Source organism: Tabrizicola flagellatus (assembly GCF_008271465.1).
Lineage (GTDB): Bacteria > Pseudomonadota > Alphaproteobacteria > Rhodobacterales > Rhodobacteraceae > Tabrizicola > Tabrizicola flagellata.
The window spans coordinates 57,672-112,275 of sequence record NZ_VMDU01000007.1; the positions used below are offsets into that span (position 1 = coordinate 57,672).

Here is a 54,604-nt window from a genome sequence, read left to right on the forward strand (position 1 = left end):
GGATGCTTGCCTCGCGTGACTGGCTGATGGCCGACGGGGCCACGGGGACCAACCTGTTCAACATGGGGCTGTCCTCGGGCGAGCCGCCGGAAATATGGAACGTCGAGAAGCCCCAGAACATCCGCAAGCTTTACGGCGATGCGGTGGCGGCGGGGTCGGATCTGTTCCTGACCAACACCTTCGGCGGCAATGCGGCGCGGCTGAAGCTGCACAATGCGCAGGGCCGCGTGCGCGAGCTGAACCGGGTGGGCGCCGAGATCGGCCGCGAGATTGCCGACAAGGCCGGGCGGACGGTGATCGTCGCGGGGTCGATGGGCCCGACGGGCGAGATATTCGAGCCGATGGGCACGCTGACGCACGAACTGGCGGTGGAAATCTTCCACGAACAGGCCGAGGCGCTGAAGGAAGGCGGGGTGGACGTGCTGTGGGTCGAGACGATCTCGTCCCCCGAGGAATATCGTGCGGCAGCGGATGCGGCGTTGCGCGCCGACATGCCGTGGTGCGGCACCATGAGCTTCGACACCGCAGGGCGGACGATGATGGGCGTGACCTCGGCAGCACTGGCCGAGATGGTCGAACGCCTGATCAACCCGCCGATCGCCTTCGGGGCGAACTGCGGGGTGGGTGCCTCCGACCTGCTGCGGACCGTTCTGGGGTTTGCCGCGACAGGGACGGAACGGCCGATCATCGCCAAGGGCAATGCCGGCATCCCGAAGTATCACGACGGGCATATCCATTATGACGGCACGCCGGAACTGATGGCGGAATATGCAGTTATGGCCCGCGACGCGGGGGTGCGGATCATCGGCGGCTGCTGCGGCACCATGCCCGAGCACCTGCGCGCGATGCGCGTGGCGCTGGAAAGCCGGCCCAGGGGCAACCGCCCGACGCTGGAAGCGATCCAGGCGAAGCTGGGCCCCTTCTCTTCGGCCTCGGACGGGACCGGCGACGATGCGGGTGCCGGCCGGCGCGAGCGGCGCGGCCGGAGGGGCTGAGACAGGCAGGCCGGGGCGCGAGTCTTATCGAAAAGATTCGTGCCGCGGCCGAAACGGTCAGAACAGCGTCAACTGGTCGCCCGTCCGTGCCGGCGGCTGGAACAGGTCGCAGCGCAGGGCGGGTAACCCCTCGTCCAGGCCCAGGCGCCTGCGCGCGAGCTCGGCGCGGCGGTGGATCAGATCGGCCCAGAGCCCCTGGCCGCGCATGCGGGTGCCGAATTCCGGGTCGTAGTCGCGCCCGCCGTGCAGTTCCCGCACCCGGCCCATGACGCGGGCGGCGCGGTCTGGGAAGGTTGCTTCCAGCCAGTCGCGGAAGAGGCCCGCCACCTCCAGCGGCAGGCGCAGGGGGATGGAATTGGCGAGACGCGCGCCCGCGTCGCGGCCGGCCTGCATCACCGATTCCAGTTCGTGATCTGTCAGCGCCGGGATCAGTGGCGAAACCTGGATACGCACCGGCACCCCGGCCTCGGCGAGGCGGCGGATGATCTGCAAGCGGCGCCGGGGGGAGGGGGCGCGGGGCTCCATCCGCCGGGCGAGGTCCGCGTCCAGCGTGGTGACCGAGATCGAGACCGCGGCCAGCCCCTGAGCTGCCATCGGCGCGATCAGGTCGATGTCGCGTTCGATGGTGGTGCCGCGGGTGGTGATCCAGACCGGGTGGCGGAAGGCGGACAGGACCCGGAGCACCTCGCGCATGATGCCGAGATCGCGTTCGACGGGCTGATAGGGGTCGGTGTTGGTGCCGATGGCGATGGGCGCGACCTTGTAGCCGGCACGGCGGAGTTCGCGGTCCAGAACCTCGGCAATGCCGGGGCGGGCGATCAGACGGGTTTCGAAGTCCAGGCCGGGCGAAAGGTTCAGGAAGGCGTGGCTGGGCCGGGCATAGCAGTAGATGCAGCCATGTTCGCAACCCCGGTAGGGGTTGATCGAACGGTCGAAGGGCAGATCCGGCGAGCGGTTGAAGGTCAGCGCCGAGCGGGGGCGCTCGTGCCGGATCTCGGTCTCGACCAGGCGCGCCTCCTCGGCCAGGTCCCAGCCGTCGTCGAAGGCCTCACGGTTGGTGGCCTCGAACCGACCGGCGCGGTTGGACTCTGCGCCCCGTCCACGCAGGCGATGGCCGGGCAGGATGGAGGAAGACTTGCTCATGCCATCAGGCTAGAACAAATAACGAACTGGCGCCACAACTTTCCGTTCCGCGACGGCTTTCTGTCGGCTTTCATCCGGTGTATGTCGCTTGTCGCATAGTGGGGGCGCCGGTTTGCGACCATCACCATGCCAAACCCTTCCGCCTGGAGAGCTGTCATGGCCGACGACGACGAGATCATCCTGTCCGAACTGTCGGACGACGAGCTTGTGCTGCAGATGCACGACGACCTCTACGACGGTCTGAAGGAAGAGATCGAGGAAGGTGTCCGCATCCTGATCGAACGCGGCTGGGCGCCCTATGACGTGCTGACCAAGGCGCTGGTCGCGGGCATGACCATCGTCGGTGCCGACTTCCGCGACGGTATCCTGTTCGTGCCCGAGGTCCTCCTGGCCGCCAACGCGATGAAGGCCGGCATGGCGATCCTCAAGCCGCTCCTGGCCGAAACCGGCGCGCCGCGCATGGGCAAGATGGTGATCGGCACCGTGAAGGGCGACATCCACGACATCGGCAAGAACCTTGTCGCGATGATGATGGAGGGCGCGGGCTTCGAGGTGGTGGACCTCGGTATCAACAACGCGGTCGAGAAGTACATCGAGGCGCTGGAGACCGAGAAGCCCGATATCCTCGGCATGTCGGCGCTGCTGACCACGACCATGCCCTACATGAAGGTCGTCATCGACACGATGAAGGAAAAGGGCCTGCGCGACGACTACATCGTGCTGGTCGGCGGCGCTCCGCTGAACGAGGAATTCGGCAAGGCGATCGGCGCCGACGCCTATTGCCGCGATGCCGCCGTGGCGGTGGAAACCGCCAAGCAGTTCGTCTCGCGCAAGCACAACCAGCTGAACGGCTGACCTCTGCGCCACAGGCCCGTGACGACACGGGCCTGTGACGAGCGAGGGCCTTGCAAGCGGGCCGGCGCGGGCGCAGATTGAGGGTCAGGGAGACGGACCATGCCCTTGACGCATTTCCTTGGACTGATCGCGCTGGTGATCCTGGCCGCCGGGCTGACGCTGTGGCTGGCGGTCTGGTCGGGCATCCCTCTCGCGGCCCTTCTGTTCGCCACGCTGTCCGCCAGCCTGATCCTGACCTGGACCCGGGTCGGGCGCTGAGCGCCGGCGATGGATGACACCACCCTGTCCGAAACCGGTCTTGCCCCCGCGCGTCAGGGCAGCATCCTCTTGATCGCCTGCGGCGCGCTGGCGCACGAGATCCTGGCCCTGAAGGCGGCGAACCGCTGGTCGCACATGGACCTGCACTGCCTGCCGGCCAAGCTGCATCTCTGGCCCGACCGGATCGTCCCGGCGGTCGAGGCGGCGGTCGAGAAGGCGCGCGGGGATTACGAGACGATCTTCGTCGTCTATGCCGATTGCGGCACCGGGGGGCTTCTGAAGGCCGCCTGTGACAGGCTGGGGGTCGAGATGGTGGAAGGTCCGCATTGCTATGCCTTCTTCGAGGGCAACGCCGCCTTCGCCGCCCGAGGCGAGGAAGAGTTCGACGCCTTCTACCTGACCGATTTCCTGGTGCGGCAGTTCGATGCCTTCGTCTGGAAGCCGATGGGCCTGGATCGCCACCCCGAGCTGCGCGACATGTATTTCGGCAACTACCGCAAGCTGGTCTATCAGGCGCAACTGGACGATCCCGCGCTGGACGCGAAGGCTGCGGACTGCGCACGGCGGCTGGGGCTGGACTACGAACGCCGCTTCACCGGCTATGGCGATCTTGCGACGACGCTTGCGCGGGTGGCCGGCTAAAGCTCGATCTCGCCGTTCGGTCCGGGCTGGGGGTCAAGGGGAGGCAGTTTCGGCACCAGGGGCACGTTGCGGCGGATCAGGATGTCGCCGTTCGGCAGCATCACCGGCGCGTCGTAGTTCTTGATGTCGTCGATCAGCGCGATCAGCTGGCGCAGCTTCGGCCCCAGTTCGGCGCCAAGACCCTGAAGCGCCGGGCCCGCCTCTTCCAGCGCCTTGCCCATCTCGTCCAGGGCGGGCTGCATCTCGGTCATCATGCCGCGCAGGACCAGCTTCATGCCCTCTTCCATCAGGCTGAAGCCCTCCTCCGTCGCCTTGGGCGCGGCGGGCGGCTCCTCGGCCAGGACCGGGGCGGCGGCAAGACAAAGGGCAAGCGCGAGTCTCATGTCGCGAATATGGGCATCGCGCGGCCGCATTTCAAATCACAACTGGGGAAAGTCGATCGTCACCGGGAAATGGTCGGAGGCTTGCAGCAAGGCCTCGCGCAGTTCGGGGATCTCCATGATCCGGGGGTCGTTGAACGGGTGCCAGATGCGCCATTCGGGGCCCTTCGCGGCGAGGTCGGGCGAGACCATGATGAAATCGAGGAGCGCCTCGAAGTAACGCTTCTGCGGCGCGAGGTAGAAGCGCGCCGTGGTGGGGGCGAAGCCGACGCGGCTTTGCAGCGCCATGGCGGCATGGGGATCGGTCAGGGTCAGCGCCGGGTCGGACGAGGTGCCGAGCACGATTTCGACCCCGGAATGGCCGAAGAGTTTCTCGAACTCGTCGATGCCAGGACCGTCGTTGAAATCGCCAAGCACGATCAGGCTGTCGCCGGCCTTGAGGTGGCCATCCACCCGCTGCCGGATCCAGAGGCATTGCGCCAGCTGCTTGCGGCGGTTCTCGATCGACAGCCGCAGCTGCGCCTCGCGCCCGACCGCCCCGTGCGAATTCTTCGACTTGGCATGCACCCCGATCAGCCGCAGCTTCGTGCCGCTCGCGGTGGTGACGGCCAGTTCCAGCGGCGGTTTGGAAAAGCGGATCGCCTCGGTCACGTTGTCGGTGTCGAGGTCGTAGCGGAAGGTGGTGTCGAAGCGGGGCGCTTCCTGCGAGCCGTAGGTGGTGGAGGGCTCGCCCACGGGATCATGTCGCGCGGTCAGCCGGTCGGGGTCGTAGAGGAAGGCGATTTCCTGTTCTGTGTCCGAGGGAAAGCCGATCATCGCCTTGCGCGCGCGCAGGCCCGCGGCGCGGGCGAAGGTCTCAAGCGCGCGCACGGTCGAGCGCCGGCCGTTGGTGTCGGGCGCTTCGATGATGACGATCCCGTCGGCGTCGAGCGCGGTGAACACGATTCCCAGCGCGCCCAGCTGTTCGGCCCGGGTGACATGGTAGCGCGCCGAGGGTTCGCGGTCCTCCAGCATCCGGCCCGCGTCGTCGAACAGCGCGTTGAACCATTCGACATTGTAGGTCGCAAGGCGCAGGGGACGGGCGGTCATGCCGCCTCTTTGGCCGAGATCTCGCGCCAGGCCTCGTTGATGAGCTGAAGCCGGCGTTCGGCCAGCTTCATCGCCTCGGGCGGAACGCCCCGGGATTGCAGGACATCGGGGTGGGTATCGCGGACCAGCTCGCGCCAGGCCTTGCGAGCCTGCTCCTTCGAGGCATCGCGCGGCAGGCCCAGCACGTCATAGGGATCGCGCGGCGCGCCTTCCACCAGCCGCGAGCGGACGATGCGGAAGCAGCGCTCGTCCAGGCCGAACTCCTCGGCGACATGGGTCAGGAAGGCGTCCTCGCCGGGGTGGTAGCTGCCGTCGGCGATGGCGATCTGGAACAGGGCTTCCAGGATGTCCACCAGCACATGATGGTCGTCGGCGCAGATACGGTGGCCGTCCGGATTGAACAGGCGGGCGATCTTGCGGGCATAGGCATCGAAGCCCGCCACGTCCTGCCGGGCCAGGTTGAACACGCGGGCGGCGTGTTCCTCTTCGCCTTCGGGGAAGGTGAAAATGCGGCGGAAGGCCGTGACCTCGTCGCGGGTCACGGTGCCGTCGGCCTTGGCCATCTTGGCGCCAAGCGCGAGGACGGCGATGGTGAAGCCGACGGACTGTTCCGGCGCCGGCGCGTTGCGCAGGCGGTCAAAGACCACGGAGAGCGGCTCGCCCTGGGCCAGGGCGGCGAGGGCTTCGGTGATGCGGGTCCAGATCGACATGAGCCGACCATATCCCGCGCACAGGCCTTTGTCAGAGGAATTTCTGCATCAGCACAAGGTCGAGGAAGCGGCCGAACTTGTGGCCCGCCTCGGGAACGGTGGCGATCACGCGATAGCCCATCCGCGCGTGGAAGGCCTGGCCCTCCGGGTTCTCGCCCGAGACGCCGGCGATCATCTGGTGCGCACCGCGCGTGCGGGCGTGATCCTCGATTGCCGTCAGCAGCGCGCGGCCCGTGCCCTTGCCGCGGCAGTCCGGTTGCAGCGAGATCGAGTGTTCCATGCAGGTCCGGTAGCCCGCGCCGCCGCGAAACTGGCCATAGCTCGCCTGGCCGATCAGGCGCCCCGCCTCCTCGGCCACGAGGACGGCATGGCCGGCGACCGCCTTGTCGGCGATCATGGCGCGGATGTCGGCCTCGGTCCTGGGGACGGGGTTGAAGGTGACGGCGCTATGGAGGATCCAGTGATTGAGCAGCGCCGCGAGGGCGGGAGCGTCCTCGTCCCGGGCGGGGCGGATCATGTCAGGACCCGGGGTCCGTGCGGGGTGGAGAAGGTCGCGCGCAGGCCGGGGCAGGGGCCGCGCTCGACCACGACGCGGGGATCGGACAGGCCGGCCAGCGCGGCGCGCAGGGCATCGGCCTCGGGGTGGGTGATCTCCAGCCCGGTCAGGCGGATGCCATGGTCGCGCAATGTGCGCGCGGGGTGCAGGTCGCCCTGCCACTGGATCAGCGCGGGGTGGCAGCCGTCAAAGGGAAGCCGGCCCGAAGCCGGCACGGCAAAGCGCCAGCGGTAGTCGCCGCGCTGAAGCTCGGTCGCGGTTCCAGTGCCGGGCGGGGCCTTGGCCAGGGCCGCGTCGAGGTCGTCCGTGCGGCAGATCCAGTTGGTGAGGCGCGGCGGCCCGCGAAAGCGGTCGAGGTCGAACCAGCGCGGATGGCCCGGTTTCGGCGCGGCCGGGTCGATGGCGATGACCTCGAGGTAGAGATCGCCCAGCGACAGGAGCCGGTTGTGCGTGCCCATGTGCGGATGCTTGCCGCCCCCCGCCAGCGGCACGCCGAGCGCCTGCTCGACCCAGGCCGCGCCTTCCTCGAGCGAGGCGGCCGAAACGGCGAGGTGATCCAGCGCCAGCATCATTCCGCGTCCTTCAGCTCGACCTTGGTCTGCGCCTTCAGGGCCAGGGCCAGCGCGGCAAAGCGGGCCTGCGCGACCTCGCCGAAGAGGCTGACGCCGTCCTCGGTGAGCGCGAGGGTCAGCACGCGCTTCTTCGGATTCCAGCGCAGGGCACCCGCCTTGGACGGGTCCCCGATCGAGAACATGGCCCCGAAGCGCATCGCCTTGCCCAGGGCCTCGGCCTCCTGGATGTCGGTTTCCGGCAGCAGGCGGAACAGGGGTTCCATCCGGCTGCCTGCGCGGCTGTTCTTGTAGCGGTGGAGGAGTGCCAGGCCCAGGAATACCCGGCCGGGGTGGTCGAGCCCGCCAAGGTTCGCCCGGGTGGCGTTGTCGAAGCAGGCCTCGGCCCGGTAGTCGGGGTGCGCACGCCAGGTCGTGTCGTGCAAGAGGCAGGCGGCCTTGATCAGCCGGAGCCTTTCCGGGGGCGCGCCCTTGAACAGGGGTTCGAGGAAGACAAAGAGCTTCTTGCCGAAGCCGGGGATGCGGGCCTGCGTCAGCTCGGTGACCCGCGCCGCCTCGATCAGCGGGTCGCGGGCCCGCAGCCGCTCGGGCATCTGTTCGTAAAGCAGCCCCTCGCGGATGCCGTAGGCCGAAACGTCGATTTCCGAGGGCTTCAGGACGCGGATGATCTCGCGCAGGACCTCGCAGGCCAGGGGCACGAGCTCCATCCGCTCGGCGCTGGTGCCGGTGCGGCCGCGCAGGGCGGACAGGTCGGTGGTGGCCAGCCAGTCGAGCGTGGCCAGAAGGCCGTCCGGGGTCATGCGGTATTCGTGCAGGACGGTCAGCGGGTAGTTGCGGCGTTCCATGTCAAGCCGCGCGATGACGCGCCAGCTGCCGCCGACAAGGTAGATGCGGTCGCCGCTGGGTTTCAGATCCTTGCTCGCGGCCTCGAGGATCGCGTCGATATGCGCCTTGCGCTTCTTCGCGTCACCCGAAACCTGTTGCAGCCGGAACGGACCAAGGGGGGTCGAGACCCGCTTGCCGACCTTGCCGTCGCCGATCCGGGCCAGTTCCATCGAGTTGCCGCCGATGTCGCAGACGATCCCCTTGGCGTCGGGCCAGCCCAGAAGCACACCCTGCGCCGACAGCCGCGCCTCCTCGGCCCCGTCGATGACGTGGAGCCTGAGGCCGGTCTCGCGCAAGACTTCGGCCTGGAATTCGGGGCCGTCCTCGGCCTCGCGCGTGGCTGCGGTGGCGACCACGGTGAAGGGCGAGATGTCCATGCCCTTCGCCAGAAGGGCGAAGCGCTTCAACGCGGCCAGTGCCCGTTTCTTGCCCTCGGGATGCAGCCGCCCGGTCTGGGCGAGACCCTTGCCCAGCCCGCACATGATCTTCTCGTTGTAGAAATAGGCCGGGCTGCGTGCCGCACCGTCGAAGACGACCATCCGGACCGAGTTCGAGCCGACATCCACGACACCGACCCGCGACAGGGCGCGGGCGGACGGATCATCGAAGAGCGGCTTGCCAAAGGGCCCCCAGTCGCCCGCGTCTTCTTCGTCAGTATCGGGGGCGGGTCCGTCTGCGGCCATGGAAGAATCCTCCGGGTCGTGCGTCGGCATGGTGGCGGGGTGACGGGATGCGGTCAACCGGCCGGGGGCCGCAAACCTCTTCGAAGAGTTCTGCAAATTCCTTCCAAGGAAACTGGAGCCCCGTGCGCGGCCCTAGCGCTTCTTCGGCTTGGGCGCCGGCCGGTCGCCCATCGCCCGTGCGGCCTCGGCGGCGGCGCGCAGTTCCTCCGCGATCTCCTCGGCCTCCTCGGGGTCGAAGTCGAGCGGCAGTTCGATGCCGCCCTCGGCCTCGATGTAGATGCGGACCATGCCCGCGTCGGTGGGGCCGATCTGCAGGTTGGCTGCGATGTCGCTGGGGGAATTGATGCCCATGGGAATGCTCCGGCTTTGCCGGACGGGTAGCGGCAGGCGCCGCGGGGTGCAAGGGAAACCTTGTGCGGCCCGCTTCAGGGGGACAGGATTCGCGCTTGCATTCGGGGGTCGGCGGGGCTAAATCGCGCCCCGAGTGCCGCCTTAGCTCAGTTGGTTAGAGCACCAGATTGTGGATCTGGGGGTCCCCCGTTCGAGCCGGGGAGGCGGTACCATCGAACTCCGAGCTGTGATCGGCAAGGCCTGCCCGGCAATGAGGCAGGCATATGCGGGTATCCGTCGGCTCGACCACGAGTGCCCCCCCGCGCTGCGCTTGCCAAGCGTAGATGACTCCGCACTATTGCTTTGCCGGACGTCTGATACCTGTCTAGTTGTAATCGGGCGTCCTAATAATCCGAGGTGACCGCTTGTCGGAAGGCGACCGCAAATCCGGGAATCGCAGGCCCTCGGTTGGATTGGGTGCGTGGATGTTCCGGCGGGTCAGCGTCGGTGGACTGGTTGCGGGCGCCGTTCTGGCCTGCCTGTCTTTGACGCCCTCCATGGTTCCGCGCCAGCCGGAATTGCAGGGCGTCCTGTCCGGCGTCGTGTTCGCCTTCGGCTACGGGGTCTGGTCCTTGCTGCGCGGCCTGATCGGTTGGCTCTGGGCCGGATTTCCCGTATGGCCGGTTCCCCGTTGGCTTCCCCGTGCAACCCTTGCGGCCAGCGCCGCCGTTTCGATCTGGTGCCTCTGGCGCAGTGCCGTCTGGCAGAATTCGATCCGCAGCCTGTGGGGTCTTTCCGATGTCGACTCGGTCGCGCCGTTCACGGTGGCCGGCATTGCGGCGGTGGTCTTTCTGATTTCTCTGATGGTGGCGCGCGTGTTCGCTGTCGTGTTCCGGCGCTGGAGCCGGAAGGGCAAGCACTTTCTTCCGCCCAGACTGGCCAACCTTGTCGGGCTGGCGGTCGCTTTCGCGCTGCTCGCCGCGCTGGTGGACGGGGTCCTGTTCCGCTCGGTGCTGCGCGGCGCCGACCGGTCGGCGCAGATTGCCGACGCGCTCATTCCCCCGGATGTCAGCCCGCCCGACGATCCGCTCAAGTCCGGCAGCGCGGCCTCGCTGGTGGCGTGGGAGGATCTGGGGCGCTGGGGGCGAAGCTTTGTCACGTCCGGGCCGGGTGAGAAGGAGATTGCCGCATTCTGGAACGCCCCGGCAAGGCCGCCGATCCGGGTCTATGTCGGTCTCAACGCGGCCGAAACGGCAGAGGAGCGTGCGGCCCTGGCCATGGCTGAACTGGAGCGCGTCGGAGGGTTCGAGCGCGCGGTGCTGGTGATTGCGATGCCCACCGGGTCCGGCTGGCTGGATCCCGGCGCCATGGACACGCTGGACTACATCACGCGGGGCGATGTCGCCACGGTGGCGGTCCAGTACAGCTATCTGCCAAGTCCGGTGTCGGTTGCGGTCGATCCGACGCATGGCATCGCCGAGGCGCAGGCGCTGTTCGATCTGGTCTACCGGCGCTGGACGGCCATGCCGAAGGACAGGCGCCCCCGGCTCTACCTGCACGGGCTGAGCCTTGGAGCCTTCCTGTCGCAGGAAACCCTGCCGCTTCTCGATGTGCTGGGCGACATGCCGAACGGAGCCATGTGGGCCGGATCGCCGTTTCTGAGCGATTTCTGGCGCATGGTGGTCGATCGCAGACAGGACGGCAGTCCGGCATGGCGGCCGCAGTTCGGCAACGGATCCCTGATCCGGGCCGACAACCAGGACGCCAGATTCGCATCCGCGACGGCCGACTGGGGGCCGATGCGGCTGGTGTTCCTGCAATACGGCAGCGATCCCATCGTGTTCTTCGACTGGTCGCTTGCCTGGCGGCAGCCGGACTGGCTTGGTGCCACCCGCGCGCCGGACGTGTCTCCGATGATGCGATGGGTGCCCGTCGTCACCATGCTGCAGGTAGGGGTCGACATGGCGGTCGCGGTCGGCACCCTGGGATACGGGCACGACTACGCCGCGCGGCACTACATTCCCGCCTGGGCCGCTGCCCTGAACCCGGACGGCTGGAACGCCGAGACGGAAGCCCGGCTGATCGCCCATCTGCGGGATCTCACGCCGCGCTAGGCGGAGCCGCAGCAGCAGGGTCATGGCTGCCGCCGCCTCGTGATTGCGGGAATTGACAAGGTGCCGTCCCCTCAGCAGAAGCGGAGATGTCGCAGCCTTCCCGACCTGGGGTGTTCCCCGTGACCCGCACTGTCCCCGACCGATCCTTCGCCCAGGCCCGTGCCGTCATCCCGCGCGGGGTGGCGCATGTGCGGCTGGAAGAAGGGCCCGTGGTCACCCGCGACTTCGCCTTCCTCGTCCTGCCGCGCTTTACCCTTCTGGCCTTCAGTTCCGCCATCGAACCCCTGCGCATCGCCAACCAGCTGACGCAGCAGCCTCTCTACCGCTACCGGCTGGTCAGCATGGACGGGGCGCCGGTCGAAAGTTCCTCGGGCGTGCGGGTCGAGGTCGATCAGGGGCTGGAGCCGCTGCCCCGCGAGACCACGGCGATCGTCTGCTCGGGCACCGATGCCAGCGATGCGGCGGACAAGCGCGTGCTGGCCTGGCTGCGCGACCATGCCCGGCGCGGCGGGGGGCTCGGGGCGGTCTGCACCGGCGCCTATACCCTGGCCCGCGCGGGGCTGCTGGGCGAGGACACGCCGGCCGTCCACTGGGAAAATCGCCCCGCCTTCCGCGAATTGTTCGATGTCGAGCCGCTGGAGCAGATCTACGTCATCGGGCGCAAGCTTTTCTCCTGCGCGGGCGGCGAGGCGGCCGTGGACCTGATGCTCGCGCTGATCGCGCGCGATCACGGGCAGAAGCTGGCCGATGCGGTGGCCGAGATGTGCCTGCACTCGCGCCGCCGCGAGGCCAGCGCCACGCAGAAGAAGGTCTATCCCGCGCCGATGCTGGCGCGCCATCCCGCCGTGGCGCGGGTGATCGCCGCGATGCAGGCGAACATTGCCACGCCGCTGGACCGCGACGAGCTGGCCGCCGTCTTCGGCCGCTCGCCCCGGCACCTGGAGCGGATATTCCAGCAGGTCGTGCAGGAGACGCCGAAAAGCTACTACCTCGGCCTGCGGCTGCAGGAGGCGCGGAACCTGCTGTCCGACACCACGCTCTCGATCCTCGAAATCGCGCTGGCAACCGGCTTCAACTCGCGGTCCAGCTTCTCCAAGGCCTACAAGAAGCGCTTCGGGCAAAGCCCCGCCCGGACGCGCTAGGACGCGGGGCGCACGGGCTTCACCCTGCCCCATGGCGCGGCTAAGGTGCCCGCCCCGCACTGCCCCTGCCTGACGAGGATTCGCATGAGCCTGACCCGCATCCCCAGCCTGATCGCCGCCGAGATCGGGGCCACGCCCCAGCAGGTGACCGCGGCAATCGAGCTTCTGGATGGCGGCGCCACGGTCCCCTTCGTCGCGCGCTACCGCAAGGAGGTGACGGGGGGCCTCGACGACAGCCAGCTGCGCCGGCTGGAGGAACGTCTGGGCTATCTGCGCGAACTGGAGGCGCGGCGGGCGGCGATTGCCGAGTCCATCGCCGGACAGGGCAAGATGACCGACGACCTGGCCCGCGCCATCGCCGGGGCGGCGACCAAGGCCGAGCTCGAGGACATCTACCTTCCTTTCAAGCCCAAGCGCCGCACCAAGGCGATGATCGCCCGCGAGGCGGGGTTGCAGGGACTGCTGGATGCGATCCTCGCCGACCGGACTGCCGATCCGGTGGCGCTGGCGGCGGGGTTCCTGTCCGAGGGCTTCCCCGATGCGAAGGCAGCGCTGGAGGGCGCGCGCGACATCCTGGCGGAAGGGCTGGCCGAGGATGCTACTCTGCTGGGCCGGCTCCGCGATCACATGCGCAAGGTGGGCAAGCTGTCGGCAAAGGTCGTCGTTGGGAAAGAGGCCGCGGGCGCCAAGTTCGCCGACTACTTCGCCCATTCCGAGGACTTCTCGCGCGTGCCCAGCCATCGGGCGCTGGCCATGTTACGGGGCCGCAACGAAGAGGTTCTGACGCTGGACCTTGATGTGGATGCCGACAGCCCGCGCGGCGAAAGCCCGGCGGAACGGGCCTGCGGGGCGGCGGTGGGGGCCGGTGGCAACGGGCCGGGTGACCGCTGGCTGCGCGAGGCGGCGGCCTGGGCCTGGCGGGTGAAGATCCGCACCTCGCTGACGCTGGACCTGATGGCCGAGTTGCGCGAGGCGGCCGAGGCCGAGGCGATCCGCGTCTTTGCGCGCAACCTGAAGGACTTGCTGCTGGCGGCCCCGGCCGGGGGCAAGGCGACGATGGGTCTCGATCCCGGCATCCGCACCGGGGTCAAGGTCGCGGTCGTGGACGCGACCGGCAAGTTGGTGGCGACCGACACGATCTACCCCTTCCAGCCGAAGCTCGACGTGAAGGGCGCGCAGATGACGCTTGCCCGGCTGATTGGCGCGCATGGCGTTAAACTCATCGCCATCGGCAACGGCACCGCCAGCCGCGAGACGGAAAAGCTGGTGGCGGACCTGCTGGCGCTGCTTCCCGCGGGTGCGGAGAAGCCGGTCAAGGTGGTGGTCTCGGAGGCCGGGGCCTCGGTCTATTCGGCCAGCGAACTGGCGGCGAAGGAGTTCCCCGACCTGGACGTGTCCCTGCGCGGCGCGGTCTCGATTGCGCGTCGGTTGCAGGACCCGCTGGCCGAACTGGTCAAGATCGAACCCAAGGCGATCGGCGTCGGCCAGTATCAGCACGACGTGGACCAGCACCGGCTGGCGAAGGCGCTGGATGCGGTGGTCGAGGATGCGGTGAACGCGGTGGGGGTGGACCTGAACACCGCCTCGGCCCCCCTTCTGGCCCGGGTCTCGGGCGTGGGGCCGGGGCTGGCCGAGGCCATCGTGGCGCACCGTGACCAGAACGGGCCTTTCGCCACCCGCAAGGACCTGTTGAAGGTCGCCCGGCTGGGGCCCAAGGCCTTCGAGCAGGCGGCGGGCTTCCTGCGGATCCGCGACGGGGCCGAGCCGCTGGATGCCTCGTCCGTCCATCCCGAAGCCTATGACGTGGCGCGCAAGATCGTCGCCGCCTGCGGGCGCGACATCCGCAGCCTGATGGGCGACGGCGCGGCGCTCAAGCGGCTGAACCCGGCGGCCTTCGTGGACGACCGCTTCGGTCTGCCGACGGTGAAGGACATCCTGTCCGAACTGGAAAAACCCGGCCGCGACCCCCGGCCCAGTTTCAGGACGGCGACCTTCACCGAAGGGGTGAACGAGATCACCGACCTGAAGCCCGGCATGGTGCTGGAAGGCACCGTCACCAACGTCGCAGCCTTCGGCGCCTTCGTGGACATCGGCGTCCACCAGGACGGGCTGGTGCATGTCAGCCAGCTTTCCGACAGCTTCGTCAAGGATCCGCATGCGGTGGTGAAGGCGGGTGATGTGGTGCGCGTCCGCGTGGTCGAGGTCGATGTGCCGCGCAAGCGGATCGGGCTGTCGATGAAATCGGACGGCGGCGCCTCGGCCCGCGACCAGTCGCGCGAGCGTGGCCCGGCCCCGGCCAAGCCCGCGCGGGGGCCGATGCAGGCCGGGCCGCAAGGCGGGGGCAATGCCTTTGCCGAGGCGCTGAAGGGCAAGTTCGGCCGCTAGGCCTCGGCGGGCTCGGGCAGCGTGACCAGCCGGTCCCAGAGCGCGCGCAGCTGGTCGGGCGCATCGGGCAGGGCGAAGGTCCGGGTCAGGACCTGGCGGAAATCCTCGTAGCCCTCGATCCGGCGCGTGCCATCGCCCTGGGTCAGGCGCAGGTTCATCAGCCCGGCCCGCGCGCCATCGGCGATGCGGAACAGCATCAGGTTGGCCGGGAAGGGCGAGCGGTCCGACAGGGCGCAGATCCGGTTGGCGGCCTCGATCTCTCCCCTGGCCGGGGGCTGGCGGTCGAAGCCGTATAGGGCGAACCAACCGGAATCGGTCTCGCGTTCCAGCACCCATTCGCCCGAGCCGGGTTCGGGGCGCAGGCGGAAGGCGCCAAGCGCGGTTTCCACCCGTTCGGACCGGTGCAGCCGCAGGGGCTGGTCGGGACCGGGGCCGCCGAAGCCGGTGTCGGCCAGGTAATCCTCCCCGTCCAGCCGCACGAGCCAGGCCAGATGCGCCCGCGGCCCGCCGACCGGGGCACCCATGCGCACCCGGCCGAGGATCGGCTGCGCCGTGTAGCCAAGCGCCGCCAGCGCCGCGCCGAACAGCGCGTTGAGTTCCAGGCAGTAGCCGCCGCGACGGTCGAGCACCAGCTTCCTCCACAGCGCATCCGGCGCAAGGTCGGGCAGGCGGCCAAGGAAGGGGTCGGTGTTCTCGAAGGGAATGGCGGCCATCTGCGCGCGTTGCAGGGCGGCCAGGGCGGCAAGGCCCGGGGCCCCGGCGCGGTGGCCGATGCGTGAGAGATAGGCGTCAAGGTCGAACATGTCGGGCTCCGTGGATTGGACGGCGTCGGGATGCCGGATTGACCGGCACGGGTCCATCCGCGATAGTGCAGGGGTCCATCCGTTTTCGCATGGCTGGCCGCGATGTCCGACCCCGACTGGAACCAGGCGCGCTGGGTGCTGGCTGTGCACGAGGCCGGCAGCCTGTCGGCGGCGGCGCGGGTGTTGGGGGTCAGCCAGTCCACCATGTCGCGCCGGATCGCGGCGGTGCAGGCCGGGGGGCGGCCGGTGTTCGGCCCCGACGGCGGCCTGACCCCGCGCGGCGCGGCGCTGGTGGCCGCCGCCCGCCAGATGGCCCGCGCCTTCGCCCGGACCGAGGCGCTGCCCGCGCCGCTGCGCATCGCCAGCTGCGAGGTGACCGCGCGGCTGTTCCTGGCCGATGCCCTGCCGGAATGGTCCGCGGCGCGGGGCCAGCCGGCAGACCATTCGGTGCATGACGATCTCTTCACCCTGCCGCGGTCGAGCTATGACGTGCTGGTCTCGCCCTTCGAGACCCCGCCCCAAGGCACGGCGGGAGAGCGGATCGGCCAGCTCGACTGTGCGCTTTTCGCCGCGCCGGACTATCTGCGCCGGCACCCGGTCGCCGGAAGCCTGGCCGGGCATCGGGTGATCGTCGCCTCGGGCTCGCTGGCGAGGGTGCCGGCCTATGCCTGGCTTGCCGCGCAGGGCGGGACGGTGGCGCTGATGTCCTCAAGCCCGCTGGCGATGCTGGAGGCCTGCGCGCGCGGGCAGGGGGTGGCGCTGTTGCCGGAAAGGCTGGCGGACGGGCGGGTGCGGCGGCTGGATCTGCCGGTGCCCGAGGTGACGCCGGTCTGGCTGCTGGCCGACCGGGACGAGGCGAGCCATCCGCGCATCGCCCCGTTCCTGCGCTGGGCAAGGGCCCATTTCCGCAAGGCGCGGCAGTTGGCCTGAGCGGATCGTCCCTGCCGGTCAGGCCGCCGCGCCGCCGACCGTGAGGCCCTGGATCAGCAGCGTCGGCTGGCCCACGCCCACCGGCACCCATTGCCCGGCCTTGCCGCAGTTGCCGATGCCCGGATCGAGTTGCAGGTCGTTGCCGATGGCGCGGATGCCCTTCAGCGCGGTCGCCCCGTCCCCGATCAGGGTGGCGCCCTTCACCGCCTCGCCCACCACGCCGTTGCGCACCCGGTAGGCCTCGGTGCAGCTGAACACGAACTTGCCGGAGGTGATGTCCACCTGCCCGCCGCCGAAGCCCACGGCATAGATGCCGTCCTTCAGGCTGGCGACGATGCCTGCCGGATCGTCCTGGCCGGCCAGCATGTAGGTGTTGGTCATCCGCGGCATCGGGATATGCGCAAAACTTTCGCGCCGGCCGTTGCCGGTGGGGGCCACCCCCATCAGCCGGGCATTCTGACGGTCCTGCATGTAGCCCACCAGAACCCCGTCCTCGATCAGCACGTTGCGCCCCGAGGGCGTGCCCTCGTCGTCGATGGTGATCGAGCCGCGACGGTCGGGGATCGTTCCGTCATCGAGGACAGTCACCCCCTTCGAGGCGATCTGTTTCCCCATCAGCCCGGAAAACGCCGAGGTTTCCTTGCGGTTGAAGTCGCCTTCCAGACCATGCCCGATGGCCTCGTGCAGAAGGATCCCGGGCCAGCCGGGGCCGAGCACCACATCCATAACCCCCGCCGGGGCCTCGACCGCGCCGAGGTTGACACGCGCGATGCGCAGGGCTTCCTCGATCATCGGCTTCCAGGTCTCGGGTGCCATCAGCTGCGCCAGGCCGTGCCGCCCGCCCTTGCCCATGCCGCCGGTCTCGCGCCGGCCGTTCTCTTCAAGGATGACGCTGACGTTCAGCCGCGCCATCGGGCGGATGTCGGCCAGACGGGTTCCCTCGGGGCGCAGGATCTCGACCTCCTGCAGGCTGGCGGACAGCGTGGCCGAGACCTGCACCACGCGGGGGTCGAGGGCACGCGCCCAGGCGTCGATCTCGCGCAGGGTGTCGATCTTGACCGGGAAGGTCGCCTCGGCCATCGGATCCTCGGCACGGTAGAGTCGGGTGTTGGTGCCGCGCGGCGGAGCGGCCAGGGTGCCGCCGCCCGTCCCCACGGCGAGGCGCGCGGTTTCCGAGGCGCGGCGCAGCGCGGTCTCGCTGATCTCGGTCGAATGGGCGTAGCCCGCGACCTCGCCGCGCACGGCGCGCAGGCCGAAGCCCTGCGAGGCGTCATAGGTCGCCTGGCGGATGCGACCGTCATCCAGAACGATGGTTTCCGCCCGGCGGCGTTCCAGGAACAGTTCGCCATCGTCCGCGCCCGCGGTCGCCGCGCGGAGGGTGGCGAGGGCGGCTCCCTCGTCGAGATGGGTGTCGAAGGGACGGAAAGGGGCTTCGGTCATCGGGGGCCTCGTGCGCTGAGGCCCCAGAGATGGGCCGACGCGCGGGCAGGGTCAAGGACCGATGGTCCGGGCGATGAAGTCGGCCTCGATCTCCCAGGTGGCGGGGGAGAACAGCGCGTCGTGCCCGACGGGACCGAGCGAGCGGAAGGTCCTGGGTTCCGCCGCAAGGTCGTAGAGGCGGCGGCCGTGCCCGATGGGGATGACGCTGTCCGCTTCGCCGTGCAGGATGAGAAGCGGCGCGCCGATCGCCGCGATGTGGTCGCGGGCGCGGAACTGGTCCTTCATCAGCAGGCCCACGGGCAGCCAGGGATATGCGGCGCGGGCGATATCCACGGCAGCGGAATAGGGCGCCTCCAGGATCACCGCCCCGACCGGCTTCCGCGCGGCCAGCATCACCGCCGGACCGGTGCCGAGGGATTCTCCGACGATGACGATACGGTCGGGCGCCACCCCGAGCCCGCGCAGGTGGTCGTAGGCCGTCTGCGCATCGGTCAAGAGCCCCGCCTCGGACGGCCGCCCGCCCGACCCGCCATAGCCGCGCCAGGACAGGAAGGCCGCGCCGAGGCCCCGGTCGCGGTAGAACTCCATCCGGTCGGCGCGGTCGGCGATCTCGCCCGCGTTGCCATGCAGGAAGAGGATCACCGGTGCCGGCCGATCGGGCAGGGAAAGCCACAGGACGAGGCGCACGCCATCCGGGGCGGTCAGCGTGACGCGCTCTACCCCGGCCAGGCCAAGCGCCGCGGGCGCGGGGTCGCGGTGGGTCGGAAAATACTGGAGATCGCGCTGGAAGGCGTAGATCCCCGTCAGGGCCGCGCCGTAGAGGACGCCGAAGGTCATCAGCGTCAGTTTGAAGATGCCCAGCATCATGCGATCCAGTCCTGTCAAGTGACCGTGGGCGAAGTTATGTCGCAACGGTTTTGCTTGTCGCGGGCAAGCTAATATGGTTTGAGGACCAAAGGGAACCAACGGGATTCTGGCCTTGACGCCGGGATCCGTCAAAGCGGCGGCAAGCCGCGACGTGAACGGGATAAGCGACATGCGTCTTTCGACTGTGACGAACGGGATTGCCGCCGCAGCCATCGCCATGCTGGCGGCTGGATCGGCCCTTGCCCAGCAGGCGCTGGAGATCATCGGCCAGCCCGAACCGGGCGGGATGGGCTTCCAGCCTTCGGTGACGGAGGTCAAGCAAGACCTCGTCTGGCTGGACACGATGATCCTCTACATCATCACCGCCATCGTGATCTTCGTGACCGCGCTTCTGCTCTACACGATCGTCCGCTTCAACCGCCGCGCCAATCCGACGCCCGCCCGCTTCACCCACAACACGCCGCTGGAAGTGGCATGGACGCTGATCCCGATCGTGATCCTGGTGTTCATCGGCGCCTTCTCGCTGCCGATCCTGTTCAAGCAGCAGGAGATCCCGGTGGGCGAAGTGACGATCAAGGCGACCGGCAACCAGTGGTACTGGTCCTATGAATACGTGGACGAGGGCATCGCCTTCGACAGCTACATGATCGGCTCGCCCGCGACCGGCGGCACCAACATGCTGACTCCCGAGGTCGAGGCGCAGCTCCAGGCGGCCGGCTACACGAAGGAGCAGTTCCTGCTGGCGACCGACACCGCCGTCGTGGTTCCGGTGAACAAGGTCGTCGTGGTCCAGGTCACCGCCTCGGACGTGATCCATTCCTGGAAGGTTCCGGCCTTCGGCGTGATGCAGGACGCGGTGCCGGGGCGCACCGCCGGCCTGTGGTTCAAGGCCGAGAAGGAAGGCATCTACTTCGGCCAGTGCTCGGAAATCTGCGGGCAGATGCACGCCTACATGCCGATCACGGTGAAGGTGGTCTCCGAGGCCGCCTATGCCGAATGGCTGGCCAAGGCCAAGGCGGGCGACGTGCAGCTGTCCTCGGTGGCAGCACCGGCACCGGTGCAGGTCGCCTCCAACGACTGAGGCGCAAGCGTTGCCAGCGACCGACGGGGTCTGGCCGATGGTCGAGTCCCCGTCTGCAAGGACAGGACCGGAATGAGCGATACCGCAGCATATCAGGGCGCAAACGCCACCCCATACGAGCCGGGGTTCGGCGATTATGTGCTGCTTCTGAAGCCGCGCGTGATGTCGCTGGTGGTGTTCACCGCGCTGGTGGGTCTGCTGGTTGCGCCGGTCTCGCTGCACCCGGTCGAGGCTTTTGCCGCGATCCTGTTCATCGCGCTCGGGGCGGGGGCCTCGGGGGCGCTGAACATGTGGTGGGACGCCGACATCGACGCGGTGATGAAGCGCACAGCGCGCCGGCCGGTGCCCGCGGGCCGCGTCCAGGCCGGCGAGGCGCTGGCGGTGGGCCTGGCACTCTCGGGGATCAGCGTGGTGATGCTGGGGCTGGCCACCAACCTGATGGCGGCGGCGCTCCTGGCCTTCACGATCTTCTTCTATGCCGTGGTCTATTCGATGTGGCTCAAGCGCTCGACGCCACAGAACATCGTGATCGGGGGCGCCGCCGGGGCCTTCCCGCCGATGATCGGCTGGGTCTGCGCCACGGGCAGCATCTCGGTCGAGGCCTGCCTGATGTTCGGCCTGATCTTCATGTGGACGCCGCCGCATTTCTGGGCGCTGGCGCTGTTCATGAAGGAGGACTATCACAGGGCCGGCGTGCCGATGCTGACCGTGACCCACGGCCGCAAGGCGACGCGGGTGCATGTGCTGGTCTACACGCTTCTTCTGGTTCCTGTCGCGATCGGGGCCGCGCTGACCTCGATCGGGGGTCCGCTGACGCTGGCGGTGGCGGTGGTGCTGAATGCCTGGTTCGTGGTCGGGGCCTTCCGCATCTGGCGGCGTGACGAGACCATGGCCGAGGCGGACAACTATGCCGTGGAGAAGGCCTTCTTCCGGTTTTCGCTCCTGTATCTCTTCCTGCATTTCGCGACCTTCCTCGCGGAAGCGGCGCTGAAATCCGCGGGCGTCGGGGGCTGGTGAGATGACATTCCGTCCCGAACACGAACTGCACAGGCGCCGCTTCAGCCGCAACCTCGGCCTCGGCCTGACGCTGGCGGCCTTCGTGGCGCTGGTCTTCGCGCTGACCGTCGTGAAGGTAAAGCGTGGCGAACCCATGCAGGGCTACGATCATACCTATTCGCCGGCGCTGCTGCCGAAAGAGGAGGGCAAGCCATGATCTTCCCGCGTCTTCAGGGCAAGAACCGGACGGCGGCGCAGCTGGTGCTGGTCGCGCTGACCATGCTGGGCCTGTCCTTCGCGGCGGTTCCCTTCTACGACTGGTTCTGCCGGGTGACGGGCTATGGCGGCACGCCCGCGGTGGCCGCGGCCGCGCCCGACGTGATCCTGGACCGGACCGTGAAGGTCCGCTTCGACGCCTCGGTCGAGCAGGGGATGCCCTGGGTGTTCAAGCCGGTCGTCCGCAGCATGGACATCCGCATCGGCGAAACCGGGCTGGCCTTCTACGAGGCGCACAATCCGACCGACCGCCCGATCGCCGGCACGGCGAGCTTCAACGTCTTCCCCGACACCACGGGCGGCTATTTCACCAAGATCGCCTGCTTCTGCTTCACCGAGCAGGTGCTGCAACCGGGCGAGACCGTGCAGATGCCGGTAACCTTCTTCGTCGATCCCGCGATGATGGATGACCCGGATGCCCGGTTTGTGCGCGAGATCACGCTGAGCTATACCTTCCACGAAACACCGCTGCCCGAGGATCAGGCGGCGCTGCAACAACCCGCTGCGGCCGACGCAACCGCAGTGAACTGAGAAAAGACAAGAGGGAACCCGGCCATGGCCCATGCCAAGAACCACGACTACCACGTCCTGCCACCGTCGATCTGGCCGCTGTTCGGCGCGGTCGCCGGGTTCGTGATGCTGTTCGGCGCGGTCCTCTGGATGCACGGCTCGGGGCCCTGGATGGGACTGATCGGGTTCGCCGGCGTGCTTTACGTCATGTACGCCTGGTGGTCGGACGTGGTGCATGAAAGCCAGGCCGGCGATCACACTCCGGTGGTCCGCATCGGGCTGCGCTACGGGTTCATCCTGTTCATCATGTCCGAAGTGATGTTCTTCGCGGCCTGGTTCTGGACCTTCTTCAAGCACCGCCTCTATCCGATGGGGCCGGACAGCCCGGCGGTGGACGGTGTCTGGCCGCCCGCCGGGATCGAGACCTTCGACCCCTGGCACCTGCCCTTCATCAATACGCTGATCCTTCTCCTGTCGGGCTGCGCCGCGACCTGGGCGCACCATGCACTCGTGCACGAGAACAACCGCAAGGACCTGGTCAACGGCCTGATCATCGCCATCGCTCTGGGTGTGATCTTCACCATCATGCAGGCCTACGAATACAGCCACGCCGCCTTCGGCTTCGCCGGCAACATCTACGGCGCCTCGTTCTTCATGGCGACCGGCTTCCATGGCTTCCACGTCATCATCGGGACGATCTTCCTGACCGTCTGTCTGATCCGCGCGCTGAAGGGGCATTTCACCCCCGAAAAGCACGTCGGCTTCGAGGCCGCCGCCTGGTACTGGCACTTCGTCGACGTGGTCTGGCTGTTCCTGTTTGCCGCCGTCTACGTCTGGGGCCAGGGCTGATCCTTTCCCTCTGACCGATCCTAAAGCGCGGGCCTTCGGGCCTGCGCTTTCCTTTCCGGGGTATGCGATGCGCCGTTACGTCTTTCCGGTCCTGATGGGTGTCGTCGGGGTGGCGATCCTGATGAGCCTCGGCTTCTGGCAGTTGCGCCGAATGGAGGAGAAGCGGGTCTATCTCGACGAGATCGAGGCGCGCATCTCGAACGCCCCGATCCCCCTGCCGGCGGTGCCCGACGAGGCCCGCGACAAGTTCCAGGCGGTCACGGCCGAGGGGCGCTTCACCGGGGAATATCTCGAGGTGCTGGCGGGCCAGAAGGGCGCCAGTCCGGGCGTGATGGTGATCGAGGCCTTCGCGCTGCCCGACGGGCGCCGGATCATGGTCCAGCGCGGTTTCGTCGCGGAGGAGGCGCGGAAGGTTCCGCGGTCTCCGCACGAGGCGCGGGTCGAGGGCAACCTGCACTGGCCGGACGACACCAATGCCTTCACGCCGCCGCCGGACCAGAAGACTGGCCTCTGGTTCGCCCGCGACGTGCCGGCGATGGCGGCGAAGCTGAAGACGGAACCGGCACTTATTGTCGCAAGCCAGCCGACCGGTGACGGGATCGTGCCGATGCCGGTCGATACGTCGGGTATACCCAACGACCACTGGGGCTATGCGATCCAGTGGTTCCTGCTGGCGGCGACCTGGGCGGGGATGACAGGGTTCCTCCTCTGGCGTATCAGGACGCGGAAGGTTTGAAGGCGATGGCGATGAACTACGTTTCCACCCGCGGCGCGGCCCCGGTCCTTGGCTTCGGCGAGGCGATGATGACGGGCCTTGCCCGCGACGGCGGGCTTTATGTGCCCGAGACCGTGCCGGTGATGCAGAAGGCCGAGATCGCCGCGCTGGCCGGGGCGCCGTACGAGGAGGTCGCGTTCAAGGTGATGCGGCCCTACCTGGGCGGGTTCTTCACCGACGACGAGTTCCGCGGCCTGATCGCCAAGGCCTACCAGGGCTTCCACCACGCCGCCCGTGCGCCGATGGTGCAGCTCGGGTCGAACCATTTCCTGCTGGAGCTGTTCCACGGGCCGACGCTGGCGTTCAAGGACTTCGCCATGCAGCTCATCGGCCAGATGATGCAGGCGGCGCTGGCGCGGACCGGGGCGCGGATCACCATCGTCGGCGCGACCTCGGGCGACACCGGGTCGGCGGCGATGGAGGCGTTCCGGGGGTTGGCGAATGTGGATGTGTTCATCCTGTTCCCGCATGGCCGGGTCAGCGAGGTGCAGCGGCGGCAGATGACCACGCCGTCCGAGGCGAACGTGCATGCGCTGGCCATCGACGGCGATTTCGACGACGCGCAGGCCCGCGTGAAGGACATGTTCAACGATTTCGCCTTCCGCGACGGAGTGCGGCTGGCGGGGGTGAACAGCATCAACTGGGCCCGCGTGCTGGCGCAGGTGGTCTATTACTTCTACGCCGCAACCGCCCTGGGTGCGCCTCATCGCGCGGTCAGCTTCACCGTGCCGACCGGCAATTTCGGCGACATCTTCGCGGGCTACATCGCCAAGCGCATGGGGCTGCCGATCGACAGGCTGGTGATCGCGACGAACCAGAACGACATTCTGGACCGGGCGCTGCGGACGGGGGACTACCGGACCAACGGCGTGAAGCCATCGATCAGCCCGTCGATGGACATTCAGGTGTCGAGTAACTTCGAGCGGGTCCTGTTCGACGCCTATGGCCGCGACGGGGCGGCGGTGGCGGCGCTGATGGACGAGATGAAGACGGGCGGCTTCACGATCAGCCAGGGGGCCATCGACTTCCTGCGCGCGACCTTCGCCTCGGGCCGCTGCGACGAGGACGAGACGCTGGCGGTGATCGCGCGGCACTATCGGACGACGGGGGAACTCCTCTGCCCGCATTCCGCCGTGGGGGTGAAGGTGGCCGAAGAGCATATCGGCGCGGCGCCCATGGTGACGCTCGCCACCGCGCATCCGGCGAAGTTCCCCGATGCGGTGGAACGCGCGACCGGGGTGCGTCCCGGGCTGCCGCCGCATATGGCCGACCTTTTCGACCGGCCGGAACGGATGACGCGGGTTCCGAACGACCTGGGCACCATCCAGGCGCTGGTGCGCGAAAGGATCGCTCGTCGATGACTTCGTCACTCCTCGCTGCGGCGGACCTCTCCGACGAGGAGACGAAGTCGAACGAGGAGGGCTCCGGAGCGCCCCTTTTCCATCGCGCGCCGGGGCTGTATCACCGCAGCAGCCGACCGAACCCCGGGATCCGACCTTGACCCAGCGCCTGCACACTCTGCCGAACGGCTTCCGCATCGTCACCGAGGCGATGCCGGGGCTGCAATCCGCGTCCGTCGGCCTCTGGGTCGAGGCTGGCGGACGGCACGAGACGCCCGAGCAGAACGGCATCGCGCATTTCCTCGAACACATGGCCTTCAAGGGCACGCGCCGGCGCAGCGCGCTGCGCATCGCCGAGGAAATCGAGGACGTGGGCGGCTACATCAACGCCTACACCAGCCGCGAGATGACCGCCTATTATGCCCGCGTCCTGTCGGGCGACGTGCTGATGGCGCTGGACGTGATCGCGGACATCGTGCTGAACCCCCTGTTCCGCAAGGCCGACATCGAGACCGAGCGCCACGTCATCCTGCAGGAGATCGGCCAGGCGCTGGACACGCCCGACGACATCATCTTCGACTGGCTGCATGAAGTCAGCTACCCCGACCAGCCCTTCGGCCGCACGATCCTCGGGCCGGAAGAAAGGGTCTCGGCCTTCCGCAAGGCGGATTTCGAGGGCTTCACCGGGGCGCATTACGGGCCGGACCATATGATCCTGTCGGCGGCGGGCGGCGTGGACCACGACGCGATCGTCGCGGCGGCAGAGCGTATCTTCGGCGCCCTGAAGCCGGTCGGCGCGCCGAAGGTCGAGCCCGCCCGCTTTGTCGGTGACGAGCGGCGCGAGGTGAAGGACCTTGAGCAGGTGCATTTCGCCCTGTCCTTCGAGGCGCCGGGCTACCGCGACGACCGGGTTTACACCGCCCAGGTCTATGCGACCGCGATGGGCGGCGGCATGTCGAGCCGCCTGTTCCAGAAGATCCGCGAGGACCGGGGCCTCTGCTATTCGATCTACGCGCAATCCGCTGCCTATGAGGATACCGGGCAGATCACCGTCTATGCCGGCACTTCCGAGTCGGAGATCGGCGAATTGACCCGGCTGACGGTGGACGAACTGAAGCGCGCCGCCGAGGACATGACCGAGGCCGAGGTCGCGCGGGCGCGGGCGCAGCTGAAGGCGGGGATGCTGATGGGGCTCGAAAGCCCGTCCTCGCGGGCGGAACGCAATGCGCGGCTGTTGTCGATCTGGGGCCGGGTGCCGGATGTGGCCGAGGCGGTGGCAAAGATCGAAGCGGTGGATACGGCGGCGGTCCGGGACTATGCGGCCGGTCTGACCACGGCGCGCTCGGCTCTGGCGATCTACGGGCCGGTCTCCGGGGCGCCCGGCATCGAAGAGGTCCGCAAGGGGCTTGCCGCCTGATGCTGGGGCTGAAGCGCCGCGTCCGGGTCGAGACCGAGCGGATGACGCTGCGGCTGCCCGAGCATGGCGACTGGCGGCAATGGTCGGAGTTGCGCGCCGCCTCGGCCGATTTCCTGGTCCGCTGGGAGCCGGTCTGGTCGAACGACCACCTCTCGCGGCGGGCCTTCACCAACCGGGTCTACTGGGCGCAGCGGGCCGAGGCGCAGGGCACCGCGCTGCCGATGCTGCTGATCCGGCGCGAGGATAAGCAGCTTCTGGGCGCGCTGACGCTGGACAACATCCGTCGCGGCCCGGCGCAGACCGGCACCCTGGGTTACTGGATCGGCGCGCCCTTCGCCCGGCAGGGTTACATGCGCGAGGCGATCCTGGCGCTGACGCATCATGCCTTTACCCGCCTCGACCTGTCGCGGCTGGAGGCCGCCTGCCTGCCCGAGAACGCAGCCTCGCGCGGGGTGCTGGAGAAATGCGGCTTCAAGTACGAAGGCGTGGCGCAGAGCTATCTGCAGATCAACGGACGCTGGCGCAACCATGTGCTCTACGCCAACCTGCGCGGCGACCGGCGCGGAAGGACCGACGTCGGCTGAGGGGCGGACGCCTGTTGGCTCGCGCGCCCTGCGGCGCAAGCTATCGCCTCGCCTCTCTGCGCCGGTGGCGCGCGTTCCGTCGGGGATAGTTGCAGACAGGTGAAAGCATGAGGCTTTGGGTGGCGCTCTTGCGCGGCGTGAACGTCTCGGGAGCCGGACGGCTGCCGATGGCGGAGTTCCGCGACATGCTGGCGGAGATGGGGCTAGGGGCGGTTCGGACACATATCCAGTCCGGCAACGCGGTCTTTTGCAGCGACCGAACGGCGGCCGATCTGGAAGCCGCGATCCGCAATGCGGTGGCCGCCCGGTTCGGCTTTGCGCCCGAGGCCTTTGTCCTGACGCCCGCCGAACTGGAGGCCGCGCTGACCGACCATCCCTTTGCCGGTGCCGATCCGGCCCGGGTCCATGTCGTCTTCCTGCGCGAGACACCTGCACCCGACGCGGCGGCCCTGCGCGCGCTGGCCAGGCCCGGGGACGCCTGGCATGTCGGCCCGCGCCGGTTCACGCTGCATACCCCGGGGGGATACGGCACCTCGAAACTGGCGGAACGCCTGCCACGTCTCTTGCCGCAACCGATGACGGCGCGGAATCTGCGGACGCTGGCCGCATTGGCCGCGATGATCGCGCATCCGTGATCGGAGCTTCGCGTGACCTAGGGGCAATCCGGGTTACCGTTGTTCAAAACCAGGAGGTGCCCGATGCGACTGCTTGCCGCCCTGATCCTGCTTGCCGGCCCGACCTTCGGGCAAGAGCGCATCCCGTCGCATTGCATCGCGGTGGCGCAGGGCGAGGCTTCGGTGGTGCCGGTGGCGCTCCAGGACGGGCTGGAGCCGAATGCGGTCCTGATCCGCTATATCGACCATGCGAGCTTTGCCATCGTCACGGCGGACGGGACGGTCGCGGTGACGGACTACACGGGTTATCTCGGGACGGCCGACCTGGTGCCGGACGTGGTGACGATGAACAACGCCCACTCGACGCACTGGACCGCCGCCCCCGACCCGCGCATCCCGAACGTGCTGCGGGGCTGGGGCGAGGCCGGGGGGGCTGCCGACCACCGGCTGGACCTGGGCACGATGCTGGTGCGCAACGTGACCACCGACACGCGCGGCCCCTTCGGCGAGGGCGCGCGGCGGGACGGCAATTCGATCTTCATATTCGAGGCCGCAGGCCTGTGCATCGGACACCTCGGCCACCTCCACCAGATCCCCTCGGACGAGCAGTATGCCGCCATCGGCCGGCTGGACGTGGTGATGGTGCCGGTGGACGGGGGCTACACGATGCGGCTTGAGGACATGGCGGGGGTGGTCAAGCGGCTGCGCTCCAGCGTGGTGATCCCGATGCACTGGTTCAGCCGCACCTCGCTGGACAGCTTCCTGGCCGAGATGTCGGGCCAGTTTACCGTGGTCGAGACCGGAGGCGCGCAGATTGCGCTGTCGTTGCGTGACTTGCCCTCGGTGCCCACGGTGATGGTGCTGGAACCGGCCTATATCGACTAGCGGCCCGGTGCCCCCCGCGCTACCTAGGGGGCAAGGAGCCTTGCCGATGCTGAACCCCTGCGATCCCGACTTTGTCGCGCGCCTGTCCGCGCTGGTGCCGGACGGGACGCTGTCCGCCCCCGAGCCGCGGCACCTGGAGGAACCCAGGGGGCGCTGGACCGGGCAGGCCGGCGTGCTGGCGCGGCCGCGGAGCGTGGCCGAGGTGGCGGCGCTGGTGCGGGCCTGCGCGGCGGCCCGGGTGGGCGTGGTTCCGGTCAGCGGGGGGACGGGGCTTGTCGGCGGGCAGATCATGGCGACCGGCCCGGCGCCTCTCCTGCTGTCGCTGGAGCGGATGACCGCGCTGCGCGGGGTCTGGCCGGAAGAGAACGCCATGGTGGTCGAGGCCGGGATGGTGCTGGCCGAGGTGCAGGCCGAGGCGGCCAAGGTGAGGCGGCTGTTTCCGCTTTCGCTGGCCTCGGAAGGAAGCTGCCGCATCGGCGGGAACCTTGCGGCCAATGCCGGGGGAACCGGGGTGCTGCGCTATGGCAATGCGCGCGATCTCTGCCTGGGGCTGGAGGCTGTCCTGCCGGACGGCACGGTGTTCAACGGCCTGACGCGGCTGCGCAAGGACAATGCGGGCTATGACCTGCGGCACCTGCTGATCGGGTCGGAGGGCACGCTGGGGGTCATCACGGCGGCAAGTCTGAAGCTGTTTCCGCAGCCTGCGGCGCGGGTGGTGGCGCTGCTTGCGGTGCCCTCGCCGTCGGCGGCGCTGGACCTGCTGGCCCTGTGCGGAGAGCGGGCGGCCGGGATGGTCTCGGCCTTCGAGCTGATCCACCGGATGGGCTTCGACTTCCTGCGGGAGACCGGCTTTGACCTGCGCCCGCCCTTCGATCCTGTGCCGGAATGGCTGGTGCTTGTGGAACTGGAACTGCCGGCGGGGCTGGAGCCCGAGGTGACGATGGCCGGGCTCTACGAGTCCGGGGCCGAGGCGGGGCTGGTGACGGACGGGGTGATCGCGACCTCGCAGGCGCAGGCCGCCGGGCTCTGGGCGCTGCGCGAGACGATCCCGCTGGCGAACCGCAAGGTCGGGGCGGTGTCGAGCCATGACATCTCGCTGCCGCTGTCGGCGATCCCGGGGTTCATCGTCGAGGCGCCGCGTGCGATTGCGGGGCTGGGGGCGTTCCGGGTCAACTGCTTCGGGCACCTGGGCGACGGCAACCTGCACTGGAACGTGTTCCCGGAGCGGGGCCACACGCGGACCGAGCATGACGGGGTCCGCGACCAGGTGAAGCGGGTGGTGCATGACCTGGTGCATGCCCTTGGCGGGTCAGTGGCGGCCGAACACGGTGTCGGGCGGCTGAAGGTGGCGGACCTCGCGCGCTATGGCGATCCGGGGAAGCTTGCAGCGATGCGGGCGATCAAGGCGGCGCTGGACCCGGCCGGGATCATGAACCCCGGTGCCGTGCTGGGCTGATGGGGGGCTTGTCGGTGACTGCGTCCCTCCTCGCCGGATGGGCGATGCCGAGGTGGGCGTGAACAGGTTTCCAAGGCAAACATCCCCGCCGCAGGAAACCTGCGACGGGGTGCTTTGGGGGGTGTGTGGGTCACGCTGTGGGTAGCAGCGCGGTCAGGGTGGGTAGCCCTGACAAACCCGTTTGTAGGGTGATTCCCTTTCGGGACGGTTAACGGATGCTCATCCCCCCGCGCGAGGGACCGGATTTCTGCGGGCCGGGGCTCAGAGTCCTTCGAACTCGCACAGCGCATGGACGTCCATGCCCATCGCCTCCAGCTTTCGGCGGCCGCCGAGGTCGGGCAGGTCCACGACGAAGGCGCAGCCGACGACCTCGGCGCCGAGGCGCTCGATCAGGCGGATGCCGGCCTCCGCCGTGCCGCCGGTGGCCAGGAGGTCGTCCACCAGAAGCACCTTCTCGCCCGGCTGCATGGCATCGTCATGCACCTCGACCACCGCCTCGCCGTATTCCAGCTTGTAGGACTGGGCGATGGTCCGGCCCGGCAGCTTGCCCTTCTTGCGGATCGGGACGAAGCCGGTGGACAGCTGGTGCGCCACCGCACCGCCAAGGATGAAGCCCCGCGCCTCGAGCCCCGCGACCTTGTCGATCCGCTGGCCGGCATAGGGGGCGAGAAGCTGGTCCACGCACATCCGGAACCCGCGCGGATCGGCGAAGAGGGTCGTCACGTCGCGGAAGAGGATGCCTTCGTGCGGGAAATCGACGATGGTGCGGATGTAATCCTTGATGGTCTTCTTCATCGGGGATCCTTCAGAGAACGCGGCCCGCGACGGCGTCGAGCTTCGCCAGAAGCTCGGGGTCGCGCTTGTCGGGGGCGGTCATGATCGCGTGGGCGAGGGCGCGGTCGCAGCCATGAGGACAGGGCTGGCGGTCGGGTGTCATCAGGGCGGGCAGGCGCGCCACCAGGCCCCGGGCGGCGGCGGCGTTGGCCTGGACCACCGCGATCACCTGCGCCACGTCCACCGCGCCGTGGCTGTCGTGCCAGCAATCGTAGTCGGTGACCATCGCGAGGGAGGCATAGCAGAGCTCGGCCTCGCGGGCGAGGCGGGCCTCGGAGACGCCGGTCATCCCGATCACATCCGCGCCCCAGGTGCGATACATCCGGCTTTCGGCGCGGGTGGAGAACTGCGGGCCTTCCATCGAGAGGTAGGTCGCGCCCTCGTGCACGGTCAGGCCCTCGGCGCGGGCGGCCCGGGCGGCGAGCGCCCCCAAGCGGGGGCAGGTCGGGTCGGCGAGGCTGACGTGCGCGACGCAGCCCGGGCCGAAGAACGACGGCGCGCGCTGGGTGGTGCGGTCGATGTACTGGTCCACCAGCACGAAATGGCCGGGTTCAAACTCTTCGCGGAGGGAGCCCACGGCCGAGACGGCGAGGATGTCCGTGCAGCCGAGCCGCTTCAGGGCGTCGATGTTGGCGTGGTAGGGGACCGAGGTCGGGCTATGGACGTGGCCCCGGCCGTGGCGGGGCAGGAAGGCCACGGGAAGGCCGTTCAGACGACCCACCAGCACCTCGTCCGAGGGCTTGCCCCAGGGGGTCTTGACCTTCACCCAGGAGGCGCCTTCCAGGCCGTCGATCTGGTAGACCCCCGATCCGCCGATCACTCCGAGCATGGTCTGCATGGGGGACTCCCTGGGGTTGGTCGGCGGCGAGAATAGCGGGGTCGGGCGATCCTGTCCACGGTGGACAAAGCCGGCGATGGTTGGAATTTCAAGGGGTTGGCCGTGGCCATTAGGAAACTGTTAGGACCTGTCCCGGTGGCGCCCTCGGGTCCGGGAAACCGGACGTGAGGTCCGGCGAGAAGCCTGCTTCCAACCCGGAAGGTAACCGGAGACAATCATGCGTCTGATCCTTTCCACGACCCTTGCAGCCTTTCTGGTGGCGAGCGCCGCGACTGCGGGCTGCAAGGAGAATTTCACCGTCGAGGGTCTGCCGCTGTTGAGCCAGATCCAGTACAAGTCCCACGCGACCTACAAGGGTCTGGACCGGACTACGGCGGCGAAGCGCATCGCCGCACGCCTGCGGGACGAAGGCTTCAAGGGCGTCAAGCGCGAGGGCGGCGTCGTCTCGGCCTGGCAGGAGACGACCGGATCGGGGCGGCCGCAGACGCTGCGCTTCATCGTGACCGAATCCAGGGGCAAGACCACCATCGAGGGCATCTTCACGATCCAGCAGGGGCAGATTGCCGGGAACCGTGTCGTGCGCGACAACATGTGCAAGGTGATCGCCATCGCTGCCGGCTGAAGGGCCGGCGCGGCCGGCCCCGGTCAAGCGCGCCGCGGCTTGAGCCGGTCCAGCCCCCAGACCGCCAGTCCGACGACCAGCCCCCAAAAGGCGGCGCCGATGCCGAAGGCGGCCATGCCCGAGGCGGTCACCACCACGGTCAGCGCGGCGGGCAGCCGCTGATCGGCCTGCGCGAAGGCCCCGGTCAGGGCGCCGGTCAGGGGCGAGAGGAGCGCGAGGGCGACGAGGGCCGCGACGACCTCTGCCGGGAGCGCGGCCAGCAGATCGAGCACCGTGGGGCTGAGCAGGCCCAGGACGAGCCAGGCCCCGGCGTAGAACAGGCCCACTGTCCAGCGGCGGTCGCGGTCGGGATGCACATCGGGGCCGAGGCAGATCGCGGCGGTGATCGCCGCCATCGACACCGTATGCGCGCCGAAGAAGGCGGTGACGGTGGAGATCAGGCCGGTTGTCGTCAGCGCGGCCTGCACGGGCGGCTCATACCCCGCCGCGCGGAGGGTGGCGAAGCCGGGCAGGTTCTGCGAGGCCATGGTCACGAGATAGAGGGGCAGGCCGAGGCCGAGGACGACCGAGAGGCGGAAGGCCGGGAAGACGGGCTCCAGCATCGGGGCGGCGAAGTGGAGGGCGGTCAGGTCCGCCCCAGTCGCCAGCGCCAGCAGGATGCCGGTCGCGAAGGCGGCAAGCACGGCGAAGGCCGGGTTCCAGAGGCGGACGATCAGGAAGACGCCCACCATCGGCAGGACGAGGGCGGGAAGGCCTTGGGCGGCGGTGGCGCCCTTCAGGCAGAAGGGCAGGAGCACGCCGGCCAGCATGGCGGCGGCGATGCCGTCGGGGATCCGGGCGACCAGCGCGCCAAGCGGGCGGATCAGCCCGGTCGCAGCGATCAGGAGGCCCGCGACGACGAAGGCGCCGACCCCTTCCGCAAAGGAAATGCCCGAGGTCGCGGCTATCAGCGCCGCGCCGGGCGTGGACCAGGCCAGCACGACCGGCATCCGGGCCCGCCAGGACAGGAAGGCCGAGCCGATGGCCTTGCCGACACAGATCGCCAGGAGCCAGCTTGCCGTCTGGGTCGGGGTGGCCCCGAGCGCCAAGGCCGCAGAGAGCAGGATCGCCACCGAGGAGGCATAACCGACGAGGGCGGCGACGGTTGCCGCCGAGATCATGGAGAGGCGCATCCAGTTCCCCTGCTTGCCGGATCAGCCGGCCGGCGGACTATTCCGCGCCCTGTCGGGGGCTGCAAGGGAAGAAAGGCGGCGGCTCCCAGGGAGGAGGAGAGGGAGCCGCCGCAAGCTCGGAGATCCCGGGAGGAGGATGGGATGTCCGATCCGGTTCGGACCCTGCGGCCCGGAATTCAGCGCGGCGATGCCCAGGGAGGAGGAGGGGCACCGCCGCAGGATCCCGAAGCCCAAGGGAGGAGGAATGGGCCCGGAAATCCGGTCGGGCCCTGCGGCCCGGAATTCAGCGCGGCGATGCCCAGGGAGGAGGAGGGGCACCGCCGCAGGATCCCGAAGCCCAAGGGAGGAGGAGTGGGCCCGGAAATCCGGTCGGGCCTTGCGGCCCGGAAGTCAGCGCGGCGGCGCCAGGGAGGAGGAGGGCACCGCCGCAGGTACCAGGCAGCCCGGGAGGAGGATAGGCTACCCGATCGTCGTGGGCCTTTCGGCCGGATGGGGGCGGCGATGCCAGGGAGGAGGAGGGCATCGCCGCATATCGCTCTGGTCCCAGGGAGGAGGAGGGGACCTCACGAATTCTTACTTGCCGTAGGCGGCCTCGCGGGCGATCTCGGGGATCGAGATGCGGCTGATGCCGAGGTCCGACAGCTCGCGGTCCGTCAGGGCGTTCAACTCGGCCACGGTGCGCGCATAGGTGCGGCGCTGGGCGATCGCGGTCAGGACGATGTCGCGCAGGACAGCCAGGCGGTCGGCCAGGCCCTTGCGGGCGAGGGGGGTGCTGTTCACATAAGCCATGTCACTCAAGCCTCATCTTCAGGTTCGTCAGCAACGTTCTGTCGCGCTGTTGCCGGTAACATGGACCCCATGCTGCAGATGCACAATAGCGCCCTTCGGCAATGCTGCCATGCAGCAAGCGCATGGCTGAGGTCACGAAAATGTCATGATTTACCAAGGTCTTCGCCGAAAATTTGAGCATTTGGTCAACAGTGCTTGCCCTTCGGCTGAAAGGCTACGACCTTAGTGCAAATCTTCAGCGGAGTTGAAACGATGGCGGTGGATCGGGACCAGGTGCTGGGTGTCTTGCGCGGGGTCGCGCATCCCGGCGGCGGCGATCTGGTGGGGCGGGATCTGATTCGTGCGTTGACGGTCGAGGGCGGCATCGTGCGGTTCGTGATCGAGGCGGCAACGCCGGAGGAGGCCCGCAGCCTGGGTGCGGCGCAGGCCGAGGCGGAGGCAAAGGTCAAGGCCCTGCCCGGTGTGACCTCGGTGCAGGTGGTGATGACGGCGCACGGGCCGGCGGCGAAGGCGGCGCCGCCCAGCCTGAAGATCGGCCAGCACCCGACGCCGCAGCAGGGCGGGCCGCAGCGGATCTCGGGGATCGACCGGATCATCGCGGTGGCAAGCGGCAAGGGCGGTGTGGGCAAATCTACCGTAGCCTCGAACCTGGCGGTGGCGCTGGCGCGGCGGGGGCGGCGGGTCGGGCTGCTGGACGCCGACATCTACGGGCCCTCCCAGCCGAAGATGATGGGCGTGAACCGCCGGCCGTCGAGCCCCGACGGCAAGATCATCGAGCCCCTGGTCGCGCATGGGGTGACGATGATGTCGATCGGACTGATGCTGAAGGAGGACGAGGCGGTCGTCTGGCGCGGGCCGATGCTGATGGGGGCCTTGCAGCAGCTTCTGGGGCAGGTGGCCTGGGGCAAGCTGGATGTGCTGATCATCGACCTGCCGCCGGGAACGGGGGACGTGCAGCTGACGCTGTGCCAGCGGACGCAGCTGACCGGGGCGATTGTCGTCAGCACACCGCAGGACGTGGCGCTTCTGGATGCGCGCAAGGCGCTGGACATGTTCGCCAAGCTGAAGACCCCGGTCCTGGGGCTGGTGGAGAACATGTCCACCTTCGTCTGCCCGAACTGCGGGCATGAGAGCCACATCTTCGGACATGGCGGCGTGGCGGCCGAGGCGCGGAAGCTGGACCTGCCCTTCCTGGGCGAGTTGCCGCTGGCGCTTGACGTGCGGGTGGCCGGCGACAGCGGCACGCCCATCGCCGCGACCGACAGCCCGCTTGCCGCACCCTACCTGGCGCTGGCCGACCGGCTGATCGCGGGCGGGATGGGCTGAGGCTTTTCCATCCGAGGGCGCGACCGGACCCCGCGCCTTCCGCCGTGGTCTTGCCTTCGGGATGTGCCGGGTTGATAGCATACCGACTAGTTGGTATTGTCGTCGTGTGCAGCGAGTCGCCAGACGGCTGGGACCAGGGGGAAAGAGACAATGGCCCATTCCGTCCGCACCTGCCTGTGGTTCTGCGACGGTCGCGGCCCGGAGGCGGCGGCGTTCTACTGCTCGCTGATCCCCGGCAGCCGGGTCGAACGCAGCCTTGCCTTCGACAACGGGCAGGGGGGCATGTCCTCGATCACCGACTTCACGCTTGGCGGGGTTCCCTACCAGATCCTGGACGCCGGACCGCATTTCCAGCTGACCGAGGCGGTGTCGATTTCGGTCGAGACCGAGGATCAGGCGGAGAGCGACCGGCTGTGGGACGCGCTGACGGCGGACGGGGGGCAGGAAAGCATGTGCGGCTGGCTGAAGGACCGCTTCGGCCTGTCCTGGCAGGTGTTCCCGAAGCGGCTGACCGAACTGACGCTTCACAGTGATGCCAGGGTGGCAGGTGCGGCGATGGCCGAGATGTTCAAGCAGAAGCGGATCGACCTGGCGCCGATCGAGGCTGCCGTTGCGGCGGTGGCCTGACGCGATGCGGACGCCACGCGCCTGCGAGCGGATCCGGCAGGCTGCGGCGTCCGGGCTCTGCGGGCGCCGAGATCGGGATCCCGCGGCCGCGGTCATCTTTGCCGGCAGCGGGCGGGTGCCCTTCACGCCGGCAGTTTCCGAGAGGAGAGCCCCATGAACGACAGCCCCGCCGACCAGCGCTACCGTCCCGAGGACCGGGTCATGCAAGGGGTGATCCCCTATCTGGCCCTGCCGGGACAGGCAGGCGCAGCCGCCGATTTCTACATGAAGGCCTTCGGCGCGAAGGACATCGGCCGGATGCCCTTCGAGGGAAGGCCCGGCCAGTTCATGCACATCCAGGTCGAAATCAACGGTGGCGCGCTGATGCTGACCGACAACGACATGATGTCCGGCGCGATCGGCGGCGCCGATCCGATCCCGCGCGGGCATCTGCAACTGGTGGTGCCGGACGGGCAGGCCTGGTGGGACCGGGCGATCGCAGCGGGCTGCGCCGTGCTTGCGCCCTTCGAGCCGCAGTTCTGGGGCGATAGGTGGGGCCTTCTGGCCGACCCCTTCGGCTTGAAATGGGCGGTGTTGACACCCGATCCCGCGCTCTGGGACAAGGAGGCATGAGCCAGGACTCCACCGCATGACCGCACCCGCCCGCGTTCCGCGCGGCGAGGCGCGCGCGCGGCTGCTGGAGGCCGCGCGGAACCTCGTGCGCCACAAGGGCTTTGCCGCAACCTCGGTCGATGATCTCTGCGCCGCCGCCGGGGTGACCAAGGGTGCCTTCTTCCACCATTTCGCCTCGAAGGAGGCGCTGGGCGTCGCGCTGGTCGAGGACTGGACCGAAACCACGGGCGCCATGTTCGCGGCGCATCCCTACAACAGCCTCCCCGATCCCCTGGACCGCGTCTTCGCCTACCTCGCGCTGCGCCGCGAGATCCTGGAGCGGCCCCTGCCCGAGTTCACCTGCGTCGCGGGAACGACGGTGCAGGAGGCCTACGAGACCTCGCCCGCCATCCGTGCGGCGGCCGAACGCAGCATCCGGTCCGGCGTGGACCATGTCCGGGCGCATCTGGCCGAGGCGCTGGCGGCCCGTCCGGTGCCGGGGGTGACGGCGGAAAGCCTGGCGCGGCAGTTCCAGGTGGTGGTGCAGGGCGGGATCATCCTGGCCAAGGCCGCGAACGATGCGGCACCCGCGCGCGAGGCCTTCGACCACCTGGAACGCTATCTGCGGCTCATCTTCGACCGTCCCGCAGCCTGAGACGGCCCGCGCCGACCGGCTGTCGCCCCGGCGAGGGGCACTGAGTCTTTCGAATCACAGTTTTGGGAAATCATGGGAAACGGCCTGTCACGGCTGTTGCCAGGCGATTCTGCCTCGGGGAACCTGCGGGACAGACCCGGAAAAGCTGCGCCGGCGGGCCGGGTCTGGGAAATCCCGGGCGGTCACGGGACTGTTATCCCGCGTGACACGAACACAAGATGTAGAGGGCCTTCGCAGATGCGTCGCCTAGAAATAGGCAGAGCCGCTTCTTCGCCGACACAAGATGCTGCTTTCCCAGGGTTGCGGAAACAAAATATGTCCCAGTCTTCCCAATTTTTCCCTTGATTTCCCATCGTATCCCATGCACCTTGGGTTCACGACGATGAGATGGGCAGTGAAAGGCAGGGGCGGCTCAAGACCCCGAACCAAGGCGTAAGGCAGCTTCATACAGGCAGCCCCTTTCATCGTCGCACAGAGATCCGGCGCGCAAGCGAGCAGCATCTCCCCCAGGTGGCAAGCGTAGCTGGACGCCCAGCGATGGGACAGCGGCGGATCGGGTAGTGGCAGCAACCCGATCCGCCTTTTTCATTTCATCGCAAGGGCTTGAAGCTTTTGGTGAAGGTCGCGCAACGCGATGGCAGAGAGGTTCATAGGCGAGATCTACCAGAAGGTAGATGCCAAGGCCCGGGTGTCGATCCCGGCCGCCTTCCGGGCCATCCTGCAAGCCGACGACCCGCTCGCCTCGAATTCGCAGCGCCCGCGGCTTTACATGGTCTATGGCGGCAAGAAGCGGAATTTCGTCGAGTGCTACAGCAAGCTCGGTGCCGAGAAGCTGGCCGAGGACATCGAGTCCATGGAGGACGGCTCTCCCGAGCGGATCAAGGCCGAGCTGAACCTGATCACCCGGTCGGTCATGGTCGAGGTGGAGCCGGACGGCCGCATCGTCCTGCCCCCGCGCGTGCGCGAGAAGATCGGGCTGGCAGGCGAGGTGCCCGAGAAGTCCGAGGTTGTCTTTGCCGGGCGGTCGAACCGGTTCCGCATCTACCGCCGCGATGTCTATGACGCCGAGTTCGGCGCGATCGACGATGACGACGACGACGATATCGACCCGCTGACGCTGGTCGGGCGGCACAAGCGGAAGGACTAGGCCATGCCGGGTCCGCTGCCGCGCCCTTCCGCCTCTGACCGCCCCGCCGATCCCCATGTTCCGGTCCTGATCGACGCGATCCTGCGCGAATGCGCTCCGGTTGCGGGCGTCTGGCTGGACGGGACGCTGGGAGCGGGAGGTTACACGCGCGCGCTTCTGGCCGCGGGGGCGGAGCGGGTGATCGGGGTGGACCGCGATCCCCTTGCGCTGCGGATGGCGGCGGACTGGGCCGCACCCTATGGCGACAGGGTCCGGCTGGTGGCCGGCGTGTTCTCGGAGCTGGACGAGCTCGCCGGAGAGCCTCTGGACGGGGTGGTCCTGGACCTCGGGGTCAGCTCGATGCAGCTCGACCAGGCCGAGCGGGGGTTTTCCTTCATGAAGGACGGTCCGCTCGACATGCGGATGAGCCAGGACGGGCCGAGCGCGGCGGACCTGGTGAACACGGCGGACGAGGGCCTTCTGGCCGACATCCTCTATCACTATGGCGAGGAACGCGCCGCGCGCCGGATCGCCCATGCCATCGTGCTGGCGCGGGGCGTGCAGCCGATAACGACGACGGCGGAGCTTGCCGAGATCGTCAGCCGCTGCCTGCCGCGCCCGAGGCCCGGGCAAAGCCATCCCGCGACCCGCAGCTTCCAGGCGATCCGCATCGCGGTGAATGCAGAATTTTCCGAACTGGCCGAAGGACTTGCCGCCGCCGAACGCGCGCTGAAACCCGGCGGGCTGCTGGCCGTGGTGACGTTCCACAGCCTTGAGGACCGGATCGTCAAACGCTTCTTCCAGCTGGCTTCGGGCCACGAGGCGAACGCCAACCGCTATGCGCCGGCGCGCGCCGATACGGCTGCGCGCTTCGAGATGGTGACGCGCAAGGCCGTGGCGCCCGACGCGGCCGAGATCGCCCGGAACCCCCGCGCGCGGTCGGCCAAGCTTCGGGTCGGACGGCGAACCCATGCCCCGGCGCGCGCGATCGCCCCGGCCGATCTGGGCCTGCCCGAGTTTCAGAAGAAAGGACGCCGCTAGATGCGCCCCGTGCTCTATGTCCTGTCGTTTCTTGCGCTGATCGCGCTGGGCTTCTGGGCCTATCGCGAAAACTACGCGACCCAGGCAGCGCTGAAGGAGGTGCAGGGGCTGCAACGCGACATCGCGGCCCTGCGCGAGGCGCTGTCGGTGCAGCGGGCGGAATGGGCCTACCTCAACCGCCCCGACCGGCTGCGCAACCTGGCCACGGCCAATTTCGACCGGCTGGGTCTGTTGCCGATGGAGCCCAGCCAGTTCGGTTCCGCCGCCCAGGTCGCCTATCCGCGCGCCAGGCTGCCCGAGATCAGCTTTTCCACCGACATCCAGGGCACGCTGGCCCTGCCGGACGAGGGGCTTTAGACCAATGCGCACTCCGCTTCGCCCGCTGGCCCGCATCCTTCATGCCCGGCAGGAGGGATTGAACCCCGACGCGATCGAGAAGGAGAACCTGCGCATCCGCCACGAGGCGCTGCGCGAGAAGGCGCGGGGCCGGGCGCAGTTCCGGCTTGTGGTGCTGTGCGCCAGTTTCGTCATGGCCTTCGGGGCGATCGGGGCGCGGATGGGGCTGATGGCGGCGACCGAGCCGGTCGAGCCGCGCTCGCGCGCGCCGGGGGCCGAGATCATCGCGCAGCGCGCCGACATCACCGACCGCAACGGCCGGGTTCTGGCGACGAATATGACGACGCATGCGCTCTATGCCCATCCGAAGGTGATGGTCGATCCGAAGGGATCGGCGCGGAAGCTGGCCGAGATCTTCCCCGATCTCGACGCCAAGGCGCTGGAACGGCGGTTCACCGACGGGCGCAGCTTTGTCTGGATCCGCAAGGTGCTGAGCCCCGAGCAGATGCAGCGGGTGCACGAGATCGGCGATCCGGGTCTCTTGTTCGGGCCGCGGGAAAAGCGGCTGTATCCGAACGGGACCCTGGCCGCGCATGTGCTGGGCGGCACCTCCTTCGGAGCCGAGGGCGTCCACTCCGCCGAGATCGTGGGGGTCGCGGGCATCGAGAAGGCGCTCGACGCGCGTCTGCGCGACCCGGCGCAGGGCAACAAGCCCCTGACGCTCTCGATCGACCTGACGCTGCAGGCCACGATCGAGGAGGTGCTGGCCGCCGGCATGGGCATGCTGAACGCCAAGGGCGCCGCGGCGATCCTGATGGATGCGCGCACCGGCGAGATCCTGGCCCTGGCCAGCTTGCCGACCTTCGATCCGAACAACCGGCCCAATCCGCTGGTGGACAAGGACGCCGAACCCGGCGACAGCCCGCTGTTCAACCGGGCGGTGCAGGGGGTCTATGAACTCGGCTCGACCTTCAAGATCTTCGCCGCAGCGCAGGCGATGGAGCTGGGCCTTGTGACCCCCGACACCATGGTCGATGCCAATGCCCCGATGGTCTGGGGCAAGCACAAGATCAAGGAGTTCGAGAACAAGAACTACGGGCCCTTGCTGTCGGTGTCGGACGTGATCGCCAAGTCCTCGAACGTGGGCACCGCGCATATCGCGCTGATGATCGGACCGCTGCGGCAACAGGCCTTTCTCAAGGCTCTGGGCTTCTTCGAGCCGACGCCGGTGGAACTGGTCGAGGCCCCGGGCGCCAGGCCGCTTATCCCGAAGAAATGGCCCGAGATCGTGACCATCACCACCTCCTATGGGCACGGCATGTCGGCCAGCCCGATGCATCTGGCCACTGCCTATGCCGCGATCGCCAATGGCGGGGTGGCGATCAAGCCGACGCTTCTGAAGCGCGAGGGGCCGACGACCGGCATCCGGGTTATGAGCGAGGAGACCGCGCGCAACGCGGTGGCCATGCTGCGCCGGGTGGTGACGGAGGGCACGGCCAGCCTTGGCGAGGTGCCGGGCTACGAGGTCGCGGGCAAGACCGGGACGGCGGACAAGCCGAAGAAATCGGGCGGCTATTACAAGGACAAGGTGGTGAACACCTTCGCCTCGATGTTCCCGGCCTCGAACCCGCAATATGTGCTGATCGTCACCCTGGACGAACCCCAGGACACCTCGCTGGCCGAGACCCGGCGGACGGCGGGCTGGACGGCGGTGCCGGTCGCGGCCGAGATCATCCGCCGCGTCGCCCCGTTGATGGGGCTGAGGCCCAAGCTTGAACCTGTCGCGCTGGATGCGGTAACTGCCGCCAGCAACTGACGGGAGCAGACCATGACAGCGCGCGCGACACGGCTATCCGACCTCGGGTTGACCGCCCGGGCCGGGCGCGACGCCGCGCTGTCGGGACTGACGGCGGACAGCCGGCAGGTGCGGCCGGGGATGCTGTTCGCGGCTCTGCCGGGGACGGCCACCCATGGCGCGCGCTTCATCCCGGCAGTGCTGGAGCAGGGTGCGGCGGCGATCCTGACCGATGCGGAAGGCGCGCGGATGGCGGCCGAGGTGCTGGCCGACAGCGACGTGGCGCTGGTCGTGGCCGAGGATCCGCGCGCCGCGCTGGCCTGTGCCGCTGCACTCTGGTTCGGTGCCCAGCCCGAGACGGTGGTCGCGGTGACGGGGACGAACGGCAAGACGAGCGTGGCCACCTTCACCCGGCAGATCTGGGCGGCCCTGGGCCGTGAGGCGATCAACATCGGCACCACCGGGATCGAGGGCGCCTGGACGGCGCCGTCCGGGCATACGACGCCCGATCCGGTGACCTTGCAGAAACTGCTGGCCGCAGCAGCGCAGGGCGGCGTGACCCATGCGGCGATGGAGGCCTCGAGCCACGGCATCGACCAGCGGCGGCTGGACGGGGTGCGGCTGAAGGCGGCGGGCTTCACCAACCTGACGCAGGATCACCTCGACTATCACGGCACGATGGAGGCCTATTTCGCCGCCAAGGCGCAGCTTTTCACCCGGCTGCTGCCCGAGGACGGGGTGGCGGTCATCAACCTGGATGGCGCGATGGGGTCCGAGATGGCCGAGCTGGCGTTGGGCCGGGGCCTCAGGGTGCTGACGGTGGGCAAGGGGCGGGGGGCGGATCTCCAGATCGCCGCCACGCGCCCCGATGCCACGGGGCAGGAGGTGCGCTATCTCTGGCAGGGCCGCGCGTTCCAGACGCGGCTGGGGCTGATCGGGGCGTTTCAGGCCGAAAACGTGGCGGTGGCGGCGGGCCTTGCCATCGCGGCGGGAGAGGCACCCGAGGCGGTGCTGGGCGTCCTGCCCCGGCTGACCGGCGTGCGGGGGCGGATGCAGCTGGCCGCGACACGGAAGAACGGGGCGGCGGTCTATGTGGACTATGCCCATACGCCGGACGCGATCGAGACGGCGCTGCGCGCGCTGCGCCCGCATGTGATGGGGCGCATCGTCATCGTCTTCGGCGCCGGTGGCGACCGCGACCGGGGGAAGCGCCCGCTGATGGGCGCGGCGGCGCGGAAGTTCGCCGATGTGCTTTACGTCACCGACGACAACCCCCGCACCGAGGACCCCGCCGCGATCCGCGCCGCGATCCTGGCGGCCTGCCCCGAGGCGCACGAGGTCGGCGACCGCGCCGAGGCGATCCTGCGCGCGGTCGATGCGCTGCAACCGGGCGATGCGCTGCTGATCGCCGGCAAGGGGCATGAAAGCGGGCAGATCGTGGGGACGGATGTCTATCCCTTCGACGACGTGGAACAGGCCAGCGTGGCGGTGGCCGCGCTGGATGGTGTGATATGAAACCCCGACGGATCATGGCGCCTCCCCTCCCCCTGGTGGGGAGGGGATGGGGGTGGGGGGGCGGGACGCGGCGTTCGTGCGCCTTGGCGAGCCCCCCCACCCTCTCCCTCCCCCACGAGGGGGGAGGGAAGCGCCCGGCCGGGCAGATGTCAGGAGAGGACGCATGACGCTCTGGACCTCGGAGGCGGCCGCGCGGGCCACGGGCGGGCGTGTGACGCGGGACTGGCAGGCCTCGGGCGTGTCGATCGACACGCGGACCCTGCAGCCGGGCGATCTGTTCGTCGCCCTGAAGGACGTGCGCGACGGGCATGACTTCGTGGCCCAGGCGCTGGAGAAGGGGGCGGCGGCGGCCATGGTCAGCCGCCTCCCCGAGGGCGTGGACGAGGGCGCGCCGCTCCTGATCGTGCCCGACGTTCTGGCAGCTTTGGCGGCGCTTGGCGCAGCGGCGCGGGCGCGGACGCAGGCGAAGGTGGTGGGGGTCACCGGCTCGGTCGGCAAGACCTCGACCAAGGAGATGCTGCGGGCAATCCTGTCGGGGCAGGGCAGGACCCATGCCGCCGAGGCGAGTTACAACAACCACTGGGGCGTGCCCCTGACGCTGGCGCGGATGCCCGCCGACACGGAATATGCGGTGATCGAGATCGGGATGAACCACCCCGGAGAGATCGCGCCCTTGGCCCTTCTGGCCGATCTCGACGTGGCGATGGTCACCACGGTGGCCCCCGCGCATCTGGAGGCCTTCGACAGCATCGAGGGCATCGCGCATGAGAAGGCCTCGATCTTCGACGGCCTCAGGCCGGGCGGAGTGGCGCTTTACAACGCCGACATCGCCACCGCGCCGATCCTGCGCGACAAGGCGCGGGTGGTGGGCGCACGCGCGGTCGGCTTCGGCGAAGGCGAGGGCGCGGACTGGCGGCTGACCGAGGCGCGGCTGTGCGACGAGGCGACGGTCTGCCGGGCAAGCGTCCGGCGCGGCGAAGGGGCCGGGCAGCCGCTGCTGTTCAAGATTGCCTCTCCCGGTCGGCATTTCGCGCTGAACGGGCTGGCGGCGCTGGCAGCGGCCGAGGCGCTGGGGGCGGACCTGATGATCGCGGCGCATGACCTTGGCCGCTGGGCGCCGCCCTCGGGCCGGGGCCAGCGGGAACGGATCGTGCTCGACATCGTGGAAGAAACCTTCTTCGACCTGATCGACGATGCCTTCAACGCCAACCCGGCGTCGATGGCCGCCGCGCTGGACGTGCTGATCGCGGCGAAACCCACCGACGGGATCGGCCGGGTCGGCGGCGGACGGCGCATCGCGATCCTGGGCGACATGCTGGAACTGGGCCCGACGGAGGGCGAACTGCACGCGGCCATCGCCCGGCATCCGGGCCTGTCGGCGGTCAGCGTGATCCATTGCGTCGGGCCGCGGATGCGGGCGCTGCATGCCGCCCTGCCGCGCGCGCAGCGCGGGGAATGGGTGGAGACGGCGGCGGAACTCGCCCCGCGCGCCCGCAGCCTGATCGACGCGGGCGACATCCTTCTGGTCAAGGGCTCGAAGGGGTCGAAAGTCAGTCTGGTCGTTGACGCCCTGCGAAAAATGGGGCAGGCCGCCAGCCCGAAGGAAGGGACCGAGTAAATGTTCTACTGGCTTGCCGAGTTTTCCGACGGCGGTGGGGTGCTGAACCTCTTCCGCTACATCACCGTCCGCGCGGGCGGGGCTTTCGTGACCGCGCTGCTGTTCGGGTTCCTGTTCGGACGGCCGCTGATCGACCTTCTGCGCCGCAAGCAGGGCAAGGGCCAGCCGATCCGCGACGACGGGCCGCAGAGCCACTTCTCCAAGGCGGGCACGCCGACGATGGGGGGCCTCCTGATCCTGTCGGCGCTGATGTTTTCCACGCTGCTCTGGGCGCGGCTTGACAATCCGTTCGTCTGGATCGTGATCCTGGTGACGATGGGCTTCGGCCTGATCGGCTTTGCCGACGACTATGCCAAGGTGACGAAGCAGAATACCAAGGGCGTCTCCGGCAAGGTGCGGATGGGCCTGGGCCTTCTGATCGCGGCACTGGCGGCCTATGCGGCGGCGATGTTCCACCCGGCGGAGCTGACCAACGAACTGGCCTTCCCCTTCTTCAAGAACGCGCTCGTGAACCTCGGGATCTTCTTCGTGCCCTTCGGGATGATCGTCATCGTGGGTGCCGCCAATGCGGTGAACCTGACCGATGGTCTGGACGGGCTGGCCATCATGCCGGTGATGATCGCCGCCGCGACGCTGGGCATCATCGCCTATGCCGTGGGGCGCGTGGACTTCACCCAGTATCTCGACGTGCATTATGTGCCCGGCACCTCGGAACTGCTGGTCTTTACCGCCGCCCTTTGCGGCGGGGGGCTGGGGTTCCTGTGGTACAACGCCCCGCCGGCCGCGGTGTTCATGGGCGACACCGGATCGCTGGCCCTGGGCGGGGCCCTGGGCGCGATCGCGGTCTGCACCAAGCACGAGATCGTGCTGGCCATCGTCGGCGGCCTCTTCGTGGTCGAGGCGCTGTCGGTCATCATCCAGGTGCTCTATTACAAGCGCACGAAGAAGCGCATCTTCCTCATGGCGCCGATCCACCACCACTTCGAGAAGAAGGGCTGGGCCGAGCCGCAGATCGTCATCCGCTTCTGGATCATCAGCCTGATCCTGGCGATGATCGGGCTGGCCACGCTGAAGGTGCGGTAACGGCTTTTCGTGCGATCTCCGACCGGGTTCGTGCTATGGTTGCGGCATTGAAACCGGAAGGACTTTGCCATGAAGCTTCGCACGCTGGACATTGCCACCTTCAACCTTCTGAACCTGAACGAACCGGGCCTGCCCCTTTACCGTGACGACGACGCCTGGTCGCAGGCGGTCTATGACCTGAAGATCGACTGGACGGGCCGCGTCCTGTCCCGCCTGCGGCCACATGTGACGGGGTTCCAGGAACTCTGGCACCGCGCCTCGCTGGAGCGCGCGGTGGCCGCGGCCGGGCTGACGGCGGACTACGACCTGCTGATCCCGCCCGATGCGGACGGCACGAAGATCGTCTGTGCGGCGATGGTCGCGAAGGGGCTGCTGGTCGGCACGCCGGAATGGATCACCGACTTCCCCGAGGCCTTCGTCCTGGAAAGCCGGGGCGACGATCCGCAGACCCCGGCGATCAGCGTCAAGCTGCGCAGCTTTTCCCGTCCGGTGCTGCATTTCACCATCCGCCCGCGCGACGGGCTGGCCTCGGTGCATGTCTTCGTCTGCCATTTCAAGTCCAAGGCCCCGACCAAGGTGTTCCGCGAACGCTGGTTCAACGCCGACCGCGAAGGCTACAAGCCCCACCAGGCCAACCTCGGCGCGGCGCTGTCCACCATCCGGCGCACGGCCGAGGCCTCGGCGCTGCGCTTCCTCCTGACCGGGCTGATGCGCGGCAACGATGCGCCGGTGATCGTGCTGGGCGACATCAACGACGGCCAGATGTCTAACACGGCGAACATCCTGACCGAACAGCCGCGCTATCTGGTGGGCGACAGCGTCGGCGGCGGCGATGCGGCGCTTTACACCGCGCAGACCCTGCAGGAATACCGCAACACCCGGGATGTCTATTACACCCACATCCACCAGGACATGATGGAGAGCCTGGACCACATCCTCGTCAGCCAGGAGTTCTACGACAACAGCCGCAAGCGGATCTGGATGTTCGACGGCATGGTGGTGATGAACGACCACCTCAACTGGGACGACCACAAGCAAAGCGGGACGAACGACCACGGCATCGTCGCGGCGCGCTTCCGCTATCGCCCGATGAAGGCCGAGGCCGAGTCCCTGGTGGCCGGGACAGGTGATCGCTAGGGCTCGGGGCGCGCCCGGCGCCACGTCGCGCAAAGTGTTGCGCCGCGCCGTCACCTGCCGGGATCGCTCCGGGCCGGGCCTGCCCGGTTCTTGCCCGGGGCCGGCCGCTCGCCTACACCGGGGGCGGCCGTCACCCGAAGACGGCGCGTGACTTGCAGGTGGGACGTGGTGCAGCCAAAGGGACCGGAAGCTCTCAGGATGCACGACCCGGCGGTGCTGGCGGCGGCACTGGCGGCCCGCGCCGACGCGCTCAGGGCCGACTGCGAGGCGCTGTTCCTGGACCTGCGCGAGGCTGATGCGACCGAGGCCGAGGGGTTGCGCCAAAAGCTGGCCAGCGCCCATGCCGCGCTGGACGAGGTGCTGGACCGGATGGCGGGCCTGGCCTGGGAGGATGACGGGCAGGCCGACCACCTGGTCGAGATCGACGGGGTCCTGGCCGGGGTGGCCACCGCCGGCGTGGTGGGGCTGGGCCGGTTGGCCGAGGCCCGCGCGGCGCTGGCGGAGGGGGATCCGGCTCGGGCGGACCGCGTCCTGGCCGAGCTTGCGGCACTGAACACCGGGCCAGCCGATGTTCTTGCCCGGATCGCCTTCGCCCGCGGGCTGATTGCCGAGGCGGCGGGCGATCCGACCGCAGCCGCCGCCCGGTTCGCTCTGGCCGCGCGGCTTGACCCCGACCTGCGCAGCCTGCGGAAGGCGCGGGAGCTTGCCTGCCGGACCGGGGACCTGACCGCCGCCTTCCGCTTTGGCAAGGGGCTCATGGTCCTGGCCGAGACCACGGGCAGCGCCCCGGACCGGGCACTGGCTATGGCCGAACACGCCCTGACGCTGGAGGCGCAGGACCGGCTGGCCGAGGCCGAAGGTTTCCTGCGCAAGGCGGTGGTCGCCGGGCGCGGGGCCGAGGGCCTCTCTGCCGCCGACCACGCCCGGCATCTGGCGCAGCTCGCCCGCGTGCTGGACGCCCAGGACCGCCTGCCCGAGGCCGAAGCCGCGCTGCGCAAGGCGCTGGAGGCGACCCGCGCCGCCGTGGGCGAGGTCCATCCCGACTATTGCGGCCGGCTGAACGCGCTGGCGGGCCTGCTCTTGGCGCAGGACCGGGGCGCCGAGGCCGAACCCCTGCACCGCAAGGCGCTGGACCTGGCGCAACGCCTGCCGGGCGGCGGGCGGCGCATCGTCATCGACAGCCTTTCGGGGCTGGCGCACCTGGCGGAACGGGAGGGTCGGCTGGACGAGGCCGAGCGGCTGCACCGTCAGGCCCTGCAGCTGGACCAGGATCTTTCGGGCCGGACGCATCCCGACTTCGCCGGCCGGATCTGCGCCCTGGCCGAGGTGGTGCGCGCGACACGGCGCCTGCCCGAGGCGGAAACGCTGTTCCGCCTGGCGCTGGAGGTGGACCGGGCCACGATCGGCGAGGCGCATCGTGACTATGGCGTGGCACTGAACAACCTGGCCGGCGTGGTCGAGGCCCAGGGCCGGGCCGAAGAGGCCGAGGTGCTCTATGCCGCCGCGCTGGCGATTTTCCGCGACCGCCTGGGCGACCTGCACCCGGCGACGCAGAAGGTGGTGCGGAACTTCCGCGCGCTGATCCGGTCCGCGCGGCCGGACTCCCTCCACCGGCCCGGGGTCGAGGCGCTGTGGGAGGCCGGCCAGGCGGCACTGCCGGGCCTTGCGCCCCGCACCTGACGCAAGCGCCTCTCCCGCCGGATGCCGAGACGTGCCCCCTTTCCCTTGCGCCGGCGCTGACCTATCCCTGTCAGGGCAGGACAGGGGAAGAACATGATCCCGGTAAAGGGCTACAAGGGACAGAAGGTTGCGGTGCTGGGTCTGGGCCGGTCGGGCCTTGCGACCGCCGCGGCACTGCGGGCGGGAGGGGCCGAGCCGCTTCTCTGGGACGACAGCCCCGAGGCGCGGGCAAGGGCCGAGGCCGAGGGCTTCACCCTGACCGACCTGACGCGGAACGCCGCGCTGGACGGCGTGGCCTGCCTGGTGACCTCGCCGGGCATCCCGCATCTCTACCCGGCGCCGAACCCGATCATCGCCCGTGCGCTGGAATTGGGGGTGCCGGTGGACAACGACATCGGCCTCTTCTTCCAGAGCGCGGCGGCTGCGGACTGGGAGGGGATGGAGACCCCGCCGAAGATCGTGGCGGTGACGGGGTCGAACGGGAAATCGACGACGACCGCCCTGATCCATCACATCCTGGCCGAGGCCGGCCGGCCCACGCAGATGGCGGGGAACATCGGAAAGGGCGTGCTGTCGATCGACCCGCCCGGCGACGGCGAGGTGGTGGTGCTGGAACTGTCCTCCTACCAGACCGAACTTGCCCGGGCGCTGACGCCCGATGTGGCGGTCTTCACCAACCTCTCGCCCGACCACCTGGACCGGCACGGCGGGATGGGCGGCTATTTCGCGGCGAAGGCGCGGCTCTTCACGATGGGTGGGCCGGACCGGGCCGTGGTGGGCGTGGACGAGGTCGAGGGGCGCTATCTTGCCGGCGCACTGGCGCAGGGGCCGGGGGACGACCGGGTGATCCGGGTTTCGTCGGGGCAGAAGCTGGAAGGCTTCGGCTGGTCGGTCTTCGCGCGCAAGGGGTTCCTGGCGGAATGGCGCAAGGGGCGGCAGGTGGCCGCGATCGACCTGCGCGAGGTGAAGGGGCTGCCGGGGGCGCACAACCACCAGAACGCCTGCGCGGCCTATGCGGCCTGCCGCTCGCTCGGGATCGCGCCGAAGCTGATCGAGGGGGCGTTGCACTCCTTCGCGGGCCTGCCGCACCGCAGCCAGCTGGTCGGCGAGAAGGCGGGTGTCCGGTTCGTGAACGACTCGAAGGCCACGAACGTGGACAGTGCCGCCAAGGCACTGCAGGCCTTCCCGAGGATCCGCTGGATCGCCGGGGGGCTGGGCAAGGAGGGCGGCATCGCCGCGCTGGCGCCGCATCTGGGATCGGTGGTGAAGGCCTATCTCATCGGCCATTCCGCCCGCGACTTCGCCTTGCAGATCGGGCAGACCCCGCACGAGATCTGCGAGACGATGGAGCGTGCCGTGGCCCGCGCGGCCGAAGAGGCGCAGGCCGGGGAGGTCGTGCTCCTTGCCCCGGCGGCGGCGAGTTTCGACCAGTATCCGAACTTCGAGAAGCGCGGCGAGGATTTCACCGCAAGGGTCAAGGCGCTGATCGGGTGAAGCCTGCGCGGGTCGGGGCGCCTTTCGGTTCCCGTCGCCGGCAGGGTCAGACCGCGAGCAGTTTCCCGTCCTGGCCTGCCGAGGCCTCGGCCTTGTCGAGCAGCACCTGCAATGCGGCGCCGCGGGCGAAATCGGGCTCGGCGGGGCCCTCGCCGCGGATCGCTGCGATGAAGCGCTGATAGACGGTCGGCACGGGCGGGCAGTCCACGTCGTGCCAGCGGCCCTCGCGGATGTCCTCCTCGCCCAGACAGGCGCGCAGCGCGCTGATTCCCTTCTCGAAGCGCACCTCCAGCCCGCCCTTCAGCCCGTAGAGCCGAAGCCGCAGGTCGTTGAGATGCCCGGTGGCAAAGCGCGTCGCCGCAACGGTGCCGAGCGCGCCATTGGCCAGCCGGACCTGCATCGTCGCGCTGTCGTTGGCGTCCAGCACATAATCGCCGATCCGCCCGCCCGGCGCTTTGTCGAAGGTCTGGAGGAGGCAGGAGACCTGCGTCGCCTCCATCCCGGCGATGAAGGTCGCAAAGTCGAGGATGTGGATGCCGACATCGCCCAGCACCCCCTTCGATCCATGCTTTGTGGACAGCCGCCAGAGCCATTGCGGCTCGCGGTCCCAGTGGCCCCAGGCGGGCTGGGTGAGCCAGCTTTGCAGATACGACGCCTCGAAATGCCGGATGTCGCCGATGGCGCCCTCGCGCACCATGGCCGCAGCCTTCTGCAGGGCGGGGACGTTGCGGTAGGTGAGGTTCACCATGTTGACGACGCCCGCCCTGGCCGCCGCCGCCGCCATTTCCTGTGCATGGGCGGCATTGGTGGCCAGCGGCTTTTCGCACAGCACATGCTTGCCCGCCGCCAGCAAGGGCAGGGTGGTCGCGTAATGGGCGGCGTCGGGTGTGACGTTCGTCACCGCGTCGAACTCGCCCCAGGCAAGGGCCTCGTCCACCGAGGCAAAGCCATGCGGGATGTCATGGGCGGCACGGAAGGCGGCGAGCTGTTCGGGCCGGGTGTCGATCCCGGCGACGAGCGTTACGCCGGGGATGGCGGCGAAATGTTCGGCATGGTTCTTCGCCATGCCGCCGGTGCCGAGGATCAGGAGGCGGACGGGCTGCATCAGCGGAACCCCGCCTCGCCGTCGTGGTGCAGGCGGGGCCCGCGTTCCTCCAAGGGCTCCAGCGTCTTGCCGATCGGCCGGTTCGGGGCATCGGTGGGTTTGGTCAGCCGTGCCTCGGGGTTGAAGGCCCAGCGGACGCCGTTCGCGATGACCTTCTGCACCATCGGCTGGTGGTAGGTCGGATAGGTCTCGTGCCCCGGGCGGAAGTAGAAGATGTTCCCCGCGCCGCGCCGGTAGGTCAGGCCCGAGCGGAACACCTCGCCGCCCTGGAACCACGACACGAAGACGGTTTCCAGCGGCTCCGGCACGCCGAAGGGCTCGCCATACATTTCCTCGTATTCGATCTCGAAATGGTCGGGGATCCCACGGGCGATGGGGTGCTGGCGCGAGGTGACCCACAGACGCTCCCGTTCCCCGGCCTCGCGCCACGAGAGGTTGCAGGGCGCGCCCATCAGCCGCTTGAAGGGTTTCGAGAAATGCGCGGAGTGCAGGAAGATCACGCCCATGCCGGACCAGACGGCCTCGGCCACGCGTTCCACCACCTCGTCCTTGACCTCGCCGTGGGCGGCATGGCCCCACCAGATCAGGACATCGGTTTCCGCGAGTTTCCTGGCGGTCATTCCGTGTTCGGGGTCCTGCAGCGTGACCGTGGTCGCGGTGATCCCGTCCTCCTTGTTCAGGAACTCGGCGATCGTGCCGTGCATGGTCTTGGGGTAGACCTCGGCCACCACCTTGTTCTTCTGCTCGTGGACGTTCTCGCCCCACACGGTGACGCGGATGGTCATGGATAGTCTCCTTGGAAATGATGCGCGCCCGGGGTCGGCCCCGAGCGCGCGGGACAGGGGTCAGCGGACGGGCTTGCCGTCCTTGTCGAAGCGGTAGAGATGGCCGGGCTTCGGCGCGATCGAGACGCGGGTGCCGACCGGGATCGTCGCCTTGCCCGGGCGGCGGACGATGACGGGTTCGTCGCTGCCGATCTCCACGAAGAGGAAATGGTCCGAGCCCAGGTCCTCCACGTGCAGGACCTCGCCGGTCCAGGGGCTGTTGTCCACCACCTCCAGATGTTCCGACCGGACGCCGAGCGTGGTGCAGCCTTCGGCCTCGGCGAACTTGCCGGTCAGGAAGTTCATCTTCGGGCTGCCGATGAAGCCCGCCACGAAGAGCGAGTTCGGATGCTCGTAGAGTTCCGCCGGCGTGCCCGCCTGTTCCAGCCGTCCGTCGCGCAGCACCGCGATCCGGTCGGCCAGCGTCATCGCCTCGACCTGGTCGTGGGTCACGTAGATCATGGTGACGTTCGACATCGAGTGGTGGAGTTTCGCGATCTCGAGCCGCGTCTGCACCCGCAGCGCCGCGTCGAGGTTCGAGAGCGGCTCGTCGAACAGGAACACCCGCGGGTCGCGCACGATGGCGCGGCCGATGGCGACGCGCTGGCGCTGGCCGCCCGAGAGTTGCTTGGGCAGGCGGTCGAGCAGGTGGTCGATCTGGAGAAGCTTTGCGGCGTTCTCCACCCGCTTGCGGATCTCGGCGTCGCTGGTCTTGTCCAGCTTCATCCCGAAGGCCATGTTGTCATAGACCTTCATGTGCGGATAGAGCGCGTAGCTCTGGAACACCATGGCGATGCCGCGCTTGGACGGGATCAGGTTGTTCACCCGTTCCCCGTCGAACAGCATGTCGCCGGTGGTGATTTCCTCCAGCCCCGAGATCAGGCGCAGGAGCGTGGACTTGCCGCAACCCGAAGGCCCGACGAAGACCATGAATTCGCCCTTCTCGATGGTCAGGTCGATGCCCTTGATGACCTGCACGGCGCCATAGGACTTGGTGACGTTCTTCAGTTCGATCTTTGCCATGATGTCAGCCCTTCACGCCGCCCGCGGTCAGACCCGCGACGATCTTGCGTTGGAAAATGAGGACGAGGATGATGAGCGGAACGGTCACGATGACCGAGGCCGCCATGATCGGGCCCCAGGGAATCTCCTGCTGGCTTGCGCCGGAAAGAAGGCCGATCGCCACCGGCACCGTCCGGGTGGTTTCCGAACTGGTGAAGGTGAGGGCGAACAGGAACTCGTTCCAGGCGCCGATGAAGGCCAGGAGGCCCGTGGTGACAAGAGCCGGCCAGAGCAGCGGCATGAACACCCTGGTGATGATGATCCAGGGCGTCGCGCCGTCCACGATGGCGGCTTCCTCGATTTCCACGGGAAGGTCGCGCATGAAGGTGGTCAGCACCCAGACCGTGAAGGGCAGGGTGAAGATCACATAGGACAGGATCATCGCCCAGGGCGTGTTGAAGATGCCGAGGAAGCGGACAAGCTCGAACAGGCCGGCAAGGACCGCGATCTGCGGGAACATGGACACGGCGAGGATCATCATCAGGAGAAGCCCCCGGCCCCGGAACCGCACCCGGGCAAGCGCGTAGGAGGCGGTGACGGCCAGGAACAGCGCGAAGACCACGGTCGTCGTCGCGATGAAGACCGAGTTCCAGATCGAGCGGACGAAGTTCCGCCCGCCCAGCACCGTCTCGTAGTTGGCCCAGGAGAAGGCCCGGGGCCAGTAGTTGATCTTGAAGAGGTCCGTCCCGGTCGTGAACGAGGTCACGATCGCGTAGTAGAACGGGAAGACCGAGAAGACGACGATCACCACGACCAGCGCGTAGAAGCCGATGGTGGACAGGAGTTTCTGGCCGCTCATCTCTGACCCTCCCCGGAAAAATCGACCTTGCCCAGCCAGATGTAGAGGCTGACGAAGACGGCGATGATGGCGAAGAGCAGCGTGGACTGCGCCGCGCCGTAGGCGAACTTGTCGAAGTCGATCATGTTCTCGCGGCTGATGACCGACATGGTCTTGGTGGCGGCCGAGTTGGGGGTCAGCACATAGACCAGGTCGAAGATGCGCAGCGCGTCGAGCATGCGGAAGATGATCGCGACGGCGAGCGCGGGGCGGATCAGCGGCAGGGTGATCCTGAAGAACACCTTGACCGGGTTGACGCCGTCCAGCTTTGCCGCCTCGTAGATGTCGCGCGGGACCATCTGGAGGCCTGCAAGGATCAGGAGCGCCATGAAGGGCGTCGTCTTCCAGATGTCCACCATGAGGACGGCATACATCGCCGTCTCGGTCGAGGCGGTCCAGGCGATCTTCTGGTCGATCAGGCCAAGGTTCAGCATGATGTCGTTGATGATCCCGAACTGGTCGTTCAGCATCCAGGCCCACATCTTCGCCGAAACGATGGTCGGGATCGCCCAGGGGATCAGGATCGCGGCGCGGACGATGCCGCGGCCCTTGAATTCGGCGTTGAGGACAAGCGCCACGATCAGGCCCAGCACGGTCTCGAAGAAGACCGAGACGAAAGCGAAGCGCACCGTGTTCCAGACCGCGTTCCACCAGGCCGGATCGACCAGCGTCCCACGCCAGATCCAGCGCCCCGATTCCAGGATGCGCAGCGACAGGTAGTTGTCGAAGCCGATCCATTCGCCGCCGTAAAGGTCCGACAGCGCCGTGTTGGTCAGCGAGAACCAGATCGTGCGGATCAGCGGCCAGGCCGCGACGAAGAACAGTGCCGCCAGCATCGGCGCGATGAACCAGAAGGCCGCGCGCTGGCGTTGTTGGGTAAGGCTGAGCCCCCCTGTATTCGTAGCCATGATGTCCCTCCCCTGTCGGGTCCCCCCTC

At 68.7% G+C, this 54,604-nt stretch carries 55 protein-coding genes and 1 tRNA gene (1 of these 56 running past the window's edge); 36 read left to right on the plus strand and 20 right to left on the minus strand.

Features of this window, described 5'->3' with window-relative positions; translation table 11 throughout:
- Positions 1-995, plus strand: the 3' portion of a protein-coding gene (gene bmt, locus FL625_RS11485) for a betaine--homocysteine S-methyltransferase (RefSeq protein WP_149588819.1). Its footprint begins 19 nt before the window's first position; the window shows 995 of its 1,014 coding nt (coding positions 20-1,014); its start codon lies off the left edge, out of view; it ends in the stop codon at positions 993-995.
- 57 nt (positions 996-1,052) lie between these two features.
- Here bmt and FL625_RS11490 read toward each other — a convergent pair whose 3' ends face one another.
- Positions 1,053-2,138, minus strand: coding sequence for a PA0069 family radical SAM protein (locus tag FL625_RS11490; RefSeq protein ID WP_149588820.1), 1,086 nt, complete (start codon positions 2,136-2,138; stop codon positions 1,053-1,055).
- A 156-nt stretch (positions 2,139-2,294) separates the two neighbouring features.
- Between FL625_RS11490 and FL625_RS11495 the strand changes: the two genes are divergently transcribed.
- The 3 genes from FL625_RS11495 to FL625_RS11500 all read left to right on the plus strand — a co-directional run bounded on the left by FL625_RS11495 (position 2,295) and on the right by FL625_RS11500 (position 3,893).
- Complete coding sequence (locus FL625_RS11495) at positions 2,295-2,993, plus strand: corrinoid protein (RefSeq protein WP_149588821.1); 699 nt, start codon at positions 2,295-2,297, stop codon at positions 2,991-2,993.
- A gap of 99 nt (positions 2,994-3,092) precedes the next feature.
- Positions 3,093-3,251, plus strand: a complete 159-nt coding sequence (locus FL625_RS18250) for a hypothetical protein (RefSeq protein ID WP_200833939.1) — start codon at positions 3,093-3,095, stop codon at positions 3,249-3,251.
- Between the two features lie 9 nt (positions 3,252-3,260).
- The gene (locus FL625_RS11500) at positions 3,261-3,893 is read left to right on the plus strand and encodes a DUF1638 domain-containing protein (RefSeq protein ID WP_149588822.1); all 633 of its coding nucleotides are present in this window, start codon (positions 3,261-3,263) and stop codon (positions 3,891-3,893) included.
- On the opposite strand, the gene FL625_RS11505 is transcribed toward FL625_RS11500, so the two are convergent.
- The 7 genes from FL625_RS11505 to FL625_RS11535 form a co-directional block, all read right to left on the minus strand.
- Positions 3,890-4,276, minus strand: a complete 387-nt coding sequence (locus FL625_RS11505) for an AAA+ family ATPase (RefSeq protein ID WP_235019390.1) — start codon at positions 4,274-4,276, stop codon at positions 3,890-3,892. The genes FL625_RS11500 and FL625_RS11505 overlap by 4 nt on opposite strands.
- A 36-nt stretch (positions 4,277-4,312) precedes the next feature.
- A complete protein-coding gene (locus FL625_RS11510) occupies positions 4,313-5,362 on the minus strand; it encodes an endonuclease/exonuclease/phosphatase family protein (protein WP_149588823.1) in 1,050 nt (349 codons plus the stop codon).
- On the minus strand, positions 5,359-6,072 hold the full coding sequence (locus FL625_RS11515; RefSeq protein WP_149588824.1) for a molecular chaperone DjiA: 714 nt from the start codon (positions 6,070-6,072) through the stop codon (positions 5,359-5,361). The genes FL625_RS11510 and FL625_RS11515 overlap by 4 nt, the downstream gene beginning before the upstream one ends.
- Before the next feature lie 31 nt (positions 6,073-6,103).
- Positions 6,104-6,589, minus strand: coding sequence for a GNAT family N-acetyltransferase (locus tag FL625_RS11520; RefSeq protein WP_149588825.1), 486 nt, complete (start codon positions 6,587-6,589; stop codon positions 6,104-6,106).
- The gene (locus FL625_RS11525) at positions 6,586-7,197 is read right to left on the minus strand and encodes a VOC family protein (RefSeq protein ID WP_149588879.1); all 612 of its coding nucleotides are present in this window, start codon (positions 7,195-7,197) and stop codon (positions 6,586-6,588) included. The genes FL625_RS11520 and FL625_RS11525 overlap by 4 nt, the downstream gene beginning before the upstream one ends.
- Positions 7,197-8,765 carry a Ppx/GppA family phosphatase gene (locus FL625_RS11530; protein WP_149588826.1) on the minus strand — a complete coding sequence of 523 codons (1,569 nt, stop codon included), beginning with the start codon at positions 8,763-8,765 and terminating at the stop codon, positions 7,197-7,199. Before FL625_RS11530 ends, FL625_RS11525 begins: the two co-directional genes overlap by 1 nt.
- A gap of 132 nt (positions 8,766-8,897) precedes the next feature.
- Positions 8,898-9,116, minus strand: a complete 219-nt coding sequence (locus FL625_RS11535; RefSeq protein ID WP_149588827.1) for a DUF6324 family protein — start codon at positions 9,114-9,116, stop codon at positions 8,898-8,900.
- Between the two features lie 135 nt (positions 9,117-9,251).
- Between FL625_RS11535 and FL625_RS11540 the strand changes: the two genes are divergently transcribed.
- The 4 genes from FL625_RS11540 to FL625_RS11555 all read left to right on the plus strand — a co-directional run bounded on the left by FL625_RS11540 (position 9,252) and on the right by FL625_RS11555 (position 14,736).
- Positions 9,252-9,328: transfer RNA gene (locus FL625_RS11540), tRNA-His, on the plus strand.
- Positions 9,329-9,652: 324 nt separating this feature from the next.
- Positions 9,653-11,209: an alpha/beta hydrolase gene (locus FL625_RS11545; RefSeq protein WP_235019391.1), complete on the plus strand. Its 1,557-nt coding sequence runs from the start codon at positions 9,653-9,655 to the stop codon at positions 11,207-11,209.
- Positions 11,210-11,328: 119 nt separating this feature from the next.
- On the plus strand, positions 11,329-12,351 hold the full coding sequence (locus FL625_RS11550; protein WP_160147771.1) for a GlxA family transcriptional regulator: 1,023 nt from the start codon (positions 11,329-11,331) through the stop codon (positions 12,349-12,351).
- 84 nt (positions 12,352-12,435) lie between these two features.
- A complete protein-coding gene (locus tag FL625_RS11555; RefSeq protein ID WP_149588830.1) occupies positions 12,436-14,736 on the plus strand; it encodes a Tex family protein in 2,301 nt (766 codons plus the stop codon).
- On the opposite strand, the gene FL625_RS11560 is transcribed toward FL625_RS11555, so the two are convergent.
- Entirely contained in the window at positions 14,733-15,539 is an 807-nt protein-coding gene (locus FL625_RS11560; protein ID WP_160147772.1) for an arylamine N-acetyltransferase family protein, read from the minus strand. The two genes, FL625_RS11555 and FL625_RS11560, sit on opposite strands and share 4 nt — an antisense overlap.
- A gap of 102 nt (positions 15,540-15,641) precedes the next feature.
- Here FL625_RS11560 and FL625_RS11565 point away from each other — a divergent pair, with 102 nt between their 5' ends.
- A complete protein-coding gene (locus tag FL625_RS11565; RefSeq protein WP_149588832.1) occupies positions 15,642-16,469 on the plus strand; it encodes a LysR family transcriptional regulator in 828 nt (275 codons plus the stop codon).
- A gap of 18 nt (positions 16,470-16,487) precedes the next feature.
- Here the strand turns inward: FL625_RS11565 and tldD are convergent, their stop codons facing one another.
- Together tldD and FL625_RS11575 are read right to left on the minus strand one after the other, a co-directional pair.
- Complete coding sequence (tldD, locus tag FL625_RS11570; protein WP_149588833.1) at positions 16,488-17,909, minus strand: metalloprotease TldD; 1,422 nt, start codon at positions 17,907-17,909, stop codon at positions 16,488-16,490.
- Positions 17,910-17,960: 51 nt separating this feature from the next.
- Positions 17,961-18,776 carry an alpha/beta hydrolase gene (locus FL625_RS11575; RefSeq protein ID WP_160147773.1) on the minus strand — a complete coding sequence of 272 codons (816 nt, stop codon included), beginning with the start codon at positions 18,774-18,776 and terminating at the stop codon, positions 17,961-17,963.
- Between the two features lie 169 nt (positions 18,777-18,945).
- Between FL625_RS11575 and coxB the strand changes: the two genes are divergently transcribed.
- The 12 genes from coxB to FL625_RS11635 all read left to right on the plus strand — a co-directional run bounded on the left by coxB (position 18,946) and on the right by FL625_RS11635 (position 29,559).
- The gene (gene coxB / locus FL625_RS11580; protein ID WP_149588835.1) at positions 18,946-19,857 is read left to right on the plus strand and encodes a cytochrome c oxidase subunit II; all 912 of its coding nucleotides are present in this window, start codon (positions 18,946-18,948) and stop codon (positions 19,855-19,857) included.
- 72 nt (positions 19,858-19,929) lie between these two features.
- On the plus strand, positions 19,930-20,874 hold the full coding sequence (gene cyoE, locus FL625_RS11585) for a heme o synthase (protein WP_149588836.1): 945 nt from the start codon (positions 19,930-19,932) through the stop codon (positions 20,872-20,874).
- Between the two features lies 1 nt (position 20,875).
- On the plus strand, positions 20,876-21,070 hold the full coding sequence (locus tag FL625_RS11590) for a cytochrome c oxidase system small membrane protein (RefSeq protein WP_149588837.1): 195 nt from the start codon (positions 20,876-20,878) through the stop codon (positions 21,068-21,070).
- Complete coding sequence (locus FL625_RS11595; RefSeq protein WP_149588838.1) at positions 21,067-21,660, plus strand: cytochrome c oxidase assembly protein; 594 nt, start codon at positions 21,067-21,069, stop codon at positions 21,658-21,660. Before FL625_RS11590 ends, FL625_RS11595 begins: the two co-directional genes overlap by 4 nt.
- Before the next feature lie 24 nt (positions 21,661-21,684).
- Positions 21,685-22,488 carry a cytochrome c oxidase subunit 3 gene (locus FL625_RS11600; RefSeq protein WP_149588839.1) on the plus strand — a complete coding sequence of 268 codons (804 nt, stop codon included), beginning with the start codon at positions 21,685-21,687 and terminating at the stop codon, positions 22,486-22,488.
- A 67-nt stretch (positions 22,489-22,555) separates the two neighbouring features.
- The gene (locus FL625_RS11605; RefSeq protein ID WP_149588840.1) at positions 22,556-23,224 is read left to right on the plus strand and encodes an SURF1 family protein; all 669 of its coding nucleotides are present in this window, start codon (positions 22,556-22,558) and stop codon (positions 23,222-23,224) included.
- Between the two features lie 11 nt (positions 23,225-23,235).
- Positions 23,236-24,624, plus strand: a complete 1,389-nt coding sequence (gene thrC / locus FL625_RS11610) for a threonine synthase (RefSeq protein WP_149588841.1) — start codon at positions 23,236-23,238, stop codon at positions 24,622-24,624.
- A gap of 136 nt (positions 24,625-24,760) precedes the next feature.
- Positions 24,761-26,020, plus strand: a complete 1,260-nt coding sequence (locus tag FL625_RS11615) for a M16 family metallopeptidase (protein WP_149588842.1) — start codon at positions 24,761-24,763, stop codon at positions 26,018-26,020.
- The gene (locus FL625_RS11620) at positions 26,020-26,604 is read left to right on the plus strand and encodes a GNAT family N-acetyltransferase (protein ID WP_149588843.1); all 585 of its coding nucleotides are present in this window, start codon (positions 26,020-26,022) and stop codon (positions 26,602-26,604) included. Before FL625_RS11615 ends, FL625_RS11620 begins: the two co-directional genes overlap by 1 nt.
- A 107-nt stretch (positions 26,605-26,711) precedes the next feature.
- Positions 26,712-27,239 (plus strand): DUF1697 domain-containing protein, encoded by a 528-nt coding sequence (locus FL625_RS11625; RefSeq protein WP_149588844.1) that lies wholly within the window; start codon positions 26,712-26,714, stop codon positions 27,237-27,239.
- Between the two features lie 63 nt (positions 27,240-27,302).
- Positions 27,303-28,103: an MBL fold metallo-hydrolase gene (locus FL625_RS11630; protein WP_149588845.1), complete on the plus strand. Its 801-nt coding sequence runs from the start codon at positions 27,303-27,305 to the stop codon at positions 28,101-28,103.
- Positions 28,104-28,149: 46 nt separating this feature from the next.
- The gene (locus tag FL625_RS11635; protein ID WP_149588846.1) at positions 28,150-29,559 is read left to right on the plus strand and encodes an FAD-binding oxidoreductase; all 1,410 of its coding nucleotides are present in this window, start codon (positions 28,150-28,152) and stop codon (positions 29,557-29,559) included.
- A gap of 261 nt (positions 29,560-29,820) precedes the next feature.
- On the opposite strand, the gene FL625_RS11640 is transcribed toward FL625_RS11635, so the two are convergent.
- Complete coding sequence (locus FL625_RS11640; RefSeq protein WP_149588847.1) at positions 29,821-30,354, minus strand: adenine phosphoribosyltransferase; 534 nt, start codon at positions 30,352-30,354, stop codon at positions 29,821-29,823.
- Between the two features lie 10 nt (positions 30,355-30,364).
- Complete coding sequence (locus tag FL625_RS11645; protein ID WP_149588848.1) at positions 30,365-31,231, minus strand: S-methyl-5'-thioadenosine phosphorylase; 867 nt, start codon at positions 31,229-31,231, stop codon at positions 30,365-30,367.
- A 217-nt stretch (positions 31,232-31,448) separates the two neighbouring features.
- Between FL625_RS11645 and FL625_RS11650 the strand changes: the two genes are divergently transcribed.
- Positions 31,449-31,853, plus strand: coding sequence for a hypothetical protein (locus FL625_RS11650; protein ID WP_149588849.1), 405 nt, complete (start codon positions 31,449-31,451; stop codon positions 31,851-31,853).
- 23 nt (positions 31,854-31,876) lie between these two features.
- Here the strand turns inward: FL625_RS11650 and FL625_RS11655 are convergent, their stop codons facing one another.
- Together FL625_RS11655 and FL625_RS11660 are read right to left on the minus strand one after the other, a co-directional pair.
- Positions 31,877-33,025: a benzoate/H(+) symporter BenE family transporter gene (locus FL625_RS11655; protein ID WP_149588850.1), complete on the minus strand. Its 1,149-nt coding sequence runs from the start codon at positions 33,023-33,025 to the stop codon at positions 31,877-31,879.
- A gap of 573 nt (positions 33,026-33,598) precedes the next feature.
- The gene (locus FL625_RS11660) at positions 33,599-33,814 is read right to left on the minus strand and encodes a DUF1127 domain-containing protein (protein WP_149588851.1); all 216 of its coding nucleotides are present in this window, start codon (positions 33,812-33,814) and stop codon (positions 33,599-33,601) included.
- 252 nt (positions 33,815-34,066) lie between these two features.
- Here FL625_RS11660 and FL625_RS11665 point away from each other — a divergent pair, with 252 nt between their 5' ends.
- The 14 genes from FL625_RS11665 (at position 34,067) to murD (ending at position 49,838) form a co-directional block, all read left to right on the plus strand.
- Positions 34,067-35,140: an Mrp/NBP35 family ATP-binding protein gene (locus FL625_RS11665; protein ID WP_149588852.1), complete on the plus strand. Its 1,074-nt coding sequence runs from the start codon at positions 34,067-34,069 to the stop codon at positions 35,138-35,140.
- Between the two features lie 150 nt (positions 35,141-35,290).
- Positions 35,291-35,767: a VOC family protein gene (locus FL625_RS11670; protein WP_149588853.1), complete on the plus strand. Its 477-nt coding sequence runs from the start codon at positions 35,291-35,293 to the stop codon at positions 35,765-35,767.
- A gap of 153 nt (positions 35,768-35,920) precedes the next feature.
- Positions 35,921-36,379, plus strand: coding sequence for a VOC family protein (locus tag FL625_RS11675; RefSeq protein WP_149588854.1), 459 nt, complete (start codon positions 35,921-35,923; stop codon positions 36,377-36,379).
- 16 nt (positions 36,380-36,395) lie between these two features.
- Positions 36,396-37,013 carry a TetR/AcrR family transcriptional regulator gene (locus FL625_RS11680; protein WP_149588855.1) on the plus strand — a complete coding sequence of 206 codons (618 nt, stop codon included), beginning with the start codon at positions 36,396-36,398 and terminating at the stop codon, positions 37,011-37,013.
- A 634-nt stretch (positions 37,014-37,647) separates the two neighbouring features.
- Positions 37,648-38,160 (plus strand): division/cell wall cluster transcriptional repressor MraZ, encoded by a 513-nt coding sequence (locus FL625_RS11685; protein WP_149588856.1) that lies wholly within the window; start codon positions 37,648-37,650, stop codon positions 38,158-38,160.
- A 3-nt stretch (positions 38,161-38,163) separates the two neighbouring features.
- A complete protein-coding gene (gene rsmH, locus FL625_RS11690) occupies positions 38,164-39,180 on the plus strand; it encodes a 16S rRNA (cytosine(1402)-N(4))-methyltransferase RsmH (protein WP_149588857.1) in 1,017 nt (338 codons plus the stop codon).
- Positions 39,181-39,537, plus strand: a complete 357-nt coding sequence (gene ftsL / locus FL625_RS11695; RefSeq protein WP_149588858.1) for a cell division protein FtsL — start codon at positions 39,181-39,183, stop codon at positions 39,535-39,537.
- A 4-nt stretch (positions 39,538-39,541) separates the two neighbouring features.
- Positions 39,542-41,332, plus strand: a complete 1,791-nt coding sequence (locus FL625_RS11700) for a peptidoglycan D,D-transpeptidase FtsI family protein (protein WP_149588859.1) — start codon at positions 39,542-39,544, stop codon at positions 41,330-41,332.
- 12 nt (positions 41,333-41,344) lie between these two features.
- Entirely contained in the window at positions 41,345-42,826 is a 1,482-nt protein-coding gene (locus FL625_RS11705) for a UDP-N-acetylmuramoyl-L-alanyl-D-glutamate--2,6-diaminopimelate ligase (protein ID WP_149588860.1), read from the plus strand.
- A 163-nt stretch (positions 42,827-42,989) separates the two neighbouring features.
- Complete coding sequence (locus FL625_RS11710; protein WP_149588861.1) at positions 42,990-44,444, plus strand: UDP-N-acetylmuramoyl-tripeptide--D-alanyl-D-alanine ligase; 1,455 nt, start codon at positions 42,990-42,992, stop codon at positions 44,442-44,444.
- Positions 44,445-45,527 (plus strand): phospho-N-acetylmuramoyl-pentapeptide-transferase, encoded by a 1,083-nt coding sequence (gene mraY, locus FL625_RS11715; protein WP_149588862.1) that lies wholly within the window; start codon positions 44,445-44,447, stop codon positions 45,525-45,527.
- A 69-nt stretch (positions 45,528-45,596) separates the two neighbouring features.
- On the plus strand, positions 45,597-46,664 hold the full coding sequence (locus tag FL625_RS11720; RefSeq protein WP_149588863.1) for an endonuclease/exonuclease/phosphatase family protein: 1,068 nt from the start codon (positions 45,597-45,599) through the stop codon (positions 46,662-46,664).
- Between the two features lie 198 nt (positions 46,665-46,862).
- On the plus strand, positions 46,863-48,344 hold the full coding sequence (locus tag FL625_RS11725) for a tetratricopeptide repeat protein (protein WP_149588864.1): 1,482 nt from the start codon (positions 46,863-46,865) through the stop codon (positions 48,342-48,344).
- 93 nt (positions 48,345-48,437) lie between these two features.
- On the plus strand, positions 48,438-49,838 hold the full coding sequence (gene murD, locus FL625_RS11730; RefSeq protein WP_149588865.1) for a UDP-N-acetylmuramoyl-L-alanine--D-glutamate ligase: 1,401 nt from the start codon (positions 48,438-48,440) through the stop codon (positions 49,836-49,838).
- 46 nt (positions 49,839-49,884) lie between these two features.
- Here murD and FL625_RS11735 read toward each other — a convergent pair whose 3' ends face one another.
- Genes FL625_RS11735 through FL625_RS11755 form a run of 5 tightly spaced genes read right to left on the minus strand, consistent with a single transcriptional unit; the run spans position 49,885 to position 54,575 of the window.
- On the minus strand, positions 49,885-50,943 hold the full coding sequence (locus FL625_RS11735) for a Gfo/Idh/MocA family protein (protein WP_149588866.1): 1,059 nt from the start codon (positions 50,941-50,943) through the stop codon (positions 49,885-49,887).
- Positions 50,943-51,728, minus strand: coding sequence for a ThuA domain-containing protein (locus FL625_RS11740; protein ID WP_149588867.1), 786 nt, complete (start codon positions 51,726-51,728; stop codon positions 50,943-50,945). The genes FL625_RS11735 and FL625_RS11740 overlap by 1 nt, the downstream gene beginning before the upstream one ends.
- Before the next feature lie 60 nt (positions 51,729-51,788).
- Positions 51,789-52,790: an ABC transporter ATP-binding protein gene (locus FL625_RS11745; protein WP_149588868.1), complete on the minus strand. Its 1,002-nt coding sequence runs from the start codon at positions 52,788-52,790 to the stop codon at positions 51,789-51,791.
- A 4-nt stretch (positions 52,791-52,794) separates the two neighbouring features.
- The gene (locus tag FL625_RS11750; protein ID WP_149588869.1) at positions 52,795-53,628 is read right to left on the minus strand and encodes a carbohydrate ABC transporter permease; all 834 of its coding nucleotides are present in this window, start codon (positions 53,626-53,628) and stop codon (positions 52,795-52,797) included.
- Complete coding sequence (locus FL625_RS11755) at positions 53,625-54,575, minus strand: carbohydrate ABC transporter permease (protein ID WP_149588870.1); 951 nt, start codon at positions 54,573-54,575, stop codon at positions 53,625-53,627. Before FL625_RS11755 ends, FL625_RS11750 begins: the two co-directional genes overlap by 4 nt.
- Positions 54,576-54,604: the final 29 nt, after the last annotated feature.

What these genes read in the sequence shown, in the direction of transcription:
- FL625_RS11705 (WP_149588860.1), top strand. Translation starts at nt 41,345, where the DNA reads ATGACAGCGCGCGCGACACGGCTATCCGACCTCGGGTTGACCGCCCGG.
- FL625_RS11675 (WP_149588854.1), top strand. Translation starts at nt 35,921, where the DNA reads ATGAACGACAGCCCCGCCGACCAGCGCTACCGTCCCGAGGACCGGGTC.
- FL625_RS11560 (WP_160147772.1), bottom strand. Translation starts at nt 15,539, where the DNA reads ATGTTCGACCTTGACGCCTATCTCTCACGCATCGGCCACCGCGCCGGG.
- FL625_RS11645 (WP_149588848.1), bottom strand. Translation starts at nt 31,231, where the DNA reads ATGCAGACCATGCTCGGAGTGATCGGCGGATCGGGGGTCTACCAGATC.
- FL625_RS11635 (WP_149588846.1), top strand. Translation starts at nt 28,150, where the DNA reads ATGCTGAACCCCTGCGATCCCGACTTTGTCGCGCGCCTGTCCGCGCTG.
- FL625_RS11600 (WP_149588839.1), top strand. Translation starts at nt 21,685, where the DNA reads ATGGCCCATGCCAAGAACCACGACTACCACGTCCTGCCACCGTCGATC.
- FL625_RS11495 (WP_149588821.1), top strand. Translation starts at nt 2,295, where the DNA reads ATGGCCGACGACGACGAGATCATCCTGTCCGAACTGTCGGACGACGAG.
- FL625_RS11535 (WP_149588827.1), bottom strand. Translation starts at nt 9,116, where the DNA reads ATGGGCATCAATTCCCCCAGCGACATCGCAGCCAACCTGCAGATCGGC.
- FL625_RS11680 (WP_149588855.1), top strand. Translation starts at nt 36,396, where the DNA reads ATGACCGCACCCGCCCGCGTTCCGCGCGGCGAGGCGCGCGCGCGGCTG.
- murD (WP_149588865.1), top strand. Translation starts at nt 48,438, where the DNA reads ATGATCCCGGTAAAGGGCTACAAGGGACAGAAGGTTGCGGTGCTGGGT.
- FL625_RS11515 (WP_149588824.1), bottom strand. Translation starts at nt 6,072, where the DNA reads ATGTCGATCTGGACCCGCATCACCGAAGCCCTCGCCGCCCTGGCCCAG.
- FL625_RS11630 (WP_149588845.1), top strand. Translation starts at nt 27,303, where the DNA reads ATGCGACTGCTTGCCGCCCTGATCCTGCTTGCCGGCCCGACCTTCGGG.
- tldD (WP_149588833.1), bottom strand. Translation starts at nt 17,909, where the DNA reads ATGACCGAAGCCCCTTTCCGTCCCTTCGACACCCATCTCGACGAGGGA.
- mraY (WP_149588862.1), top strand. Translation starts at nt 44,445, where the DNA reads ATGTTCTACTGGCTTGCCGAGTTTTCCGACGGCGGTGGGGTGCTGAAC.
- FL625_RS11660 (WP_149588851.1), bottom strand. Translation starts at nt 33,814, where the DNA reads ATGGCTTATGTGAACAGCACCCCCCTCGCCCGCAAGGGCCTGGCCGAC.
- FL625_RS11745 (WP_149588868.1), bottom strand. Translation starts at nt 52,790, where the DNA reads ATGGCAAAGATCGAACTGAAGAACGTCACCAAGTCCTATGGCGCCGTG.
- FL625_RS11755 (WP_149588870.1), bottom strand. Translation starts at nt 54,575, where the DNA reads ATGGCTACGAATACAGGGGGGCTCAGCCTTACCCAACAACGCCAGCGC.
- FL625_RS11575 (WP_160147773.1), bottom strand. Translation starts at nt 18,776, where the DNA reads ATGATGCTGGGCATCTTCAAACTGACGCTGATGACCTTCGGCGTCCTC.
- FL625_RS11700 (WP_149588859.1), top strand. Translation starts at nt 39,542, where the DNA reads ATGCGCACTCCGCTTCGCCCGCTGGCCCGCATCCTTCATGCCCGGCAG.
- FL625_RS18250 (WP_200833939.1), top strand. Translation starts at nt 3,093, where the DNA reads ATGCCCTTGACGCATTTCCTTGGACTGATCGCGCTGGTGATCCTGGCC.
- FL625_RS11555 (WP_149588830.1), top strand. Translation starts at nt 12,436, where the DNA reads ATGAGCCTGACCCGCATCCCCAGCCTGATCGCCGCCGAGATCGGGGCC.
- FL625_RS11650 (WP_149588849.1), top strand. Translation starts at nt 31,449, where the DNA reads ATGCGTCTGATCCTTTCCACGACCCTTGCAGCCTTTCTGGTGGCGAGC.
- FL625_RS11720 (WP_149588863.1), top strand. Translation starts at nt 45,597, where the DNA reads ATGAAGCTTCGCACGCTGGACATTGCCACCTTCAACCTTCTGAACCTG.
- FL625_RS11640 (WP_149588847.1), bottom strand. Translation starts at nt 30,354, where the DNA reads ATGAAGAAGACCATCAAGGATTACATCCGCACCATCGTCGATTTCCCG.
- FL625_RS11595 (WP_149588838.1), top strand. Translation starts at nt 21,067, where the DNA reads ATGATCTTCCCGCGTCTTCAGGGCAAGAACCGGACGGCGGCGCAGCTG.
- ftsL (WP_149588858.1), top strand. Translation starts at nt 39,181, where the DNA reads ATGCGCCCCGTGCTCTATGTCCTGTCGTTTCTTGCGCTGATCGCGCTG.
- coxB (WP_149588835.1), top strand. Translation starts at nt 18,946, where the DNA reads ATGCGTCTTTCGACTGTGACGAACGGGATTGCCGCCGCAGCCATCGCC.
- FL625_RS11655 (WP_149588850.1), bottom strand. Translation starts at nt 33,025, where the DNA reads ATGCGCCTCTCCATGATCTCGGCGGCAACCGTCGCCGCCCTCGTCGGT.
- FL625_RS11505 (WP_235019390.1), bottom strand. Translation starts at nt 4,276, where the DNA reads ATGAGACTCGCGCTTGCCCTTTGTCTTGCCGCCGCCCCGGTCCTGGCC.
- rsmH (WP_149588857.1), top strand. Translation starts at nt 38,164, where the DNA reads ATGCCGGGTCCGCTGCCGCGCCCTTCCGCCTCTGACCGCCCCGCCGAT.
- FL625_RS11735 (WP_149588866.1), bottom strand. Translation starts at nt 50,943, where the DNA reads ATGCAGCCCGTCCGCCTCCTGATCCTCGGCACCGGCGGCATGGCGAAG.
- FL625_RS11620 (WP_149588843.1), top strand. Translation starts at nt 26,020, where the DNA reads ATGCTGGGGCTGAAGCGCCGCGTCCGGGTCGAGACCGAGCGGATGACG.
- FL625_RS11510 (WP_149588823.1), bottom strand. Translation starts at nt 5,362, where the DNA reads ATGACCGCCCGTCCCCTGCGCCTTGCGACCTACAATGTCGAATGGTTC.
- FL625_RS11520 (WP_149588825.1), bottom strand. Translation starts at nt 6,589, where the DNA reads ATGATCCGCCCCGCCCGGGACGAGGACGCTCCCGCCCTCGCGGCGCTG.
- cyoE (WP_149588836.1), top strand. Translation starts at nt 19,930, where the DNA reads ATGAGCGATACCGCAGCATATCAGGGCGCAAACGCCACCCCATACGAG.
- FL625_RS11565 (WP_149588832.1), top strand. Translation starts at nt 15,642, where the DNA reads ATGTCCGACCCCGACTGGAACCAGGCGCGCTGGGTGCTGGCTGTGCAC.
- FL625_RS11725 (WP_149588864.1), top strand. Translation starts at nt 46,863, where the DNA reads ATGCACGACCCGGCGGTGCTGGCGGCGGCACTGGCGGCCCGCGCCGAC.
- FL625_RS11670 (WP_149588853.1), top strand. Translation starts at nt 35,291, where the DNA reads ATGGCCCATTCCGTCCGCACCTGCCTGTGGTTCTGCGACGGTCGCGGC.
- FL625_RS11750 (WP_149588869.1), bottom strand. Translation starts at nt 53,628, where the DNA reads ATGAGCGGCCAGAAACTCCTGTCCACCATCGGCTTCTACGCGCTGGTC.
- FL625_RS11605 (WP_149588840.1), top strand. Translation starts at nt 22,556, where the DNA reads ATGCGCCGTTACGTCTTTCCGGTCCTGATGGGTGTCGTCGGGGTGGCG.
- FL625_RS11545 (WP_235019391.1), top strand. Translation starts at nt 9,653, where the DNA reads ATGGTTCCGCGCCAGCCGGAATTGCAGGGCGTCCTGTCCGGCGTCGTG.
- FL625_RS11665 (WP_149588852.1), top strand. Translation starts at nt 34,067, where the DNA reads ATGGCGGTGGATCGGGACCAGGTGCTGGGTGTCTTGCGCGGGGTCGCG.
- FL625_RS11740 (WP_149588867.1), bottom strand. Translation starts at nt 51,728, where the DNA reads ATGACCATCCGCGTCACCGTGTGGGGCGAGAACGTCCACGAGCAGAAG.
- FL625_RS11625 (WP_149588844.1), top strand. Translation starts at nt 26,712, where the DNA reads ATGAGGCTTTGGGTGGCGCTCTTGCGCGGCGTGAACGTCTCGGGAGCC.
- FL625_RS11685 (WP_149588856.1), top strand. Translation starts at nt 37,648, where the DNA reads ATGGCAGAGAGGTTCATAGGCGAGATCTACCAGAAGGTAGATGCCAAG.
- thrC (WP_149588841.1), top strand. Translation starts at nt 23,236, where the DNA reads ATGAACTACGTTTCCACCCGCGGCGCGGCCCCGGTCCTTGGCTTCGGC.
- FL625_RS11525 (WP_149588879.1), bottom strand. Translation starts at nt 7,197, where the DNA reads ATGCTGGCGCTGGATCACCTCGCCGTTTCGGCCGCCTCGCTCGAGGAA.
- FL625_RS11490 (WP_149588820.1), bottom strand. Translation starts at nt 2,138, where the DNA reads ATGAGCAAGTCTTCCTCCATCCTGCCCGGCCATCGCCTGCGTGGACGG.
- FL625_RS11590 (WP_149588837.1), top strand. Translation starts at nt 20,876, where the DNA reads ATGACATTCCGTCCCGAACACGAACTGCACAGGCGCCGCTTCAGCCGC.
- FL625_RS11500 (WP_149588822.1), top strand. Translation starts at nt 3,261, where the DNA reads ATGGATGACACCACCCTGTCCGAAACCGGTCTTGCCCCCGCGCGTCAG.
- FL625_RS11530 (WP_149588826.1), bottom strand. Translation starts at nt 8,765, where the DNA reads ATGGCCGCAGACGGACCCGCCCCCGATACTGACGAAGAAGACGCGGGC.
- FL625_RS11710 (WP_149588861.1), top strand. Translation starts at nt 42,990, where the DNA reads ATGACGCTCTGGACCTCGGAGGCGGCCGCGCGGGCCACGGGCGGGCGT.